Origin of the sequence: Plantibacter sp. LMC-P-059a (genome assembly GCF_030209505.1) — a bacterium.
Taxonomy (GTDB): Bacteria; Actinomycetota; Actinomycetes; order Actinomycetales; family Microbacteriaceae; genus Plantibacter.
In genome coordinates this window covers 229,785-286,918 of record NZ_JARVRZ010000003.1, presented here as the reverse complement: position 1 = coordinate 286,918, position 57,134 = coordinate 229,785, and the positions used below count along the sequence as shown (strand labels likewise).

Annotated in this window: 49 protein-coding genes and 1 tRNA gene; 19 read left to right on the top strand and 31 right to left on the bottom strand. The window is 71.1% G+C overall.

Features of this window, described 5'->3' with window-relative positions; all coding sequences use genetic code 11:
* Positions 1 to 61: 61 nt before the first annotated feature.
* The 7 genes from thrB to QRN27_RS08565 form a co-directional block, all read right to left on the bottom strand.
* A complete protein-coding gene (gene thrB / locus QRN27_RS08595; RefSeq protein WP_285041770.1) occupies positions 62 to 1,018 on the bottom strand; it encodes a homoserine kinase in 957 nt (318 codons plus the stop codon).
* Between the two features lie 65 nt (positions 1,019 to 1,083).
* Complete coding sequence (locus tag QRN27_RS08590; RefSeq protein WP_056781793.1) at positions 1,084 to 2,403, bottom strand: homoserine dehydrogenase; 1,320 nt, start codon at positions 2,401 to 2,403, stop codon at positions 1,084 to 1,086.
* Positions 2,400 to 3,806 carry a diaminopimelate decarboxylase gene (gene lysA, locus QRN27_RS08585; protein ID WP_285041768.1) on the bottom strand — a complete coding sequence of 469 codons (1,407 nt, stop codon included), beginning with the start codon at positions 3,804 to 3,806 and terminating at the stop codon, positions 2,400 to 2,402. Before lysA ends, QRN27_RS08590 begins: the two co-directional genes overlap by 4 nt.
* A gap of 321 nt (positions 3,807 to 4,127) precedes the next feature.
* A complete protein-coding gene (locus tag QRN27_RS08580; protein ID WP_285041766.1) occupies positions 4,128 to 4,889 on the bottom strand; it encodes an LmeA family phospholipid-binding protein in 762 nt (253 codons plus the stop codon).
* 37 nt (positions 4,890 to 4,926) lie between these two features.
* Complete coding sequence (locus QRN27_RS08575; RefSeq protein WP_285041764.1) at positions 4,927 to 5,511, bottom strand: hypothetical protein; 585 nt, start codon at positions 5,509 to 5,511, stop codon at positions 4,927 to 4,929.
* Positions 5,512 to 5,629: 118 nt separating this feature from the next.
* A complete protein-coding gene (locus tag QRN27_RS08570; RefSeq protein ID WP_285041762.1) occupies positions 5,630 to 7,300 on the bottom strand; it encodes an arginine--tRNA ligase in 1,671 nt (556 codons plus the stop codon).
* A 63-nt stretch (positions 7,301 to 7,363) separates the two neighbouring features.
* Positions 7,364 to 8,197 carry a transglutaminase-like domain-containing protein gene (locus tag QRN27_RS08565; RefSeq protein ID WP_285041760.1) on the bottom strand — a complete coding sequence of 278 codons (834 nt, stop codon included), beginning with the start codon at positions 8,195 to 8,197 and terminating at the stop codon, positions 7,364 to 7,366.
* A 90-nt stretch (positions 8,198 to 8,287) separates the two neighbouring features.
* Here QRN27_RS08565 and QRN27_RS08560 point away from each other — a divergent pair.
* Positions 8,288 to 8,362 (top strand) — tRNA-Arg (locus QRN27_RS08560).
* A 59-nt stretch (positions 8,363 to 8,421) separates the two neighbouring features.
* Positions 8,422 to 9,090, top strand: a complete 669-nt coding sequence (locus tag QRN27_RS08555) for a 4'-phosphopantetheinyl transferase family protein (RefSeq protein WP_285041758.1) — start codon at positions 8,422 to 8,424, stop codon at positions 9,088 to 9,090.
* A gap of 7 nt (positions 9,091 to 9,097) precedes the next feature.
* Here QRN27_RS08555 and QRN27_RS08550 read toward each other — a convergent pair whose 3' ends face one another.
* Entirely contained in the window at positions 9,098 to 10,432 is a 1,335-nt protein-coding gene (locus QRN27_RS08550) for a M1 family metallopeptidase (RefSeq protein ID WP_285041756.1), read from the bottom strand.
* On the bottom strand, positions 10,432 to 14,439 hold the full coding sequence (locus QRN27_RS08545; RefSeq protein WP_285041754.1) for a Pls/PosA family non-ribosomal peptide synthetase: 4,008 nt from the start codon (positions 14,437 to 14,439) through the stop codon (positions 10,432 to 10,434). The genes QRN27_RS08550 and QRN27_RS08545 overlap by 1 nt, the downstream gene beginning before the upstream one ends.
* A gap of 149 nt (positions 14,440 to 14,588) precedes the next feature.
* Between QRN27_RS08545 and QRN27_RS08540 the strand changes: the two genes are divergently transcribed.
* Positions 14,589 to 15,932 carry an aminotransferase class III-fold pyridoxal phosphate-dependent enzyme gene (locus tag QRN27_RS08540; protein ID WP_285041752.1) on the top strand — a complete coding sequence of 448 codons (1,344 nt, stop codon included), beginning with the start codon at positions 14,589 to 14,591 and terminating at the stop codon, positions 15,930 to 15,932.
* A gap of 21 nt (positions 15,933 to 15,953) precedes the next feature.
* On the opposite strand, the gene QRN27_RS08535 is transcribed toward QRN27_RS08540, so the two are convergent.
* Together QRN27_RS08535 and QRN27_RS08530 are read right to left on the bottom strand one after the other, a co-directional pair.
* Complete coding sequence (locus QRN27_RS08535) at positions 15,954 to 16,784, bottom strand: DUF3097 domain-containing protein (protein ID WP_285041749.1); 831 nt, start codon at positions 16,782 to 16,784, stop codon at positions 15,954 to 15,956.
* 72 nt (positions 16,785 to 16,856) lie between these two features.
* On the bottom strand, positions 16,857 to 17,603 hold the full coding sequence (locus QRN27_RS08530; RefSeq protein ID WP_285041747.1) for a gamma-glutamyl-gamma-aminobutyrate hydrolase family protein: 747 nt from the start codon (positions 17,601 to 17,603) through the stop codon (positions 16,857 to 16,859).
* A 248-nt stretch (positions 17,604 to 17,851) separates the two neighbouring features.
* Between QRN27_RS08530 and QRN27_RS08525 the strand changes: the two genes are divergently transcribed.
* The 5 genes from QRN27_RS08525 to QRN27_RS08505 all read left to right on the top strand — a co-directional run bounded on the left by QRN27_RS08525 (position 17,852) and on the right by QRN27_RS08505 (position 23,560).
* Complete coding sequence (locus tag QRN27_RS08525) at positions 17,852 to 19,948, top strand: TPM domain-containing protein (RefSeq protein ID WP_285041745.1); 2,097 nt, start codon at positions 17,852 to 17,854, stop codon at positions 19,946 to 19,948.
* A gap of 76 nt (positions 19,949 to 20,024) precedes the next feature.
* On the top strand, positions 20,025 to 20,798 hold the full coding sequence (locus tag QRN27_RS08520) for a PspA/IM30 family protein (RefSeq protein WP_056012508.1): 774 nt from the start codon (positions 20,025 to 20,027) through the stop codon (positions 20,796 to 20,798).
* A gap of 85 nt (positions 20,799 to 20,883) precedes the next feature.
* Positions 20,884 to 21,744, top strand: a complete 861-nt coding sequence (locus QRN27_RS08515) for an arginase family protein (protein WP_285041743.1) — start codon at positions 20,884 to 20,886, stop codon at positions 21,742 to 21,744.
* On the top strand, positions 21,741 to 23,156 hold the full coding sequence (locus tag QRN27_RS08510) for a dihydrolipoyl dehydrogenase family protein (protein ID WP_285041741.1): 1,416 nt from the start codon (positions 21,741 to 21,743) through the stop codon (positions 23,154 to 23,156). The genes QRN27_RS08515 and QRN27_RS08510 overlap by 4 nt, the downstream gene beginning before the upstream one ends.
* Complete coding sequence (locus QRN27_RS08505; protein WP_285041739.1) at positions 23,153 to 23,560, top strand: Fe-S oxidoreductase; 408 nt, start codon at positions 23,153 to 23,155, stop codon at positions 23,558 to 23,560. The genes QRN27_RS08510 and QRN27_RS08505 overlap by 4 nt, the downstream gene beginning before the upstream one ends.
* Before the next feature lie 26 nt (positions 23,561 to 23,586).
* Here the strand turns inward: QRN27_RS08505 and QRN27_RS08500 are convergent, their stop codons facing one another.
* Positions 23,587 to 24,042, bottom strand: coding sequence for an SIP domain-containing protein (locus QRN27_RS08500; RefSeq protein ID WP_285041737.1), 456 nt, complete (start codon positions 24,040 to 24,042; stop codon positions 23,587 to 23,589).
* A 273-nt stretch (positions 24,043 to 24,315) separates the two neighbouring features.
* Here QRN27_RS08500 and QRN27_RS08495 point away from each other — a divergent pair, with 273 nt between their 5' ends.
* From QRN27_RS08495 to QRN27_RS08475, 5 genes are read left to right on the top strand one after another with little or no spacing between them, the layout of a single operon-like run.
* Complete coding sequence (locus QRN27_RS08495; protein WP_285041735.1) at positions 24,316 to 25,824, top strand: ABC transporter substrate-binding protein; 1,509 nt, start codon at positions 24,316 to 24,318, stop codon at positions 25,822 to 25,824.
* Entirely contained in the window at positions 25,821 to 26,780 is a 960-nt protein-coding gene (locus tag QRN27_RS08490) for an ABC transporter permease (protein ID WP_285041733.1), read from the top strand. Before QRN27_RS08495 ends, QRN27_RS08490 begins: the two co-directional genes overlap by 4 nt.
* Positions 26,777 to 27,688, top strand: coding sequence for an ABC transporter permease (locus QRN27_RS08485; protein WP_285041730.1), 912 nt, complete (start codon positions 26,777 to 26,779; stop codon positions 27,686 to 27,688). The genes QRN27_RS08490 and QRN27_RS08485 overlap by 4 nt, the downstream gene beginning before the upstream one ends.
* Positions 27,685 to 28,473, top strand: a complete 789-nt coding sequence (locus tag QRN27_RS08480) for an ATP-binding cassette domain-containing protein (protein WP_056012528.1) — start codon at positions 27,685 to 27,687, stop codon at positions 28,471 to 28,473. Before QRN27_RS08485 ends, QRN27_RS08480 begins: the two co-directional genes overlap by 4 nt.
* On the top strand, positions 28,466 to 29,251 hold the full coding sequence (locus QRN27_RS08475) for an ABC transporter ATP-binding protein (protein WP_285041728.1): 786 nt from the start codon (positions 28,466 to 28,468) through the stop codon (positions 29,249 to 29,251). Before QRN27_RS08480 ends, QRN27_RS08475 begins: the two co-directional genes overlap by 8 nt.
* A 91-nt stretch (positions 29,252 to 29,342) precedes the next feature.
* On the opposite strand, the gene QRN27_RS08470 is transcribed toward QRN27_RS08475, so the two are convergent.
* The 12 genes from QRN27_RS08470 to QRN27_RS08415 all read right to left on the bottom strand — a co-directional run bounded on the left by QRN27_RS08470 (position 29,343) and on the right by QRN27_RS08415 (position 42,374).
* Entirely contained in the window at positions 29,343 to 30,296 is a 954-nt protein-coding gene (locus QRN27_RS08470; RefSeq protein ID WP_285041726.1) for an oxygenase MpaB family protein, read from the bottom strand.
* 130 nt (positions 30,297 to 30,426) lie between these two features.
* Positions 30,427 to 31,227, bottom strand: coding sequence for a class I SAM-dependent methyltransferase (locus QRN27_RS08465; protein WP_502929495.1), 801 nt, complete (start codon positions 31,225 to 31,227; stop codon positions 30,427 to 30,429).
* The gene (locus tag QRN27_RS08460) at positions 31,224 to 32,942 is read right to left on the bottom strand and encodes a dipeptide ABC transporter ATP-binding protein (protein ID WP_285041724.1); all 1,719 of its coding nucleotides are present in this window, start codon (positions 32,940 to 32,942) and stop codon (positions 31,224 to 31,226) included. Before QRN27_RS08460 ends, QRN27_RS08465 begins: the two co-directional genes overlap by 4 nt.
* Positions 32,939 to 33,811: an ABC transporter permease gene (locus QRN27_RS08455; protein WP_285041723.1), complete on the bottom strand. Its 873-nt coding sequence runs from the start codon at positions 33,809 to 33,811 to the stop codon at positions 32,939 to 32,941. The genes QRN27_RS08460 and QRN27_RS08455 overlap by 4 nt, the downstream gene beginning before the upstream one ends.
* Positions 33,808 to 34,899 (bottom strand): ABC transporter permease, encoded by a 1,092-nt coding sequence (locus tag QRN27_RS08450; RefSeq protein WP_285041722.1) that lies wholly within the window; start codon positions 34,897 to 34,899, stop codon positions 33,808 to 33,810. The genes QRN27_RS08455 and QRN27_RS08450 overlap by 4 nt, the downstream gene beginning before the upstream one ends.
* Before the next feature lie 70 nt (positions 34,900 to 34,969).
* Entirely contained in the window at positions 34,970 to 36,592 is a 1,623-nt protein-coding gene (locus QRN27_RS08445) for an ABC transporter substrate-binding protein (protein WP_285041720.1), read from the bottom strand.
* 90 nt (positions 36,593 to 36,682) lie between these two features.
* Positions 36,683 to 38,083 carry an NtaA/DmoA family FMN-dependent monooxygenase gene (locus tag QRN27_RS08440; protein ID WP_502929494.1) on the bottom strand — a complete coding sequence of 467 codons (1,401 nt, stop codon included), beginning with the start codon at positions 38,081 to 38,083 and terminating at the stop codon, positions 36,683 to 36,685.
* 175 nt (positions 38,084 to 38,258) lie between these two features.
* A complete protein-coding gene (locus tag QRN27_RS08435) occupies positions 38,259 to 39,689 on the bottom strand; it encodes an amidase (RefSeq protein ID WP_285041718.1) in 1,431 nt (476 codons plus the stop codon).
* Between the two features lie 45 nt (positions 39,690 to 39,734).
* Positions 39,735 to 40,316: a GNAT family N-acetyltransferase gene (locus QRN27_RS08430; RefSeq protein ID WP_056012546.1), complete on the bottom strand. Its 582-nt coding sequence runs from the start codon at positions 40,314 to 40,316 to the stop codon at positions 39,735 to 39,737.
* A gap of 65 nt (positions 40,317 to 40,381) precedes the next feature.
* The gene (locus tag QRN27_RS08425; protein WP_285041716.1) at positions 40,382 to 41,101 is read right to left on the bottom strand and encodes a uracil-DNA glycosylase; all 720 of its coding nucleotides are present in this window, start codon (positions 41,099 to 41,101) and stop codon (positions 40,382 to 40,384) included.
* 3 nt (positions 41,102 to 41,104) lie between these two features.
* Complete coding sequence (locus QRN27_RS08420; protein ID WP_056012556.1) at positions 41,105 to 41,836, bottom strand: Type 1 glutamine amidotransferase-like domain-containing protein; 732 nt, start codon at positions 41,834 to 41,836, stop codon at positions 41,105 to 41,107.
* 40 nt (positions 41,837 to 41,876) lie between these two features.
* Positions 41,877 to 42,374, bottom strand: coding sequence for a phosphoribosyltransferase (locus tag QRN27_RS08415; protein ID WP_285041713.1), 498 nt, complete (start codon positions 42,372 to 42,374; stop codon positions 41,877 to 41,879).
* Positions 42,375 to 42,420: 46 nt separating this feature from the next.
* On the opposite strand from QRN27_RS08415, the gene QRN27_RS08410 reads away from it, so the two are divergent.
* Positions 42,421 to 43,956, top strand: coding sequence for an MFS transporter (locus tag QRN27_RS08410; RefSeq protein WP_285041712.1), 1,536 nt, complete (start codon positions 42,421 to 42,423; stop codon positions 43,954 to 43,956).
* Positions 43,957 to 44,008: 52 nt separating this feature from the next.
* Here the strand turns inward: QRN27_RS08410 and QRN27_RS08405 are convergent, their stop codons facing one another.
* Positions 44,009 to 44,785, bottom strand: coding sequence for an SDR family oxidoreductase (locus QRN27_RS08405; protein ID WP_285041710.1), 777 nt, complete (start codon positions 44,783 to 44,785; stop codon positions 44,009 to 44,011).
* 202 nt (positions 44,786 to 44,987) lie between these two features.
* On the opposite strand from QRN27_RS08405, the gene QRN27_RS08400 reads away from it, so the two are divergent.
* From QRN27_RS08400 to QRN27_RS08380, 5 genes are all read left to right on the top strand, one after another.
* Positions 44,988 to 46,313: a bifunctional o-acetylhomoserine/o-acetylserine sulfhydrylase gene (locus QRN27_RS08400; RefSeq protein WP_285041708.1), complete on the top strand. Its 1,326-nt coding sequence runs from the start codon at positions 44,988 to 44,990 to the stop codon at positions 46,311 to 46,313.
* 264 nt (positions 46,314 to 46,577) lie between these two features.
* Positions 46,578 to 47,783, top strand: coding sequence for a homoserine O-acetyltransferase MetX (gene metX / locus QRN27_RS08395; protein WP_285041706.1), 1,206 nt, complete (start codon positions 46,578 to 46,580; stop codon positions 47,781 to 47,783).
* An 80-nt stretch (positions 47,784 to 47,863) separates the two neighbouring features.
* Positions 47,864 to 49,030 carry a sensor histidine kinase gene (locus tag QRN27_RS08390; RefSeq protein ID WP_056012571.1) on the top strand — a complete coding sequence of 389 codons (1,167 nt, stop codon included), beginning with the start codon at positions 47,864 to 47,866 and terminating at the stop codon, positions 49,028 to 49,030.
* Complete coding sequence (locus tag QRN27_RS08385; protein WP_056012574.1) at positions 49,027 to 50,259, top strand: hypothetical protein; 1,233 nt, start codon at positions 49,027 to 49,029, stop codon at positions 50,257 to 50,259. The genes QRN27_RS08390 and QRN27_RS08385 overlap by 4 nt, the downstream gene beginning before the upstream one ends.
* A complete protein-coding gene (locus tag QRN27_RS08380) occupies positions 50,256 to 50,906 on the top strand; it encodes a response regulator transcription factor (RefSeq protein ID WP_285041703.1) in 651 nt (216 codons plus the stop codon). The genes QRN27_RS08385 and QRN27_RS08380 overlap by 4 nt, the downstream gene beginning before the upstream one ends.
* 61 nt (positions 50,907 to 50,967) lie before the next feature.
* Here QRN27_RS08380 and QRN27_RS08375 read toward each other — a convergent pair whose 3' ends face one another.
* From QRN27_RS08375 to QRN27_RS08350, 6 genes are all read right to left on the bottom strand, one after another.
* Complete coding sequence (locus tag QRN27_RS08375) at positions 50,968 to 52,269, bottom strand: MFS transporter (protein ID WP_285041701.1); 1,302 nt, start codon at positions 52,267 to 52,269, stop codon at positions 50,968 to 50,970.
* 75 nt (positions 52,270 to 52,344) lie between these two features.
* A complete protein-coding gene (locus tag QRN27_RS08370) occupies positions 52,345 to 52,653 on the bottom strand; it encodes a thiamine-binding protein (RefSeq protein WP_285041698.1) in 309 nt (102 codons plus the stop codon).
* Between the two features lie 3 nt (positions 52,654 to 52,656).
* Complete coding sequence (locus QRN27_RS08365) at positions 52,657 to 53,892, bottom strand: glycosyltransferase 87 family protein (protein WP_228507411.1); 1,236 nt, start codon at positions 53,890 to 53,892, stop codon at positions 52,657 to 52,659.
* A 91-nt stretch (positions 53,893 to 53,983) separates the two neighbouring features.
* Positions 53,984 to 55,525 (bottom strand): FAD-dependent oxidoreductase, encoded by a 1,542-nt coding sequence (locus QRN27_RS08360; RefSeq protein ID WP_285041694.1) that lies wholly within the window; start codon positions 55,523 to 55,525, stop codon positions 53,984 to 53,986.
* A 57-nt stretch (positions 55,526 to 55,582) separates the two neighbouring features.
* Positions 55,583 to 56,470: an FAD:protein FMN transferase gene (locus tag QRN27_RS08355; RefSeq protein ID WP_285041692.1), complete on the bottom strand. Its 888-nt coding sequence runs from the start codon at positions 56,468 to 56,470 to the stop codon at positions 55,583 to 55,585.
* Between the two features lie 20 nt (positions 56,471 to 56,490).
* Positions 56,491 to 57,018: an FMN-binding protein gene (locus tag QRN27_RS08350; protein WP_194670607.1), complete on the bottom strand. Its 528-nt coding sequence runs from the start codon at positions 57,016 to 57,018 to the stop codon at positions 56,491 to 56,493.
* Positions 57,019 to 57,134: the final 116 nt, after the last annotated feature.

Sequence of the window (57,134 nt, the reverse complement as noted above, 5' to 3'; positions counted from 1 at the left end):
CGAACAGACGCGATCAATTGGTGCGAAAGCGATGATTGTGCGGAAATGCCCCGGAAGCCGGTTACGCCGAAGAGGCGGGGCGGGCCGGGTGCCCTCCTACTGTAGCACCCTTGAAGTCGACCGCGAGCATGAGCGACTGCCACGGGGTGGCGGAGTGCTCGGCGACGAGGGCGGTGGCTTCGAGCCGGCGACCCGGGTCGTCCGCGAGGACGAGGATCGACGGGCCGGCGCCGGAGACGACGGCGGCGAAGCCGTGCTCGCGCAGCATCGTGATGAGGCTGTTCGTCTCGGGCATGGCCGCGGCGCGGTAGCTCTGGTGCAGGCGGTCCTCGGTGGCCGCGAGCAGGAGCTCCGGGCTCTGGGTGAGGGCGGCGACGAGCAGGGCCGACCGGGAGACGTTGAACGCGGCGTCGGCGTGCGGCACGTTCGCCGGCTGCAGGCTTCGGGCGAGTTCGGTCGACATGGTGTGCTCGGGCACCAGCACGAGCGGTGAGACGCCACGGTGCACGATCAGCTTCTTGTGCTGGGGACCGTCGTCCGTCGTCCACGCGATCGTGAGTCCGCCGAACAGCGCCGGGGCGACGTTGTCGGGGTGGCCTTCCATCTCCGTGGCGAGCCGGAGGAGGTCGTCGGGGCCGAGTTCGACCTGTCCCTCGAGCAACCCCTTCGCCGCCATGATGCCGGAGACGATCGCGGCACCCGATGACCCGAGACCGCGACCGTGCGGGATCACGTTCCGAGCGACGACGTCGAGACCCGGCAGCTCCCGGCCGTAGGCGCGGAGGGCGTGCGCGATCGCCGTGATGACGAGGTTCGTCTCGTCGGTCGGGACCTCGCCGGCTCCGACGCCGATCACCTCGACGAACACGCCGGGCTCCTCGCGGACGGTGACGGTCAGCTCGTCGTAGAGCGCGAGCGCGAGTCCGAGCGTGTCGAACCCGGGGCCGAGGTTCGCGGTGGTCGCGGGGACCTTGACGGTGACGGTGCGCCCGATCTCCAGTGTGTCGGAAGAGCTCATACGGTGGCCTGCAATCTGAAGAGGGGTCGGGGTTCGACGCGGTCGGGGGTCGTGCTGCTCGGCACCTACTCGGCTCCTTCGACCCGGAGCACGGACACGACCCGCTCGACATGGGCGTTCGAGGCGAGCTGCTCGACGGTGGCCGCGAGGGCCGATTCGAGCGCCCGGTGGGTGCCGATGACCAGGGTAGCGGTCGACAGCGTGCCGTCCGAGGAGGCCACGGACTGCTGGAAGGTCTCGACCGAGACGCCACCGTCGCTGAGGATCCCGGCGACGGACGCGAGGACACCCGGCTCGTCGGCGACCTCGAGGGTCACCTGGTACCGGGTGGTGACGCGACCGATGTCGAGCACCGGCAGGTCCGCGTGGGTCGACTCGCCGACACCCGGTCCACCGGCGACGTGTCGCCTCGCCGCCGAGACGAGGTCGCCGAGCACCGCCGAGGCGGTCTCCTTGCCGCCGGCACCGGCGCCGTAGAACATGAGGCTGCCGGCGTTCTCGGCCTCGACGAACACCGCGTTGTTCCCGCCGTGCACGGCGGCGAGCGGGTGCTCGCGCCCGATGAGCGCGGGGTAGACGCGGGCCGACAGCCCCTCCTCGCCCGTCGTCTCGTCGACGATCCGTTCGGCGATCGCGAGCAGCTTGATGACGTAGCCCTCGCTCCGCGCGAGGTCGACCTGCGCCTTGGTGATGCCCGTGATCCCCTCGCGGTGGACGGCCTCGACGGGCACGGTGGTGTGGAAGGCGAGACTGGCGAGGATGGTCGCCTTCTGGGCGGCGTCGTAGCCCTCGACGTCGAGGGTCGGGTCGGCTTCGAGGTAGCCGAGCTCGCTCGCCACGGCTGCAGCCGCCTCCATGGTGTCGCCGAAGCGGTCCATCCGGTCGAGCATGTAGTTGGTGCTGCCGTTCACGATGCCGAGCACCCGGTTGATGCGGTCGCCGGCGAGGCTCTCGCGCAACGGGCGGATGATCGGGATGGCAGCCGCGACCGCCGCCTCGTAGTAGAGCTGCGCGCCGACCTGCTCCGCGGCGTCGAAGAGCTCGGGACCGTGGGTCGCGAGCAGCGCCTTGTTGGCGGTGACGATGTCGGCACCGGCGTTGATCGCCTGCAGGATGTGGCTCCGCGCCGGCTCGATGCCGCCGATGAGCTCGATGACGATGTCGGCGCTCAGGATGAGCTGTTCGGCATCGGTCGTGTAGAGCTCCCGCGGCAGCTCGACGTCCCGTGGGGCGTCGACGTCGCGCACGGCGATGCCGATGAGCTCGAGGCTCGCTCCGGCGCGGGACGCCAGCTCGTCGGCGTGCTCGAGCAGGAGGCGGGCAACCTGCGAGCCCACCGAGCCGGCGCCCAGCAGGGCCACTTTCAATCCGCGGTATTCGATCATTCCGTGTCCAATCCCGCATCGCGGCTGAGGAGGTCGTGCTCGGTCTCGCCGCGCACGATGATGCGGGCCTCACCGCCTGAGACGGCGACGACGGCCGGGCGACCGAGGTAGTTGTAGTTGCTCGCCAAGGACCAGCAGTAGGCGCCCGTCGCCGGGACGGCCAGGAGGTCGCCGTCGCGCACGTCGGCGGGCAGGTAGTCGGCGTTCACGACGATGTCGCCCGACTCGCAGTGCTTGCCGGCGATCCGGACGAGCGCTGGGCCCGCCTCGCTCACCCGGTCGGCGATGCGGACCGTGTAGTCCGCGCCGTACAGCGAGGGACGCGCGTTGTCGCTCATGCCGCCGTCGACGCTGACGTAGCGGCGCACGGCCGTCTCGCCCTCGTCGTTCCACGCGACCGTCACGTCCTTGATGGTGCCGACCTCGTACAGCGTGATGCCGGGACCGCCGATGATGGCGCGACCCGGTTCGAACGCGAGCTTCGGGATCGGGACGCCGTGGAGCTCGGCGGCGGTCCGCACGCCGGCGAGGATGTCGGCGGCGAGCTGCTCGATCGGCGTGGGGTCGTCCGCGCTCGTGTAGGCGATGCCGAAGCCGCCGCCGAGGTTCAGCTCGGGCACGGGTCCGGTCTCGAGCAGGCGGGCGTGCACGGCGAGGAGCCGGGCGGCTGACTCGGCGAAGCCGTCCGAGCCGAAGATCTGCGAGCCGATGTGGCAGTGGAGCCCGAGGAAGTCGAGTGAGGCGTGCGAGCGGATCCGTGCCACGGCGTCGGCCGCGTCCTCGAGGGGCAGTCCGAACTTCTGGTCCTCATGCGCCGTCGCCAGGTACTCGTGCGTGTGCGCGTGGACACCGCTGTTGACCCGCAACCGGACGGACTGGACGCGGCCGGCACGCTCCGCCGCCGCGGCGACCCGCTCGATCTCGACCAGGCTGTCGATGACGATGGCACCGATCCCGACGCCGACGGCGCGCTCGATCTCGGCGACGGACTTGTTGTTGCCGTGGAAGCCCAGCCGGGCGGGGTCGGCCCCGGCGGCAAGAGCGACGGCGAGTTCTCCCCCGCTGCAGATGTCGATGCGGAGGCCCTCCTGCGTCATCCAGCGCGCGACCTCGGAGGACAGGAACGCCTTCCCGGCGTAGTAGACGGCGACGCTCGTCCCGTGAGCGGCCGCCTCACGTTCGAAGGCCTCGCGCAGGCGACGCGCCCTGGCCCGGGCGTCGTCCTCGTCGACGACGTACAGCGGCGTCCCGAACCGTCGACGGAGGGTGTGCACGTCGACGCCGCCGACGCGCAGGACGCCGTCGGCGTCGCGCTCGGCCGAGGCCGGCCACACGGCCGGGTCGAGGGCGTTGGGGTCGACCGGCTCGGCGAGCCAGTCAGGGGCGAGGGGGTTTCTGGCCACGGGGTTGTCCTGAGTCCTGGTGAGCGGAAGAGGAGGTTCTCGTTGGGCGAGCGGACCCGGTTTGGCCCCTGAAGCACCGATTTGGAGAGCACCGATGAAGGTGGGTGCATGCGTCCCGGGGCGGGTTTCCCGGTCGGCCGCATCCATCGCCGCCCGGTTGGAACGACTGAGGTGGAACACGGGCCTTCCGGCCCGACGGCACACGTCACCGCCCGGTCGGAGCAGTGGGTGTGCAGAAAGTCTAGCGAGCCGCCAGGGCTCCTGCAGCATCGTGACGTCGCACCGCTTCGCCGAGGGCGCCGTGGGCTCGCGATGCGACGATCACCGGCAGCTGCCGAGGGTCTGCAGGGAGGCCTCGTCGAGGCGGAGCGTCGTCGAGGTGAGGGTGGCCGTCGCCGCTTCCGGGGTCACCGCGAGCCGGTCGAGGTCGACGCCCTCCGGCAGGTACTGGGCGACACAGATGCTCGGCGGATCACCCTGCAGGAATCCGGTCACGAGGGCTCGCAGGTCGATCACACCGAGGAACCCCGTGTCGACGTTCACCGACGTCGGCATGAGGTTCACCCGCTCGGCCGTGGTGGTCGGCGCCACGGAGAAGTCGTACGGGATCGTGAACCCGAGCACGGTCGCCTCGCCCGCGTACCCGACCTCGTCGTCCCCCAGGGTGAGCGTGCCGGGGAGCCCGGCGGTCTTGGAGAGCGCGGCGGCTCCGTCCGCGTCGATCCGGATCGTCGCCACCACGCGGCCGATGGTCTGCTTCGGATCGAGCGGGACCGCGTCCGCGCTGACCCGGACGTCCAGCGGGATGCCGTCGACGCTCGCGCCCGGCGCCCGCAGGTCCACGTGCTCGAACGTGCCGGTGAGGTACTGGGCGATGACCGAGGCCCCGCCGATCGACACGGCGACGTCGGCGTCGACGCCCTCGGGCAGGCTCTGCTCGATCTGCGCTGCGACGCGATCCTCGGCGACGCCACGGACGATCGTGTCGGCGATCAGGAACGCGCCGACGAGGACGACGATCACGCCGATGACGACGACGATCGGAACCCAGGGACGCCTGCGCTTTCGAGACGGTGCACTCATGCTCCGAGCGTAGCGAACCGTCACCTCCGGGCAGGCGTCAGCACAGCTGGTCGAGCTCAACCTCCGCCGTGTCCAGCACGCGGCCGCTGAACCGTTCCCACTCGTTCGCCGAGGTCGGGTGGAAGGCCGCCAGGGTGTACCCCTCGAGCTCCGTGAGGTTCGCGTCCTCCAGCGATCCCTTCGCGACCACGTCGGCGGAGGTGAAGGCCGCCCGGAGCGGATCACCCGGGATGATGAAGGCCGGCGCGACCGTCTTGCCGCCGTCGCCGGTGACGACGACCGCGAGCGCGTCCGGCAGCTGGAGCGTGCTCGCCCCCACCTCCTGCAGTTCGATCTCGAACGGCGCGCACTGGAATGCCGGCGAGACGATGTTCTGGAGGTAGTCCATCGTGCCGACGCTCCCCGCGTGCAGCCCGTCCGGGAACCGCAGACGGATCGAGACGCCCGAGCCCTCCGCACCGAACGGCGCGAAGGCACGGAGGTCGACGGCCGAGGACGGCGAGGTGCCACCGGGCGTCGGGGTGCCGGACGCGTCCGGGCCCGGGCCGACGCAGCCGGCGCTGGACAGGACGGCCAGGACCGCCGCGACGGTCAGGATCGGGCGGAGCCTACGAGGATGCATGCTGCCACGGTATCGGAGCGTCCACCTCCCGCTCGGCACGTGCATCAGCGGACCTGACGCGCGCAGGAACGCCCCCGAGGGACGGTCCTCCGCGCGCCGAAGCCCTGCCGCGGTGACGCTACATGCGCTCCGGTGCCGAGACGCCGAGGAGGGCCAGGCCGTTGCGGATGACGGTGCCGGTGGCGTCGTTCAGCCACAGTCGCGTGCGGTGGAGGTCGGTCACCGGCTCCTCGCCCATCGGGACGACCCGGCAGCTGTCGTACCACTTGTGGTACAGGCTCGCCGTCTCCTCCAGGTGGCGCGCGACCCGGTGCGGCTCGCGCAGCTGCGCGGCCTGCGCGATGATCCGCGGGAACTCCTGGAGCACACCGAGCAGCGCGGACTCCGTCTCGTGCGCGAGCAGCTCCGGAGCGAACACACTGCGGTCGACGCCCGCCGAAGCCGCGTTGCGCGCCACCGAGCTCGTCCGGGCGTGCGCGTACTGGACGTAGAACACGGGGTTGTCGTTCGTGCGGCTGCGGAGCTGCTCGGGGTCGAGGGCCAGCGGCGAGTCGGCCGGGTAGCGACCGAGCGAGTACCGCAGGGCGTCCGTCCCGATCCAGGCCTGCAGGTCGTCCAGCTCGATGATGTTGCCGGCACGCTTCGAGAGTCGGGCGCCGTTCACGCTGACGAGCTGGCCGATGAGCACCTCGATGTCGCGGTCGGGGTCGTCTCCCGCGGCACCCGCGAGGGCCTTGAGCCGGTGCACGTACCCGTGGTGGTCGGCACCCAGCAGGTAGACCTTGTGCTGGAAGCCGCGGTCGCCCTTGTTCAGGTAGTACGCCGCGTCCGCCGCGAAGTAGGTGTAGACGCCGTTCGAGCGACGGATCACGCGGTTCTTGTCGTCGCCGAAGTCCGTCGTGCGCACCCAGACGGCACCGTCCTCGTCGAAGACGTGCCCCTGCTCGCGCAGGCGGTCGACGGCCTGGTCGATGAGGCTGGTGCCGTCCGCATCCGTCGCATGGAGCGTGCGCTCGCTGAACCAGACGTCGAAGTGGACGTTGAAGCGTTCGAGGGACGCTCGGATCTCCCCGAGCTGGAGGGCGTAGGCACGCTCACGCGCGACCTCGCGGGCGTCGGGGCGCTCGAGCAGGTCGGGGATCTCCGCCAGCACGGCCTTGGCGAGGTCGCCGATGTAGGCACCCGGGTAGCCGTTCTCCGGCGTCGGCTCGCCCTTCGCCGCGGCGAGCACCGAGTCGGCGAAGGTGTCCATCTGGTTGCCGGCGTCGTTGATGTAGTACTCGCTGACGAGGGTCGCGCCGGACGCGCCGAGCACGCGGGCCAGGGAGTCGCCGAGGGCGGCCCATCGCGTGTGGCCGATGTGGAGCGGGCCCGTGGGGTTCGCCGAGACGAACTCGATGTTGATGGTCTGGCCCGCGAGGCTGTCGTTGCGCCCGAAGGCGTCGCCGGCGTCGACGATGACCTTCGCGAGCGCACCCGCGGCGGCGGCGTCGAGCCGGACGTTGATGAACCCGGGACCGGCGACCTCGACCGAGGCGACACCGTCGACCTGGACGAGCGCGTCGGCGAACTCCTGCGCGAGCTCGCGCGGGTTCGCGCCCACCCGCTTCGCGAGCTTCATCGCGATGTTGCACGCCCAGTCGCCGTGGTCGCGGTTCTTGGGCCGCTCCAGCACGACGTCGTCGACCGACACCACGACCTCCTGGTCGATCCCCGCCGCCTCGCGTCGTCGTTCGACGATCGGAACGACGATGGCGTGCAGGGCGGAGGCGAGGTCTTCAGGAGTCACGAGGAGCGATTCTACCCGGGCTCCCGGCGGGAGCGGCACGGGCCCGCCCGCCGGAACGATGCGTCAGGCGAGCACGACCGGCTGTGAGGGATCGTCGGTGGGCAGGTCGTCGATGAGCGCGTCGATCCGCATGTCCTCGACGGTCACGTTGCCGTGGTGGTTGCTCAGCCACGCGACGTCCGCCGCGTCGCGGCCCGTGGCGATCCTGACGAGCGACTGGCGCGGAGCGAGCCCCGTCGCGTCGACCACGTGCCAAGCGCCGTCGACGAACCCTTCGGCGACGGCGTGGAAGTCCATCGGCACGAGGCCCGGGGCGTACACGGCCGCGTACCGCGCCGGGATGTCGAGCGCTCGCAGCATGGCGATCGTCAGGTGCGCGAAGTCCCGGCAGACCCCCTGGCCGCCGGCCAGGGTCGAGACCGCGCTGTCGGAGACGGTCGTGGAACCCGAGACGTAGGAGAGGTGACGGCCGACCCACGCGGCGACCCACGGCAGGATCTGCAGGCCGCCCGACACCGTGCCGTCCTCGTGCAGACGACGGTGCTCGAGCAGGTATCCGAGCTCGGAGCGCGCGAGCGAGAACAAGGCGTCCGACTCGCAGTAGCGGCTCGGACGGAGGGCCGTCACCGTCTCCAGGGGGTCGACCGCTCGCGGCACCGCCTGCCCGACGACCACCGCCTCGTAGTCGACCTGCAGGCGTCCCGGCTCGGCGATCACCCGGTGGAGCCGGGTGTCGTCGGGGCCGAGGATCTCGGTGACGGCGCACGGGCCGTCGGAGGAGCGCACCTGCAGCCGTTCACTCGCCAGTGGGGTACCGCCGGCGACAGCGATGGAGAAGATGAGGTCGGCTCGATCGTGCACCCGCAGATCGAGCGACGCGGTCAGGGTGCGCTGCATGTGCCCATCATCCCACGCGGTCACGAGCATCCACCCCGCGTCGCTCCGGTTCCGGCGATGGCCTCGACTCTGGTAGCTTGGACACGTTCCGCCTTCGTAGCTCAGCGGAAGAGCGCTTCCCTCCGGAGGAAGAAGTCGCTGGTTCGAATCCAGTCGAGGGCACCATCCCATCAGGCACGACGCCGTCCGCCCGCGCGGACGGGTCACTCCGCGATACTGGACGCATGTCGCGACCGAGCCGCCACCCGCAGCCCACGGTCCGACTCCTCACCTGGGCTCGCGCGGACGAGCTCGACCTCGACGGCACCGCCGACCGCCTCGACGCCCGCGCCAGGGACCGCCTCGAAGCGTCGTCCGAGGCCGAGGCCCGCCGCTTCCTGTTCGGTCGCGCACTCCTCGTGCGCACCGTCGCCGAGACCACCGGCGCGGACGCCCCGCAGATCACGGTGACCGCCCGCTGCCCGGACTGCGGCCTCGCCCACGGACGCCCGCAGGTGCTCGTCGACGGCGGGATCGTCCACGCGAGCGTCTCGCATACCGACAACGCCTCGGCGGTCGCGGTGTCGGTCACGCACGCCGCCGGCGTCGACGTCGAACGACTCGATGCGGCACGGTTCGCCGGCGTCGAGAACGTCGCCCTCTCCCCCACGGAACGGGAGCGGTGGCGCCGGTTGCCGGCGCGACGACGACTGCGGTCCCTCGCCGAACACTGGACGGCGAAGGAGGCGGTGACGAAGGCGCTCGGCACCGGACTCACGACCGATCCGGCCACGATCGAGCTCGCCGGCCACGCCGGAGTGACGGTCGCCGAGATCGCGGGACGTCGCTTCGTCGTCGACCATCCGGTCCTCGCTCCGGACACCGTGATGGCGACGGCCCTCCTGCTCGCCTGACCCGGGCTCAGCGGGCGGGGAACGGCGGCAGCGCCTCGCGGAACAGCCAGGCCTCGATCAGCGATTCGATCGGCTCCGGCGCATGGCGGTCGGCGGTGCGCACGAAGTCCTCGGTCGACACGGTGGCGAACCGGAAGGTCGCCACCCAATCCCGGAGGAGGTCGAAGAAGGCGTCGTCGCCGAGGAGCAGCCGGACGGCGTGGAGCGTGATGGCGCCGCGCTTGTACACGCGGTCGTCGAACATGTCGGCAGGGCCGGGGTCGCCGACGACGATGTCCTGCGGCGCACGACGGAGCGCCGCGTAGTGGGCCCTGGCGCACGCATCCGCCGTCTCGGCGCCCGACTGCTCCGACCACAGCCACTCGGCGTAACAGGCGAACCCCTCATGGAGCCAGATGTCGCGCCAGGCGCCGATCGTCAGGCTGTTGCCGAACCACTGGTGCGCGAGCTCATGGGCGATCAACCGTCCTGCCCCACCGACACCGTCGACGTGGTTGCGTCCGAACACGCTCAGCCCCTGCGCTTCGAGCGGGATCTCCAGCTCGTCGTCGGTGACGACCACCCCGTAGCTGTCGAAGGGGTAGGGCCCGAAGGCGCGCTCGAAGCAGGCGAGCATGTCGACCTGCTCGGCGAAGTCGTGGCGGAAGTCGGCGGTGAGGTCGCGCGGGAGGTGTGCGACGACCGGCACGGCTGAGGCCGCCACCCGGGCGTCGACGGTGAGGCGGTGGTAGCGTCCGATCTGCACGGTCGCGAGGTAGGCCGCCATCGGCTCGCGCTGCTCGTAGACCCAGGTCGTCCGACTCGCTCGCGCCGTCCGCGAGACGAGCTCGCCCGGGGCGACGACGGTGTACGCCGAGGCCGCGGTGACACTGATGCGGTAGGCCGCCTTGTCGGAGGGGTGGTCGTTGCACGGGAACCAGCTCGATGCACCGCAGGGCTGCGAGGCCACGATCACGCCGTCCTCGAGTTCCTCCCAGCCGATCTCGCCCCAGTGGCTGCGGACCGGACGAGGTGTCCCGCTATAGCGGACGAGGACGGTGAACTCGGCTCCGGCGGCGATCGGCGTCCGCGGGGTGAGGGTCAGTTTCCCCGAGCCGTGGGTGCGCTTCGCATCGACGCCGTCCACCTGGGCGCGAGTGACGCGCAATGCCGCGAGGTCCAGGGAGAAGCGGGTCAGCTCCTCCGTCGCGACCACCGTCAGGCGTGCCGTCGCGCTCAAGCCGTTGCGATCGATCGCGTAGTCGAGGTCGAGCTCGTACCGGACGACGTGGTAGCCGCGGTTGCCGCTCGTCGGCGTGTAGGGATCGCCTGCGCTGCGCAGGCGGGCGAGCGCCTCCCCCATCAGGACGCGACCTGGGGCTCCCGGTACTCCGCCGTCGTCACCTCGCGCCACGGGCCGATCGGGTTGCCGCTCCACCGGGTGCCGGCGGGGACGCGTTCGCCGCGCATCACGAGGGAGGCGGGGCCGACGGTCGCGTCGTCGTCGATCCGGGCTCCGGGGAGGATGACGCTGTGCGGTCCGAGCGTGGCGCCCGCAGCGAGTTCGACCTGATCCATACTCATGATTCGATCATGGAACAGGTGTGTTTGCACAACGCAGCCCCGGTTGACCGTCGCTCCGTCGCCCAGCTCGACCAGGTCGGCCTCCGGAAGCCAGTAGCTCTCGCACCAGACGCCGCGACCGATCCGTGCGCCCAATGACCGCAACCACCAGGTCAGGGCGGGCGTACCGGTGGCGGGTGCGGCGAACCACGGCGCCGCGACCATCTCGACGAAGGTGTCCGACACCTCGTTGCGCCAGATGAACGACGACCACAGCGGGTGCTCCCCGGCACGGATCGGCCCGACGATGAGCCACTTGGCGACGGTCGTGATGCCGGCCGCCACCGCGCCGGCCGCGAGGAGGACGGCGCCGCTGACGGCGACCGCCACGCCGAGGCCCCAGGTGTCGGCGAACCAGGCGAGGGTGAGCAGGACGAGCAGGGCGATGGCCGTCGTCACCATGACCGGGACGATGCGACAGACCTCCCAGAGGGAGCGCGCGATGCGGAGCCGCAGCGGCGGCGCGTAGGTGCGGTCGAGGTCCGCGTCGGACACCTGCCTGCGGAGTCGCATCGGCGGACTGCCGAGCCACGACGACCCGGACTTCGCCTTCCGCGGAGCGGCCGACAGCACCGCGACGAGGCCGTTCTTCGGGACGTGCATGCCGGGGCCCGCCATCCCGGAGTTGCCGAGGAACGCGCGCTTCCCGACGGAAGCGCCCGCGATCCGCATCCATCCACCACCGAGTTCGTAGGACGCCACCATCGTGTCGTCCGCGAGGAACGCGCCGTCACCCACGGTTGTCATGCGCGGCAGGAGGAGGACCGTCGACGCCTCGACGTTCTTGCCGACCTTCGCGCCGAGCAGACGCAGCCACACGGGCGTGAAGAGGCTCGCGTAGATGGGGAAGAGCAGGGTGCGGGCGGCGTCGAGCAGGCGCTCGGTGGCCCACACCTGCCAACCGACACGACTGCGCACGGGGAAGTAGCCCTCCCGCAGCCCGACGCCGAGCAGACGGACCAGGCCGATCGTGCTGATCGCGAGGACGAGGAACCACACGATCGTCGCGACCGGCACCCAGAGGAGCGCGCGCCAGGAGAACTCGACGAGGGACCCGGCGCCGGCGGCTCCGGCGGCCACGACCGCGGCGGCGAGCACGAAGGCGAGGAAGGGCAGGACCGAGAGGAGCGCCGAGCCGACACCGTAGGCGAACAACCAACGCCGCCGCCTGGGCGGGCGCTCGGTGGGCCAGACGGGCTTCGCCTTGCCGACGCGGACGGCGGGTGAACCGGACCACAGGTGACCGGACGGCACCCGACCGAACACCGACGATCCCGGCGCGATCTCGGCGCGCTTGCCGATCCGTGTGCCGGCGAGCAGGGTGCTGCGAGCGCCGACCGTGCTCTCCGCACCGATGTGGACGTGGCCGAGTCGGAGCGTGTCGCCGTCGACCCAGTACCCGCGGAGGTCCACCTCGGGCTCGATCGAGGCGCGGGCTCCCACGGTCAGGAAGCCGGTGACGGGCGGAACGCTGTGCAGGTCGGCGTCGGGGCCGATCTTCGCGCCCAGGGCCCTCGCGTAGTGCGAGATCCAGGGGGCGCCGGCGAGGCTAACCGCACCGACCGTGTCAGCGACGCGTTCGGCGAGCCAGAGCCGGACGTGGACCGAACCGCCGCGTGGGTAGTCGCCCGGTCGCACGCCGGCGAGCAGCAGCCGCGAGGCGACGACCGAGATCGCCATCCGTCCGATGGGCGTGATGACGAGGAGGAATCCGAGCGCGATCCACCACCACGAGACCATCGGCAGGTAGGGCACGTCGGCCACGAGGCCGAGCACGCGGCTGCCGGCGAGGAGGTACACGAGCCACCGGAGGCCTACGAGGATGAGCAGCGGGATCCCGAGCAGGGTCTGCGCCCACTGGGTCGTGAGTGGGGTGGGACGGACGGGGTCGGCCGCTGCGGCGCGGGTGCGGCGCTCGGGGCGACGTCCGTCGAGTTCCGCGGCCATGGCGCCGAGTCTCGGGTGGCCGTAGATGTCGGCGACGGTGAACTCCGCGTCCCTCGTGCGGATGAGCGAGACCAGCTGCGCGGCGGCCAGGCTGCCGCCGCCGAGGCTGAAGAAGTTGTCACCCTCCGCCGTGACGCGGACGCCGAGCACGGCCGTCCACTGTTCGGCGAGCCAGGCGGCCGTGCCCGACAGGGTCGAGGCGTCCTCACCGTCGGTCCCGCCGAGCGGCCACGGCAGTGCCGACCGGTCGACCTTGCCCGAGGTGCGCGTCGGCAGCTCGGACACGACCGCCAGCAGGGGTACGAGCGGTGCGGGGAGCTGCTCGCGAAGGACACCCAGCGCGTCGTCCAGGGAGAAGGCGTCGCCGTCGGGGACCGCGAGATACCCCACGAGGACCGGGTTGCCGGCCGCGGTGCGCTGGACGGCCGCGGCGGCTCCCGAGACACCGGGCAGTGCCTGCAGGGCGGCCTCGATCTCACCGAGCTCGACGCGACGGCCGCCGATCTTGACCTGGTCGTCCGCGCGTCCCTGGAAGACGAGCCCCGCGGCCTCGAAGCGGACGAGGTCGCCGCTGCGGTAGGCCCGGTGCCACCCGAGGCTCGGCATGGGCGCGTACCGTTCGGCGTCCTTGACGGGGTCGAGGTACCTGGCGAGACCGACGCCGCCGATGATGAGCTCACCGACGCCACCCTCCTCCACCGGTACCCCGTCCGCGTCGACCACGGCGAGGTCCCAACCGTCGAGCGGGAGGCCGATCCGCACGGGCTGCTCCCCCGTGAGGAGCGCCGCGCAGGCGACGACCGTGGCCTCCGTCGGGCCGTACGTGTTCCAGACCTCGCGTCCGTCGACGGCCAATCGGGCGGCGAGCTCCGGCGGGCAGGCCTCGCCGCCGAAGATGAGCATGCGGATGTTCTCGAGCGACTCCGCCGGCCACATGGCCGCGAGCGTGGGCACGGTGGACACCACGGTGATGCCCTTCGCGGTGAGCCAGGGACCGAGGTCCATGCCACTGCGGACGAGCGACCGCGGTGCGGGAACGAGGCAGGCACCGTGGCCCCAGGCGAGCCACATCTCCTCGCACGAGGCGTCGAAGGCCACCGAGAGGCCGGCGAGCACGCGGTCGCCCGGGCCGAGGGGCTCGGCCTGCAGGAAGAGTCGGGCCTCGGCGTCGACGAACGCCGCGGCGGACCGGTGGGACACGGCGACGCCCTTCGGTGTCCCCGTCGATCCCGAGGTGAAGATGATCCAGGAGTCGTCGTCGAGCCGAGGAGCGTCGAGGATCGGGATCGCCCGGGTCGCCGGGTGCGGTGTCCCCTCGGTGGCGAGCCGGACCGGTTCGCCCGCGGTCTCATCGTCTGCTCCCCCGGCCTCGGCCGGCGCTCCCAGGCGCCGGAAGACGCCACCGTCCTCGAGGACGCCGACCACGGCCGCCTCACCGAACACGAGGCGGGCGCGCTCCTCCGGGTCGTCGGCGTCGACGGGCACGTACGCGGCTCCCGCGAACAGGATGCCGAGGATGCCGAGGTACAGCTCACGCGAGCCCGATGCGATCCGCACCCCCACCCGGTCCCCGCGGCGGACACCGGTGGCGAGCAGGGCTGCCGCGAGGCGCTCGGCGCTCACGATGAGTTCGCGGTAGCTGAGCGCGCCCGCAGCGTCCTCGAGCGCGGAGGCCTCCGGATGTGCCACGGCGACGGCACGCAGGACGTCGATCAGGGTGCGTTCGGCGGGCGCACGTCCGCCGCCGAGCAGCGTCGGCTGCCGCTCTGCGAGCAGGGCGGTGGTGGTCTCAGCGTCCATGCGCGATCCTCTGTCGTCCGGCCATCAGCGCCGCCAACGCTAGGGAGCGCAGGTGGACGGCCGGTGAACCCCAGTCAACCGCGAGGTGTCGCGGGCGCGACGGCGACGCACCGCACGCCCGGGGGAAGCTCGGCGCAGACGCGCCTACCATGGCCTGCATGACCATCGAATACTCCGTGCCCCAGGAACGTCAGCTCGTGACCGCCATCCCCGGTCCCCGATCGCTCGCCCTCACGGAACGGCGCCGCACGGCAGTGTCGCGCGGCGCGGGCAACCTCGCCCCGGTGTGGATGGACCACGGCTCCGGCGGCATCCTCGTGGACGTCGACGGCAACCGCATCATCGACCTCGGCACGGGCATCGGGGTCACGACCATCGGGCACGCCAACCCCGACGTCGCCGCGGCCGCCGCCGAACAGGCCACGAAGCTCACGCACACGCTCTTCACGGTGACGCCGTACGAGAACTACCTGCGGGTGGCGGAGAAGCTCGCCGAGATCACGCCCGGCGACTTCGAGAAGCACTCGATCCTCTTGAACTCCGGGGCCGAGGCGGTGGAGAACGCCGTCAAGATCGCGAAGAAGTACACGGGCCGCCGCGCGATCGTCGCGCTCGACCACGCCTTCCACGGCCGGACGAACCTCACCATGGCGATGACCTACCGCCCCGCCCCCGAGCGGCTCGGCTTCGGTCCGTTCCCCGGTGAGATCTACAGCGTCCCGCTGTCCTACCCCTTCCGCGACGGGCTCACCGGCCCGGAAGCCGCCGAGGTGACGATCGACTACATCGAACGACACATCGGCGCGAGCGAGGTCGCCGCGTTCTTCGCCGAACCGGTCCTCGGCGACGGCGGCATCGTGATCCCCGCCCCCGGCTACTTCTCGCGCATCAGCGAGTGGTGCACCGAGAACGGGATCGTGTTCGTCGCCGACGAGATCCAGGCCGGCATCGGTCGGACGGGTGCCTGGTACTCGATCGAGCACCACGGCGTCGTCCCCGACCTCATCACGAGCGCCAAGGGCATCGCCGGCGGCTTCCCGCTCTCGGCGGTCACGGGTCGAGCCGAGATCATGGACTCGGTGCAGCCCGGTGGCATCGGCGGCACCTTCGGCGGCAACCCGGTGTCGACCGCCGCGGCGCTCGCCACCTTCGAGGTGATCGAACGGGAGGACCTGCTGGGTGAGGCGCGTCGCGTGGGGGCCACGCTGCAGTCGCTCATGGGCGACTGGGCCGATCGGTTCGACATCGTCGGCGAGGTCCGGATCATCGGCGCGATGGCCGGCGTCGAACTCGTCGTCCCCGGCACGAAGCAGCCGCACCCCACGGCACTGCAGACGATCATCGACGCGGCGATCGCGCAGGGCGTGCTCGTCCTCGACGCCGGGTCGTGGGACTCGGTGCTCCGGCTGCTCCCGAGCGCGGTCATGTCCGACGAGCTGCTGCGCGACGCGGTCTCGGTCCTCGAGGACGCGCTGGCACAGGTCACGTCCTAGCGGACCGGCCGGGCGGGCGGCTCAGTCGACGGTGACGAAGTCGATGAGCTGCTCGACCCGGCCGAGCAGCTCGGGCTCGAGGTCGTTGAACGTCCGGACCTGACCGAGGATGCGCTTCCAGGCGCGGGCGATGTCGGCCTGCGTGTCGTGGGGCCAACCGAAGGCCTGGCAGATCCCCTTCTTCCACTCGATCGACCGCGGGATGGTCGGCCACTCCTGCAAGCCGACCCTGGCGGGCTTCACGGCCTGCCAGACGTCGACGTAGGGGTGGCCGACGATCAGGACGTTCCGACCGTTCGGCCCGGCCATGACCGCATCGGCGATGCGCTGCTCCTTCGAGCCGCGGACCAGGTGGTCGACGAGCACCCCGACGCGCCGGTCGGGGCCCGGCCGGAACTCGGCGAGCGCGGCGTCGAGGTGGTCGACGCCGGCGAGGTACTCCACGACGACGCCCTCGACGCGGAGGTCGTCGCCCCAGACCCGCTCGACGAGTTCCGCGTCGTGCCGTCCCTCGACGAAGATCCGGCTCGCGCGAGCCACCCGGGCGGTGGTCTCCACGGCGAAGGACCCGGACGCCGTCCGGGCGCGACCGGCGGGGGCACGTTTGGGCACGACGAGGACGACCGGCTCCCCCTCGAGGAGGAACCCGGCGCCCATGGGGAACACGCGACGTTTGCCCCGGTAGTCCTCGAGCTCCACCGTCTTCGCCTCGACGCGCGTGATCGCACCGCAGAAGCCGCCGAGCTCCTCGACGACGAGATCGGTCACGGCCTCGACCTCTCGGGCGACCACCCGGTTCTTCTTCCGCCAGTCACCCGCGAGGACGTCCTGGCCATACCTGTCTTCGAACACCTGTCAACGCTACGACAGCGCGGTGCACAAGCCAGGAGCGCTCCGGCGTGGCGTCGGGCGCCTGTCGCCCGGTCAGGCCGCTGCGCGCTCCGCCTCGCGGGCGAGGCCGCCGAGCAGCAGCTCGAGCTGGTCGTCGACGGTGCCCGGGTCCTCCGGGTGCCACTGCACGCCCGTGATGGGCAGCGTGTGGTGCTCGATCGCCTCGACCGTGCCGTCGGAGGACCAGGCGACCGCCCGGAGCCCCTCGCCGAGTTCGCCGACTGCCTGGTGGTGGGCGCTCTGCACCTGGAGGTGCCGGGCACGCAGTCGGAACGCGAGGGCGCTCGACGGGTCGAGCTCGACCTCGTGGGGCGTCATGCTCTGATCGACCGGGACGCCGTCGTTGCGGTGGGCGCTGTGCGCGCCGAGGTCCTGGACGAGGGTGCCGCCGAGGGCGACGTTGATGATCTGGTGTCCGCGGCAGATGCCGAGGAGCGGCGTACCGCGTTCCGCGGCGCGCCGCGCGACGGCGAGCTGCGCGCGGTCCGCCTCCGGGAAGTGCTGGCCCTCGGCGCGGTAGCCGGCGGCACCCCCGTAATGGATGGGGTCGATGTCGGCCCCGCCCATGAGGACGACGGCCGAGGCACCGTCGGTCGCGGCGAGGAGCGCCTCGGTGCCGAGGTCCTCCGCGGCCCACCGCGTCACCCGCCACCCGGCCCGTTCGGCCGCCGCGATGGTGCGACCGAGAAGGATCTGCACGTACTCGTGATACGCCTGGTCGTCTTCGCGGAACCTGGTGACCTCGACGAGCGCCAGCATGGGTGAGACGTGTCCTTGCATGATGCTCCTTCCAGGGGTTCCGCGACGGGGACGCCACCAGTCTCGCCGCGCCGATCCGCGGACGCGACCGGAGGCGTCACGGTCGGTAACAGAGTGACGACGTCCGAGGTGTCAGCGCCGCATAGCACAGCTCGCAGCCAGCTCCCCTGCCCACAGGCGCCGGTAGAGAAGTGCTGGTCCCGGACCTAGACTCGGACCCGAGCCGCGGGGTGGGGCTCGACGGGTCCGAACGAGTGACGAGGTGGCCGATGCGGGTTCGCTGGGCGGTATCGATCTGGGCGTTCTGCCTGGCCGTGCTCCTCGGCGCGGGAGCGACAGCAGCCTGGGCGGAGAGCCCCGTGGACCTCGGAGCCGGACGCGTCTCGGACAGCGCCGGCGTCCTGAACGCCGCCCAGGTCTCCGAGATCACGGCGGCGGTCGACGACCTCTCCTCGGAGCACGGTGTCGACCTCTGGGTCGTGTACGTCCCGACCTTCACGGATCCGAGCGACGCTGAGGGATGGGCGAACAGGACGGCTGAGGACAACAACCTCGGACCGAACCAGTACCTCCTGGCCGTCGCGACGGAGGGGCGCGCCTACTACCTCTCCGGCGACTCCAGCGGTCCGGTCAGCGGCGACCAGCTCACCGAGATCGAGCAGCAGCTCATCCTGCCGCAGCTGCGTGACGAGGACTGGGCCGGCGCCGGCGTCGCGGCCGCCCAGGGCCTCGGATCCGCAGTGGGCGGCGGGTCCACCGGCTCCTCCGGGACCGACGGTGGCGGCTCGGCCGGATGGCTGACCATCCTGCTGATCGTGGTCGTGGCGGTCGTGGCCGTCGTCCTCTTGGTCGTCTTCCTCCGTCGGCGGCGCGTCACGGCCGGCCAGGGTCCGGCCCCGGCCGGGCGGGCGGGCGCACCGGTCGATCCGCTGACGACCACCCCGATCCCCGAACTCGAGCGACTCGCCGGAAGCGCCCTCGTCCAGACCGACGACGCCGTCCGCACGAGCGAGGAGGAGCTCGGCTTCGCGACCGCCTCCTACGGCGAGCAGGCCACGGCGGCGTTCACCGCAGCCCTCGCCGGAGCGAAGGAGCAGCTCACGCAGGCGTTCGCACTCCGGCAACGGCTCGACGACGCCGAACCGGACACCGAGCAGCAGCAGCGCGACTGGAACATCGAGATCATCCGGCGCTGTGAGCACGCGAACCACGTGCTCGACGAGCAGGCCGCCTCCTTCGACGAGCTCCGCGCCCTCGAGCGGAACGCGCCGGCGGCCGTCGAGGAGCTCCGAGCGAGGACGGCAGCCGCGGAGCCAGCGGTGCAGACGGCTCGGGAGACGGTGACCGCCCTGCAGGCGAGGTACACCCCCGACGCGCTCATCACGGTCCTCGACAACCCGTCGGAGGCGGCGGAGCGCCTCACCTTCGCCACGGCGGCCGTCGCCGACGCCTCGGCCAGGCTCGCCGCCGGCGATTCGGGCGAGGCGGCCGTCGGCATCCGCGCAGCGGAGGAGGCACTCGACCAGAGCACGCAACTGACCGGTGCCGTCAAGCGCCTGCAGGCGGATCTGACGGCCGCGGAACAGCAGGTGGCCGCCCGGATCGCCGAGCTCGACGGCGACGTCGCCGCCGCGGCAGGCCAGGCGGATCCGACCGGAGGCCTCGCGGCGGCCGTCGCGAGCACGTCGGCCACGGTCGCCCAGGTGCGCACCGCGCTCGGCGCCGCGAACAACCCGATCGCCCTGCTCGCCCGGCTGGACGCGGCGAACGCCCAGATCGACGGTGCCCTGCAGGAGGTCCGCACCGCCGCGGAGCAGCTGCAGCGCGCGGTCGCCGCACTCGGCCAGACGCTCCAGACCGCGCAGGCACAGGTGTCCGCCGCGGAGGACTTCGTCGTGTCGCGACGCGGCGCCGTCGGGCCGGAGGCGAGGACCCGTCTCGCCGAGGCCGGCCGCACCCTCGTGCAGGCGCAAGGCCTCGCCCCGAACGACCCGACGCAGGCGCTCTCGCTCGCCCAGCGCGCCACCTCGCTCGCCGGCCAAGCCGTGCAGCTCGCCCAGGCCGACGTCGGACAGTTCCAGAACCAGTCGGCCGGCGGCCTCGACGGGATGTTCGGCGGCGGCGGTCAGGGCGGCGGCAACGGCATGCTCGGCGCCGTCCTCGGCGGCATCCTCATCAACTCCGTCCTCGGCGGGGGCGGAGGCGGCGGTTCGCACTCCGGCGGCGGCATGTTCGGCGGCGGTGGTGGCGGCAGCCGGTCCCGGAGTGGCGGCGGCATGTTCGGCGGCGGCGGCGGTCGCTCACGCAGCGCCGGCAGCTTCGGCGGCGGTGGCACCCGCTCGAGGCGCGGCGGCGGCCGATTCTGAGCCCGCGCCGCCGTCAGACCCCAGTGTCCGAGACGAACCCAACCGATCCAGCAGGACCAGAGAGAGGAACCACACCATGGCAGAGAAGCAGTCCATCTTCGGACGCATCGCCCAGCTGACCAAGGCCAACATCAACGCGCTGCTCGACTCCGCCGAGGACCCGCAGAAGATGCTCGACCAGATGGTCCGTGATTATACGAACTCCATCGCCGACGCCGAGAGCGCGATCGCCGAGACCATCGGCAACCTCCGCCTCCTCGAGCAGGACCACCAGCAGGACGTCGAAGCGGCCTCGGAGTGGGGCACGAAGGCGCTGGCCGCGAGCCGCAAGGCCGACGAGTACCGCCAGGCCGGCAACAGCGCCGACGCGGACAAGTTCGACAACCTCGCGAAGATCGCCCTCCAGCGTCAGATCGGCGCGGAGAACGAGGCCAAGCAGGCCGAGCCGCAGCTCGCGTCGCAGACGAAGGTCGTGGAGCAGCTCAAGAACGGCCTCAACGGCATGAAGTCGAAGCTCGAGCAGCTGAAGACGAAGCGCAGCGAGCTCGTCGCCCGCGCGAAGACCGCCGAGGCGCAGCGCAAGGTCGCGGATGCGGTCGGCAGCATCGACATCATGGACCCGACGAGCGACCTGAGCCGCTACGAGGACAAGATCCGTCGCGAGGAGGCGAAGGTGCTCGGGCAGCAGGAGCTCGCCGCCTCGAGCCTCGACGCGCAGTTCAACGACCTCGAGGACCTGGGCGAGCTGACCGAGGTCGAAGCCCGCTTGGCCGCACTGAAGAGCGGCGCTCCGTCGTCACCCGCGATCGAGTCCTCGGGCCCCGAGTTCACGCCGAACGCCGGTCGGTAACGACGACCCGACGGGTCCCCGGGGCCACCCGGGGCCCGTCGCCATCGCCCCACGCACCGTCGCACCACCCCCAGGAAGGCACCGCATGACGCAGTTCGTCGTCGTACCCCAGTGGCAGGGCTCCGGTTCGTCCAGGGCCATGCAGTTGATCGATGGAGCCGAAGCGATCCGCGGAGACCTGCCGGTCGCGGCGACCACCCTCGTCCATGTCCCCGCCGAGGCGGGAGAGGCCCTCGACACCGGCATCCGGCGGGCCAGTTCGCTGGCGACGACCGTCGGCCTCCAGCGGCAGGCGCTCGCGGGGATCGACGAGCCGGTCATCACCATCGGCGGGGACTGCGGCGTCGAACTCGCCTCCGTCGGCGAAGCCCTCCGGCGCGACCCCGGGATCGCGGTGGTCTGGTTCGATGCGCACGGCGACCTCAACACCCCGCTCAGCTCACCCTCCGGCGCGTTCAGCGGCATGGTGACGCGGGCGCTCACCGGCGAAGGCGCGGCGATGCTGTTGCCCGAGGCACCGCTCGACCCCGAGCGGCTGGTCCTCGTCGGCGTGCGGGATCTCGACGACGGTGAGCTCGCGCACATCGAGGAGCGCGGCATCCCGATGGTCTCCTCGGTGATGACGAGCGCGGCCGAGGTCGTCGCGGCCGTCGAGGCGACCGGCGCCGAACGGGTCTACCTCCACGTGGACGTCGACGTCCTCGACCCCTCCGTCATCGCCGGCGTCAGCTCGGCCGTCCCGTTCGGCCTGGAGCTCGGCACCCTGATGGAGTGCATCACCGCCCTCCGCGCCCGCTTCGGCTTCGCCGGCGCCGGCGTCACCGGCTTCTCCCCGGCCACCCCGGAGGCCGCGTCCGACGACCTCGGCACCATCCTCCGCATCATCGGCGCGGTCAGCCGCGACCCGAACCCGAACCGCACCAACCCGACAGGAGTCACCCCATGAGCCGTACCGTCGATCTCGTCGTCATCGGAGCCGGACCCGTCGGCGAGAACGTCGCCGACTACGCCCACCGCGGCGGGCTCAGCGTGGTCGTCGTCGAGAGCGAACTGGTCGGGGGTGAGTGCTCCTACTGGGCTTGTATGCCCTCGAAGGCACTCATCCGCTCGGGGGCGGCACTCCGAGCCGCGAAGCGCACCGGTGGGTCCATCCCCGAGGACACCGCACTCGACCCGCTCAAGGTCCTCGCACGCCGCGACTCGTTCACGAGCGACTGGTCGGACGCGGGTCAGGTCGAGTGGCTCGAGGGGGCCGGCATCGAGCTGGTCCGCGGGCACGGCCGCCTCACCGGTGAGCGCGAGGTCACCGTGACGGCCGCCGACGGCACGACGACCGTCCTCTCGGCGACCCACGCCGTCGCCGTCTGCACCGGATCCGCCGCCCTCCTCCCCGACATCGCGGGACTGGCCGAGGTGCGCCCCTGGACGAGCCGTGAGGCGACCAGCGTGCAGGCCCTGCCGAGCTCCGTCGCGTTCCTCGGGGGCGGGGTCGTGGCCGTCGAACTCGCGACCGCCTACCGCTCGCTGGGGGTCGACGTCACGCTCGTCGCCCGCAGCGGTCTGCTCGGCGCAAACGAACCCTTCGCCGGGGAGCTCGTCGAATCGTCCCTCCGTGAGCTCGGGGTGACGATCGTGCACGCCTCCCCCACCGCCGTGTCGCGGGCCGACGGCGGTGCCGTGACGCTCGACTTCGACGACCACGATGCCGTGACCGCCGACGAACTCGTCGTCGCCACCGGCCGGACGCCGCGGACGGACGATCTCGGACTCGAGACCGTGGGGCTGGAACCCGGCGCATGGATCGACGTCGACGACCAGCTCCGGGTGCCGGGCAGCGACTGGCTGTACGCCGTCGGCGACGTGAACCACCGGGCGCTCCTGACGCACCAGGGCAAGTACCAGGCACGCGCAGCCGGTGCGGTCATCGCCGCGCGGGCGAACGGCGAGGACGTCGACACCAGCCCGTGGAGCGACCACGCGGCGACCGCCGACCACCGCGCCGTGCCGCAGGTCGTCTTCTCCGAGCCCGAGGTCGCCGCCGTCGGGCTGACGGCCAAGCAGGCCGAGCAGGCGGGGATCGACCACCGGGTCGTCGACTACGACCTCGGTGGCATCGCAGGCTCGAGCCTCCACGCCGACGGCTACACCGGGCAGGCGAGGATGGTCGTCGACGAGGAGCGCGGCGTGATCGTGGGGATGACCTTCGTGGGCCAGGACGTGGCCGAACTCGTCCATGCGGCGACCATCGCCGTCGTGGGCGAGGTGCCGTTGCACCGGCTCTGGCACGCCGTGCCGTCCTACCCGACGATGAGCGAGATCTGGTTGCGGCTCCTCGAGACCTACCGGAGCGGTGCATGACCGATCGGCCGGGAGACACGCCGCGGAGCAGGCGGTCCGGAGGACCGTGGCTCGACTCGCCCGTGAGCCGCATCGGGTACTGGTACGCCACGCTCACGGGCCTCGTGTGGGGCGCGATCTGGAGCACCGGTCCCGTGGAACGACGAGGCGGGATGATCGTCTTCCGCGGCATGCCCTCGTGGACCTTCGGGCGCGGCGGATCCTGCGTCGGCGGGGTGTATCTCACGGACCGGAACGTGTCGACGCGCGTCCTGGAGCACGAGGCGGTGCACAAGCGTCAGTGGCAGCGCTACGGCATGCTCTTCCCGCTCATGTACGGCATCGCCGGGCGTGACCCGTTGCGGAACCGGTTCGAGATCGAAGCCGGCCTCGAGGCCGGCGGATACCTGCCGAAGCGTCGCTGAGCCCCGCGTCGTCGCGGCGGAGCCGGTCAGTGCGAGGCGCGCTCCTCCGAGCGGCGACGCAGGCGTGCGTCCATGCCGGCCAGGGTCATGCGGAGGTCGTTGCGGAGACCCGTGAGGTGCTCCGTCTCGCCGCCGATCCACACGTGGTATTCGGCCGACTCGTGGCCCTCGACGTCGAGCATCTCGCTCGCCCAGGCCCGGGTGGCGCGCGCAGCCGCCTGGCCACGGGCGCAGCTCGCACCGGTTCCCGGCTCACCGGAACGGACCGCGCGGACGAGCCAGGTCACGACGACGCGGCCGGGTGACTGGAGGGTGGCGATGGAGGCGGCGTCGTCGACCTCGACGAACACCTGGCCACGGGCGCAGATCGGCAGGAGGGCGAGCACTTCGGACAGCTCTCCGATGGACGACTCGTCGCCCGCCAGCAGCACGTGCCGCGCGTCGGCGACGGCGAATTCCGCCGGATCCTCGAAATAGCTCACGCGATCAGTATAGGCATGCCTAAGCTCACTTCCGTCCCGTCCGAGGCGGATTCCGAGCCGGCGGAGGACATCACGATCCGATCACTCTGTGACGCCCGTCGACCACCTGGCTGGCACCCCCTCACTGACCCGGGTACGCTCGCTGGAGCCCCAGCGAAGCGGCTTTTCCGGACGCGGTCCACTATCCGTCCGGCCGACGCGGGAATCCCCGCTGCCCGGAACCGGTTGTGCGTCTCAGATGCCTGCCACCCTGCATCCCCCGAAAGGACCACCATGCGTCATCGTCAGCTGCGTCGTCAGCTCCTCACCGCCGCGATCGCGGTCACCGGCGCCGCGCTCGTCCTCACCGGTTGCGCCGGCCCCGCCGCCACACCGACGCCCGACGCCGACGCCAGCCTGCGGGTCGGGCTCGTCCTCGAGCCCTCGGACCTCAACATCCGCACCACCTCGGGCGCCGCGCTCGACCAGATCCTCATCGACAACGTCTACCAGGGGCTCGTCTCGCGCACCGAGGACAACCAGATCGTCGACACGCTCGCGAAGAGCCACGAGATCAGTCCCGACGGCCTCACCTACACCTTCGTCCTGCGCGACGGCGTGACCTTCCACGATGGCGCGACGATGACCGCGGCCGACGTCGTGAACTCCATCACCCAGGTGCAGCAGGACCCGTCCTTCGTCGACAACGTGGCGCTGCAGAAGCTCGCCACGGTCACCGCCGTCGACGACACGACCGTGCAGCTGCAGCTCACCTCCCCCGACTCCAACCTGCTCTGGACCCTGACCGGTCGTGCAGGACTCGTCCTCCAGTCCGGTGCCGACAACGACCTGTCGACCACCGCGAACGGCACCGGCCCGTTCACCCTGAAGACCTGGAAGCAGGGTGACAGCATCACCTTCGAGCGGTACGACGACTACTGGGGTGACGCCCCCAAGGTCAAGGAGGTCGTCTTCAGCTACATCCCCGACGCCGCCTCCGCCGTGAACGCGACCCTCGCCGGCGAGCTCGACGTGCAGACCGCGCTCGACGCGAACCTCAAGGACCAGATCACCCGCGCCGAGGGGTTCACGGTCACCGAGGGCAAGACGACCGACAAGTACACCCTCGCCTTCAACAACCAGCGCGCACCGCTCAACGACCCCCTGGTCCGCCAGGCCCTCCGCACGGCCATCGACCACGCGGCCATCGTCGAAGCCGTCGGCGGCGCCGCCGTCGAACAGTACGGGCCGATCCCGGAGCTCGACCCCGGGTACGAGAACCTCAAGGAGCTCGTTGACTACGACCCCGAGCAGGCGAAGGCGCTCCTCGCCCAGGCCGGCCAGGAGAACCTGTCGCTGACGCTCACGATCCCGAGCTTCTACGGCACCTCCGTCGCCAACGTCCTCGTCTCCGAGTTCAAGGCCATCGGCGTCACCCTCACGGTGAACAGCGTCGAGTTCCCCACCTGGCTGAACGACGTCTACACGAACAAGGACTACGACCTCAGCTACGTGAACCACGTCGAGGCACGCGACTTCCAGAACTGGGCGAACCCGAACTACTACTTCGGCTACGACAACGCGCAGGTCCAGTCGCTCTATGCTGAATCCGTAGCGGCGACCGATCCGGCCGTCGCAGCCCAGAAGCTCAAGGAGGCGGCGTACCTCGTGTCCAAGGACAACGCCGCCGACTGGCTCTACACCGCGATCACCCTCACGGTGGTGCGCGACGGCGTGACCGGCTTCCCCGTGGACTCGGTCAACTCGCGCATCAACCTGGCGAAGGTCGCCGTGACCGGGTGACCCGGTTCCTCCTGACGAGGCTCGTGCTCCTCCTCGTCGGGCTCCTCGCCGCCAGCGCCCTGATCTTCTTCACCATCAGGGTGCTCCCGGGCGACGTCGCCCAGGTCATCGCCGGGACCGATGCGACCCCCGAGGCGGTCGCCGCGATCCGCGACCGGTTGGGACTCGGGCAGCCCGTGCTCCTCCAATACCTGGACTGGATCGGCGGTCTGCTCCGCGGCGACCTCGGGAACTCCCTCGTCACGGGCACCCCCGTCGCGAGTGAGCTCGCCGAGAAGGCGCAGGTCACGGTGCCGCTCGGACTCATGGCCCTCGTCATCGCCCTCGCGTTCAGTGTGCCGCTCGGCGTGCTGGCGGCGGTGCGACGCACGCGCGCGACCGGCACGATCATCTCCTTCGCCTCCCAGGGGCTAGCCGCCGTGCCGGTCGTCTGGGCCGGCATGATGCTCGTGCTCCTGTTCGCGGTCGTCCTCGGTTGGTTGCCCGCGCAGGGCTTCCCCCGTGCCGGCTGGAACGACCCGCTGGCGGCCATCCGTTCCCTCCTCCTCCCCGCCCTCACCATCGGCGCCGTCGAGGGCGCCGTCCTGCTGCGCTTCGTCCGGTCCGCCGCGCTCGACGCCATCGGCCAGGACTACGTCCGGACGGCGGCGGCGAAGGGGCTGACCCGCTCGCAGGCGCTCGTCCGCCACGGGCTGCCGAACGTCGCCCTCTCGGTCGTCACCGTGCTCGGGCTCCAGATCGCCGGTCTCATCGTCGGGAGCGTCATCATCGAACAGCTCTTCACCCTGCCGGGGATCGGCCGCATGCTCGTCGCGGACGTCGGCAACCGCGACCTCGTGAAGGTCCAGGGTGAGCTCCTCGTACTCACGGGCGTGGTCCTCGTGATCGGCGCCGTCGTGGACGTCGTCCATCGGCTGGCCGACCCGCGGCTCCGGGAACGGGAGCGGGCCGCATGACCGCCCGTCAGGCCGAGCGGTCGCGTCGCGCCGGTGCGAGCGGACTCCGCGCCCTCCTGGGCAGCCCGGCCGGCCTGTTCGGTCTCGCGGTCGTCGCCCTGCTCCTCGTGAGCGCCGGCGTCTCCTTCCTCTGGACGCCGCACGACCCCCAGCTCACCGACCCGTTCTCGAAATGGCTGTCCCCGTCGCCCACCCATCTCCTCGGGACGGACGAGGTCGGGCGGGACATCTTCAGCCTGCTCCTCGTCGGTGCCCGCGTCACCGTGGCCGTGGCGATCGGTTCCGCCGTGGTGTCGACCGTCATCGGGGTCGCGCTCGCCGCTCTCGGCTCGTTGACACGGCGGTGGGTGCGGGAGACCGTGGCCGTCCTCATCGACATCCTCATCGCGTTCCCGACGCTGCTCATCGCCATGATGATCGCCTCCGTGTTCGGCGGCTCACTGTGGGTCGTCGTCTGGGCCGTCGGCATCAGCTTCGGGGTGAACATCGCCCGGGTCACCCGCCCCGAGATCCGCCGCGTCTCGAACAGCGAGTACGTGCTCGCGGGGAAGGCCGCAGGACTCGGCCCGTTCCGGAACCTCACCCGCCACCTCCTCCCGAACGTCGCGCCGGTGTTCATCGTGCAGTTGTCCTGGTCGATGGCGGTCGCGGTCCTGGCCGAGGCGGGCCTCTCCTACCTCGGGTACGGTGCGCCCTCCAGCGTCCCGTCCTGGGGGCGCATGCTCAGCGAGCTGCAGACCTACCTCGCGGTGCACCCCCTGTCCGTGCTGTGGCCGGGGCTCGCCATCACGATCACCGTCCTCGGTCTCAACCTCCTGGGCGACGCCCTGCGCGACGCGACCGATCCGACCCTCGGCCGGCGTGGGCCGGCTTCGACGCCCACCTCACCGCAGGGGGTGACCGCATGAGTCTCGACGTCGAGGACCTCGTCATCACGCTCGGTGGCCGCCGCGTCGTCGACGGGGTCGGGTTCAGCGTGCCGGACGGTGCCCGCTTCGGCATCATCGGCGAGTCCGGGTCGGGGAAGTCGTTGACCGCGCTCGCGATCCTCGGCCTGCTCCCCGACGGCGCGACGGTGAGCGGCAGCATCCGGTGGCAGGGCGAGGAACTCGTCGGCCGCGACGACCGCGAGCTCGCGAGGATCCGCGGCCGGGAGATCGGCATCGTGTTCCAGGAGCCGCGGACGGCGCTCAATCCGATCCGGACGATCGGACGGCAGATCGGCGAACCACTCCGCATCCACGAGGGCGTGTCGAAACGGGAGGCGCTCGCCCGAGCCGTCGACCTCGCCGCACGGGTGCGACTGCCCGAGCCCGAGCGCATCGTCCGCCGTTACCCGCATCAGCTCTCCGGCGGGCAACGGCAGCGGGTCGCAGCGGCCATCGCCCTCGCCTGCGGTCCGTCGCTGCTCATCGCGGACGAACCGACCACGGCGCTCGACGTCACGATCCAGTCGGAGATCCTCGGCCTCTTCGAGCGCCTCGTGAGCGAGACGGGTGCGTCACTCGTCTTCATCACGCACGACCTCGCCGTCCTGTCCCGGATCGCGAGTGAGGCCGTGGTGCTCGCGCAGGGGAAGGTCGTCGAGGCAGGACCCGTCGCGCGCCTGCTGTCTGCTCCGGAATCGCCCGTGACGCAGCGACTCCTGGCGGCCGCGAAGACGATGAGCTGGAAGGGCGAGGACGATGACTGAGCCGCTGCTGCGCGCCCAGGGTGTCGGCCGGGTGTACACGAACCCGCGGGAATCCCTCTTCCAGCGCCCCAGCCGCACGGTCGCGCTCCACCCGAGCGACCTCGTCGTCGCTCCCGGGGAGGCGGTCGGGATCATCGGTGAGTCCGGGTCGGGGAAGTCGACGCTCGTCCGGCTCCTCCTCGCGCTCGACACCCCGACCTCTGGCTCGGTCGAGTTCGACGGACGCCCGGTGAGCGCCACGGCGAGCGCCCGCAGCCTGCACTGGTTCCGGCGGCAGACCGGTGTGGTGTTCCAGGACCCCTACGCCTCCCTCGATCCGCGGATGCGGGTGGGCCGGATCGTCGCCGAACCGCTCGAGGCGCTCGGGATCGACGGCGATCACCGTTCCCGGGTCGGCGAGGTGCTGCGCCTGGTCGGGCTCGATGCGGACGCCGCCGACCGCTTCCCCCACGAGTTCTCGGGTGGGCAACGGCAACGCATCGCCCTCTCCCGCGCCATCGTGCACCGCCCGCGGCTGCTCGTCGGCGACGAACCGCTGAGTGCGCTCGACGTCACCGTCCGCGCGCAGATCCTCGATCTGCTCGGCGGGCTCCGCCAGGAGCTCGGCCTGGCGATCGTGCTCGTCTCGCACGACATCGGCGTGGTGCAGCATCTCTGCGACCGGGTGGTCGTCATGCGCGACGGGGCGATCGTCGAGGAGGGTCCCGTGTCACGAGTCCTCAGTCGGCCCTCGCACCCCTACACGACGCAGCTGCTCGCCTCGGTCCCCCGTCTCTGACGCCGTCCCGGTCCTGAGCAGCCGCCCCGGTCCCTGAGCCGCCGTCCCGGTCCCTGAGCCCCATCCCGGTCCCTGAGCCTGTCGAAGGGCGTCAGGCGGACGGGTCGGCCAGTCGACGGTGGCGGCGCAGGGCCGCGCGCTGGCTGGGTGACTCGCCGTGAAGCACGAGGCCGACGACCCAGAGGACGACTCTCGTCGCGGTCACGACCGGCAGCGGGATCGGGCCGAGGTGCGCCTTCCGGAGCCCGAGGATCCGGCGGTACTCGGGCGGGAGCGTCGCCACCGCTCCGGCGAAGAGGATCGAGTACGCGGGGAGCAGCGAGCGGTCGAGCGGCGGCCGACGGAGGAACGCCAGGGTCTCATCCACCCGCGGTCCGCCGGTGAGTTCACCCCGGTCGAGATACCCGCGCAACTGTCGGGCCAGCTCGGCCTCGGAGCGCGGCGGGTCGACGACCCCCATCAGCTCGCCCGCGAGTGCCCAGTCGGCCACGTAGGCGTCCGCGCCACCCGGGATCGGGCCGCCCCAGGTCTGCCGCACGCTCAGGAACGCGTCGGTGAACGCCAGGTGGACCCACCGCAGGAGGTCCGGGTCGTTGGCCGCGTACGGGCGCGTCGCCCCGTGGGCGTCCAGGTACTCGCCGACGACGCGTTCGTGGAGCTTCAGGACGTAGTCGCTCGTCCGCCTGGCCGTGCCGCGGTCGCCGTAGGTGACGGTGAAGATCCAGCGGATGGTCCCGTCGAGCCGCCCGAGCGGATCCTCCCGGTAGCGGGACCAGTCGTGCACCCCGGCCAGGGCTCCCGGGTGGGCCGCCTGCAGGAGCAGGGCCCGGAGGCCGGCGACCATGGTCTCGACGCCACCATGGACGACCCAGGCGGCGGAGCCCGGCGTGAAGTGCCCGGTGTCGGTGCCGTCCTCGAGGTCGAGCGTCCACTGCGGTGGGCGATCCTGCTCCACCGCGAAGACCGCGAGGATCCGCGAGCGGAGCCCGGCGAGGAGCCGGGTGCGTATCCGCGAGACCGGTCGTCGTCCCGTACCGGTATCCACCACCCGATCGTCCTCCACTCGCTGTCACGACGAGCCTATGTCGGGTTCCCGCCGCCCCCACCCGTAGCGCGGATCATCTCCTCCATCCCGGTCCCTGAGCCTGTCGAAGGGCGCCTCGGCAGTGCCCCGGTCACCGGACGGGCTTGCGCGCTTCGATCAGGGTGCGCGAGGAGTGGGCGACGAACGGGCCATCGTGCAGGGAGCGGTGCAGCTCCTGCAGGCGGTCGCGGTATCGAGCGGGCGTGAACCCCGGGACCATCCAGACCACCTTGCGGAGGAACCACACGATCGCGCCGATGTCGTGGAAGGCGATCGGCAGACGTTCCGTCCGCAGCTCGACGACCTCGAGCCCCGCAGCGCGGGCTCCCGCGGCCTCGTCGTCCGGATGCCGACGACGCCGCACGGCCTCTGGCTGCGGGCCGAGGAAGGCCTCGACGAGCTCGAACACGCTCGCCGGTCCGACGTGCTGGGCGAGGTAGCTTCCACCCGGTGCGATCACCCGCGCCACGTCGGTCCAGTCCACCGCGACGGGGTGCCGGCTCGACACGAGCGCGAACGAGTCATCGGCGAACGGCAACGGTGCCCCCTCCACTGTGCGCACGACGACGACACCGCGTGGTTGCAGACGGGCGGCGGCGCGGGCGAGGTTCGGTGGCCAGGACTCGGTGGCGGCGGCGAGCGGTGGCAGTACCGGCGCCGTGTCGAGCACCTCTCCCCCGCCGGTCTCGAGGTCGAGCGAGGACGGGACACCCGCCAAGCGCCGGCCGAGCAATTCGGCGAACCGCCACGACGGACGTTCCTCCGTGGCTCGACCGTCGAGCCACGCGAAGTCCCACCCGTCGACCGAGGCGGCATCAGCCTCGGCGACGAGCTCGTCGAACGAACGCGACATGGTCTGCTCCGCACTCCGCGTGGTGGTCGATGCGCTCACCCGACCGCTTCGAACCGGCTCGGATCGAGGCGCTCGACGTCGAACCGCGGCACCGCGTCGAGCAGCTCGCGGGTGTACGCGTGCTGCGGTCGATCGAGCACAGCGGAGGACGGCCCCGACTCGACGACGCGTCCCTCCGAGAGCACCGTCACCTCATCAGCGATCTGCCGGATGAGGCCGAGATCGTGGGAGATGAACACGTAGCTGAGCGCGTGCTCGTCGCGGAGGTCGAGGAGCAGTTCGACGATCTGCGCCTGCACCGAGACGTCGAGTGCCGAGGTGGGCTCGTCGAGGACGAGGACCGACGGCGCGAGGATGAGCGTCCGCGCGAGCGCCACCCGCTGGCGCTGACCGCCCGAGACCTCCCGGGCACGGCGACCCAGGACGCTCGCCGGCAGGCCGACCTGATCGAGGATCGTCGCGACGCGACGCCGTCGTTCCACCGCGCTCCGCACCCCGTGGATCCGCAGCGGCTCCTCGATGATCTGCCCCACGGTGTACCGCGGATCGACCGCCGAGAGCGGGTTCTGGGCGACCAACTGGAGGTCCCGGGCGAAGGGGTTCGCGACGGCGTGCTCCCGCGGCAGCTCCCGGCCGGCCACCCGCACCGAGCCGTCGTCGAAGGACGTGAGCCCGGCGACGATGCGGGCGAGGGTCGACTTGCCCGACCCCGACTCGCCGACGAGGGCGTGGATCGATCGTGGCCGGAGGACGAGCGAGGCACCGTCGAGCGCGGGCGGCGTCCGCGGCTCGCGTCCGAACCGCTTCGACACGTGCGACACCTCGACCACCGGGGCTGCCGTACCCGTGTCGCCACGCTGCTCCGCCTGCACCTGCTCGGCCGCAGCGCGGATGCGTTCCCGGTAGCGCAGCGGCGAGGACGCGGGCGAGTCCGAGAGCAGCTGGATCGTGTACGGGTCCCGCGGCGTGAGCAGGACCTCCTCGGCAGGGCCCGACTCCCGGACGTTCCCGTCCTGCAGGACGACGATCGCATCGCTGCGCTCCTGGGCGAGGGCCAGGTCGTGGGTGATGAAGAGGATGCCGAGCCCGAGCTCCTCGCGCAGGCCGTCGAGGAGGTCGAGGATGCGCCGCTGGACGGTCACGTCGAGCGCGGAGGTCGGTTCGTCGGCGATGAGCAGCTTCGGCCTCGCGGCGATGGCGATCGCGATGAGGACCCGCTGCAATTGCCCGCCGGAGAGCTCGTGTGGGTACGAGCGCACCCGGCTCGCGGCTTGGCGGATGCCCACGTGCTCCAGGAGCTCGATCACGCGCGCCGGGACCGCCGAGCGCGGGGTGTCGCCCGTCACCTGGACCGCCTGGGCGATCTGCACGCCGATGCGCTGCAGCGGGTCGAGCGACGACAGCGGATCCTGCGGGATGAAGCCGAGCGTCGAGCCCCGTAGCGGCCGCCACTGCTTCCGCGAGAAGTCGGCGACCTCGTGCCCGGCGACCGCGACCCGACCGGCGGTGATCGAGCCGTTCACCGGGAGGAGTCCCGCGACCGCGCGGGCGATCGTGCTCTTCCCCGATCCGGACTGCCCCACGAGCGACACCGTCTCGCCGTGCCCGACCTGGAAGGACACCTGGCGGACGGTGTCGGCAGGCAGCCTCGAACCACGGGTGCGGTACCCGACGGCGAGCCCGTCGACGAGCAACGGCGCTGAAGCCGTGTCGACGACGTGGAGTGCGCTGTGCTGCAGGATTGGCTGGTTCATGCGGTGGTCCTCTCACGGGTGAGCTGGCTGAGACGGCTGATGGCGAGCACGGTGACGGCGATCACGAGGCCAGGGACGACGACGAGCCACGGCGACGACACGACGTACTGTCGCCCCTCGGAGACGAGCAGTCCCCATTCCGGGTCGGGCGGTGGTGCCCCGTATCCGAGGAAGCTGAGTGAGGAGATCCAGATGATCGCGAGGCCGAACTGGAGGGCCGTGAGCGAGAGGACGGCCGAGTAGGAGTTGGGGAAGACGTGCTTCGCGAGGACGTACGCCCGCGACCCGCCGAGGTGGTGACTCGCCTCCACGAACGGGAGGTCCTTCACCGTCAGTACCTCGGAGCGCATGAGGCGGGTGAAGGCGGCGATCGAGGAGATCCCCACGGCGACGGCGGCGTTGAGAGTGCCGAACCCGAGCGCGACGACGACCACCATCGCGAGGAGCAGCCCGGGGATCGAGAGCAGCACGTCGACGATGCGGCTGATGACGGCGTCCACGACACCGCCGAACGAGGCGGCGACGAGGCCGAGGACCGTGCCGGCGCCGAGACCGATGAGGACGGCGACCGCCGAGCCGAGCAGGGTCCGTCCGGTGCCGTGGATCACCCTGGACAGCAGGTCGCGACCGAGCGAGTCGGTCCCGAACCAGTGCGCGAACGATGGTGCGGCGAGCGCGTTCGCATCGTCGGGCTCGAGCGGGTCGTACGGCGCGAGGAGGCCGGGTGCGACGACGGATACGAGGACGAGACCGACGACGACGATCGCCAGGACGTCGGCGACGCCGAGGCGGGCGCGGAGTCGACGGAACGCGTTCGGTTCGCGGTCGGACGCGGTGACGTCGCGGTCCGGTTGGAGTCGGAGGCTCATGCGTCCACGCTCGCTTTCGTCGGGGTACCGCCGGGCACTGTCGTCCCCGAGGCCACCGCTGTCGTGACATCCGGCCTGGCGAGGCGGGAGCGTCGGGACCGTCCCTGCCCGGGTCGGACGATGCGCGGGTCGAGGATCGGGTAGAGGAGGTCGGTCACGAGGTTGATCCCGACGTAGATGGAGGAGATGAGGATGACGACGGCCAGGATCACCGGGGTGTCCTGATCGCGCACGCTCTCGAAGGTGATGAAGCCGAGCCCGGTCCGCGTGAAGACGGCTTCCACGACGACGGCCCCGGCCAGTAGTTCACCGACGACGAGGGCGAGCATCGTGATCGACGGGATCGCCCCGTTCTTCAGCACGTGGCCGAGCGCGATCCGGACCTCACTCGTCCCCTTTGCGCGGAGCACGGTGACGAAGGGTTCGTCCGCGGCCTTCCGGAGCCCCTGGATGAGCACCTGCGTCAACGGACCGTTGACGGCGAGCGCCAGGGTCAGCGCGGGCAGCAGGTAGGAGACGAAGCCTTGGTCGCGCACCGACGACACCCAGCCGAGCTGGAAGGAGAAGATCGCGAGGAGCACGAAGCCGATGAGGAAGCTCGGTGCGGAGATCGAGGCGATGGGCGCCGAGGCGGCGATGCTCCTGATGGCCCTGACGGGCGCGTAGACGGCGGTGAGCGCGGTCGCGAGCGACAACAGGATCGTCACGACGAAGGCGACGCCGGCGAGCACGATCGTGTCCGAGAATCCTTGCGCGACGAGGTCCGACACGGCACGACCGCTGACGAGCGAGTAGCCGAGGTCCCCGTGGAGGAGTCGACCGACCGTCAACGTGAACTGCCCGACCGGCGACAGGTCGAAGTGGTAGTACGCCCGCAGCGCTTCGCCGGCGGCCGGGGGCAGGGGGTTGAGCGGGCTCGTCAGCTTGTTCTCGATCGGGTCGCCGGGCAGGACGAACAGGGTGAAGAAGACGAGCGTGTAGACGAGGGCGATGACGAGCAGCGCTTGGGCGACGCGCCTGACCACGTACTCGCGGTACTGCCGGCGTCGCGTGTCCGCCGCGCTGGCGTTCGGATGCTGAATGGACATGTGGGCCTCCTCTCGGAAGGGACGGGATCGAAGCCGGGAGGGCCGACCGGTCGACGGCCCTCCCGAACGCTCAGTCCTCGATCGAGGTGTTGTAGAACTCCGGCAGGGCGCCGTCGGTGAGGGAGAAGCCCTGCACCCGCTGCTGAGTGACGAACACCTGGCTGTCGTTGAGGATCGGGACGACGTAGGCCTGGTCGATCAGGTGTTCCTGGATCTGTCCGAGGACCGCCGCACGGGCGTCGTCGTCGGTCGCGGCGTTCTGCGCGTCGAGCAGCGACTGCAGGGTCGTGTCGGAGCCGGCGAGACCGAGGAGGTCGGAGCCGTCCTTGCCGTAGTACTCGCTGAGACCCTTCGACGGGTCGGGGTGCGGCCAACCGACACGGAGCGCCCCGACCTCCGGGTCCGCGAACGCGGTCGCCCAGTAGGTGGCGTAGTCGAGCTCGTTGAGCGACAGCTCGATCCCGACGTCCTTGAACTGGTTCTGGATCTGCTGGAAGAGGCTCTTCGCGGTGTTGTCGTACACGTCGATGTAGGTCTTCACCGTGAGCCGCTCGCCGCCCTTCGTGCGATAGCCGTCCGCGTCGCGCTCGGTCCAACCGGCCCCGTCGAGGAGGCTGTTCGCCGCATCCGGGTCGTAGGCGAACTTCGCCGACTCGTCGACGTAGCCGAAGGTGCCTGGCGACAGGACCGAGGTCGCCGGCGTCCAGCTGTCCGTGTACTGCGTCTCGATGATCTGCTCACGGTCGATCGCGTGCAGCAGCGCCTTGCGGACGTCGACGTCGTCGAGGAACGGTGCCTGGCTGCGGAGGAACCACTGGTTGCTGAGCCCGACACCCGTCTTGGACACGATGTCGTAGCCGGCGTCGACGAGTCCCTGCTCCTCGCTCGGCTGGACGTAGCGGATGACGTCCGCCTCGCCGGACTTCAGGGTGCCGAGCCGGACGCTGTCCTCCTGCACGGGGATGACCGTGACCGAGGCGAGGTGCGCCTCGCCCTGGTTCGGTGAGGACGGCGGGGCCCAGGCGTAGCCGTCCCGGCGGTCGAGCACGATCTCCTTGCCGTAGGTCTCGGATGCGACGACGAAGGGCCCGGAGCCGATGAGGTTCACGAACTTCGACTGCTCCTCCTTGCTGGCGTCGATCGTGGCGTCGGCGACGAGCCCGGAGCCCCACCCGGTGAGGACGTTGAGGAAGGGCGCGTAGGGCGCGGGGAGGACGACGGTGACGGTGCTGCTCGCGTCATCGGGCGTCGCGACGAGGCCGGACGGGAACTGCGCGTTCGGCGTCGTCCCCTTCGCCTCGTCGCCGGTCGACTGCCAGTTGAGGTTCTTCGCGACGCTTGTGGCGTCGACGTCGGTGCCGTCGCTGTAGGTGACGCCGTCACGGATCACGAAGGTGTACGTGAGACCGTCGGGGCTGACGGTCCAGGAGTCGGCGATCCACGGTTCGAGCTCTCCGGTCTCCGCGTTCCGGTAGAGCAGGCGGTCGGTCACGTTCTGCTGCAGCGCACGGGTCTGCCAGGTGCCCGCCTCCTGCACCTGCGCCGAGGTGGGGATCTCCGCGTCGAGGTAGGTGAGGCTGCCACCGTCCGCGTCGGACGAGGCCGATGCCGCCGAGCAGCCGGTCAGCGCGATGCTCACGGCGACGAGGGCTGCGGCGGCGAGTCGTGCTCGCCGTCTGGTGGTTGGGGTCATGACGGGTGCTCCTGGAGGTCGGGGTGGTCCGGTGCTGTGCCGGTGTGGTTGCCCATCCTGGTCGGCACACCGGGCCACCCCGCCGCTCTGTTACGACAGGTTTCCCGCGGGTTCCCTCGATGACGCCGTGTGACCTTCAGAGGTTGTGGCACCGTGCGCGCCGAGGTTCCGTCCGCCGCGGTAGCGGGCGGCCGGGTGGTCTGACGGGAGCCGGGGCGCTCCCCCGGTCAGGCGCTCACGGAGCGTCTCCCCCGGCCGGTAGTCCTCACGCAGCCGTCCTCTCCGACGGAGCTCCGGCACGACGAGCTCGACGAAATCGGTGAGCGTGTCGAGGCTGTGATACTGGCGCAGGTTGATGCCGTCGATACCGACCTCGTCGAGCCACCGCTCGATCTCGTCCGCCACGACCTCCGGGGTGCCGACGGCGAAGAAGTCCCGTTCGAGGTCGCTGCCGGCCCGCGCGATGAACTCACCGACGGTGCCGGCCGTCACCTGCGGCGGCAGGGCGTCGGCCGGGACCCCCTCCGCGGCGAGCGCCTCGGCGACCGTCCTGTCCTCCGGGTGCGCCAGCGGGTCGAAGGGCAGGCCGGCGTGCACGAACCGGCCGACGAGGCTCGCGTGATCCCGGTACTGTGCCGCCTTCGCCTCGGCCGCCTCCTGCGTGGCGGCGACGATCACCGCGGCCTGGACGACGATCTTCAGGGCGGCCCCGTCACGACCGTTGTCGGCCGCCGCCGCACGGAACCGCTCGAGGAGCGGCCCAGCACCGCCCGGTCCGCGCACGCCCGTGAACACCGCTTCGGCATGCCGCCCGGCGAACGCGATCCCGGCCGGTGAGGCGGTCGCGGTGTACAGCAGCGGTGTCCGTTGCGCGCTCGGCTCGGACAGGTGCGGCCCGGCGACCTGGAAGTAGCGCCCGACGTGGTCGATGTACCGGACCTTGTCGGGGTCGGAGTAGACGCCGGCCTCGCGGTCGCGGACGACCGCGTCGTCGTCCCACGAGCCCTCCCACAGCTTGTAGAGGACGTCCAGGTACTCCTCGGCGATCGCGAACCGCTCGTCGTGCGGGATCTCCTCGGCCAGGCCGAAGTTCCGTGCGGCGTTCGGCAGGTACGAGGTGACGATGTTCCACGCGACACGACCGTTCGTCAGGTGGTCGAGTGTGCTCATGCGACGGGCGAAGGCGAACGGTGGTTCGTAACTCGTCGAGAAGGTGATCCCGAACCCGAGGTGCTCGGTCACGGCGGCCATCGCCGGCACGATGAGCAGCGGGTCGTTGTTCGGGATCTGCAGGCCCTCACGCAGCGCGTCCGCCGGTCCGCCACGGAAGACGTCGTACGTCCCGACCACGTCGGCGATGAACACGGCGTCGAAGCCGCCGGCCTCGGCCGTGCGGGCGAGCTCGGTCCAGTAGCGGATGTCGGTGTACTGCTCGCGCCGGTTGCCCGGTAGCCGCCAGAGGCCGTGGGTGATGTGGCTCACGCAGTTCATCTCGAACAGGTTGAGGATGAGGCGTTTGGGACTGGACTGGACGGTGATGACGGGCTCCTCTGCTGGAGCGGCCCGATCGATCCGTTCCGAACGGGCCGCCTCAGCACCCTAGGCGCGACGGACCGTGTCGGGCAGGGTGACCGCGTCACATCCCGTCATACGTCGCCCGGCCGGTTCACCTCGCGACGGGCGGCACCCGGTCCTGCCAGCGCAGTCGGCGCTCCAGCTGCGCACCGAGGGCGAGGAGGGTGGTCTCGCCGCCGGGACGGCCGATCAGCTGGACACCCATCGGCAAGCCCTCGGCCGTCTGGTGTACCGGGAGCGTGATGGCCGGGAGGCCGGTCGCGTTCACGAAGGAGGTGTGCGGGGCGTACCGCACCTGCTGCTCGAAGTTCAGCTCTGGCGACTCGGCGTCGTACCAGCCGATCGGTCGCGGTGTCTGCGCGAGCGCGGGGGTGATGATCGCGTCGAACGGGGCGAACTGGGCGAGGACGCTGCGCTCGAACCGGTGGAGGCTGGCGAGCGTCTCCATGAGCCGTGTGGCCGGCCGCGCCCGACCCCGTTCGACGAGCGACCTCGTGATGGGCTCGAGGAGCGCCAGCTCCGCTTCCGAGGAGGCCGGGACACCGGCCGCGGAGGCCTGCCAGATCGTCGTGAAGTCGGCCGGGTAGCGTTCGGCGTCGCGGAGGGCGAGCTCGTCGATGCCGTGGCCCATCGCGGTGAACGCCTCGACCGCGACACCGACCGCCGCCCGGGCCTCCGGATCGTAGGACAGCTCGTAGGCGGCGTCCCACGGGGACCCGTCGAGGACCGCCAGTTGGAACCGTCCCTCACCGCGGACGGCATGGCCGAGCAGTGGACCGTCGTCGGCGTCGGGCGCACGGAGGGTGAAGTGGTGGTCGATCCGGCCGTGGACGCGTTCGATCATCGCGTCGAGGAGGAGGGCGGCATCGGCGACCGTCCGCGCGATCGGGCCGGGGACCACGAGTCCGGCGAGCCGGTCGACGCCCGACCCGGCCGGGACGAGTCCCCTGGTCGGTTTCAGGCCGACGAGCCCGCAGGCGGCAGCCGGGATGCGGACGGACCCGCCGCCGTCCGAGCCCGGCGCGAACGGCAGCAGTCGGGCGGCGACGGCAGCGGCGGCTCCACCGCTCGAACCGGCGGCCCCGCGGTCGAGGGCCCACGGGTTGCGCGTCGGCTCGGCGCCGATCGGCTCCGTGTAGCCGTAGAGTCCGAACTCCGGCGTCGCGGTCTTGCCGAGACTCACCGCACCGGCGCGATCGAGCACGGAGACCAGCTCGTCGTCACTCGTCGCGACGAACTCAGCGGTGAGCCGGGACCCGAAGCGGACGGGCTGCCCCGCGCGGGACACGAGGTCCTTGTCGCCGATCGGCAGACCCCAGAGCGGTGCGGTCCGCGACAGCTGCTCGACGGCCTCCACCCGCCCGGCGAGGGATCCGGCGGCAACCGAGGTGAACGCCCCGATCGCGTCGTCGAGCCGCTCGATCCGATCGAGGTAGTGCCGTGCCAATTCCGTCGGTGACACCTCGTCGCGCTGCAACGCCTGCCACTGCTCGAGCGCCGTCAGCTCGTGGAGTTCCGCCATGGGATCAGCCTAGGCCGCGACCCCGGGCTCAGAGCCGCACCGCGGTCAGCGCTTCAACGACTTCTGCAGCAGGACCGTGCCGATCCACCGGTCGAACTTGAACCCGACGCGGCCCATGCGCCCCACCTCGGTGAAGCCGAACTTCTCGTGCAGCTTGATCGACGCCTCGGCGCCCTTGTCGGCGATCACCGCGAGCATCTCCTTGAGGCCCGCGGCCTTCGCCCGCTCGATGAGTTCACCGAGGAGGTCGGTGCCGAGTCCCTTCCCCGTCGCCGCCGCTCCGAGGTAGATCGAACTCTCCACCGTGAACCGGTACGCGCGCTTCTGTTTCCACGGCGCGCACAGCGCGTACCCGAGGATCTGTCCGGTCGGGTTGACCGCGACGATGAACGGCAGCTGGAGCCGCTGGAGGTAGGCGAACTTGGACCGCCACTCCGCGAGCGTCATCGCGTCCTCGTCGAAGGTCACCATGCTGTTGGCGACGTAGTGGTTGTAGATCGCACGGATGTCCGGCAGGTCGGCCGCGGTCGCGTCCCGCATGGTGAAGGCGAACGGCGTCTCCGGCGTCGGCGGCTTCCGCAGGTGCGGTGGCAGTCGGCGCTTCGGCTCGTACTCCTCTTCCAGCATCCCCCCAGCCTAGCCAGGGGGCGCGGCGACGGACAGGCCTTGCGGCCCGCGCTGTGGCGGGCTGCTCAGACGAGTGACCAGTCGATGGGGTCCGCCCCGCGCGAGGCGAGGAAGTCGTTCGTGCGGCTGAACGGTCTCGACCCGAAGAACCCGCGCGAAGCGGAGAGCGGACTCGGGTGGGCGGAGACGATGACGTGGCGGTCCGGGTCGTCCGGTGACGCGAGGAGCGGGGCCAACCGTTCGGCGTCCTTCCCCCAGAGGATGGACACGAGCGGCGCCGGACGCTCGGCGAGCGCGCGGATGGCCTGCTCCGTGATCGCTTCCCAGCCTCGCCGGCGGTGGGAACCAGCGGCACCGGCCTCGACCGTGAGGACGCGGTTGAGGAGCATGACGCCCTGTCCGGTCCACGCACTGAGGTCGCCGTGCTCCGGGGTCGGGACGCCGAGGTCGTCGCGGAGTTCGCGGTGGATGTTCACGAGACTGCGCGGCAACGGACGGACGGACGGATCGGCGGCGAAGGACAGCCCGATCGGGTGACCGGGCGTCGGGTACGGATCCTGGCCGACGATGAGGACGCGGACCGCGTCGAACGGGGTCCGGAAGGCCCGCAGGACGAGCTCCGGTGCCGGGAGCCAGGGGGTGCCTGCGGCCGTCTCGGAGGCCAGCCAGGCGTCGATCCCGGCCAGTCGCTCGGTGACCGGTTCGAGCGCTGCCGCCCAGCCGTCATCGATCACACCCGCCGCGGCGAGCTGCGCCGGGCTCCCGCCCAGGACACCGTCCGTCATCGGCTACTGCTGCTGCTCGGCGCCGATCGTGCGCACGACCACACCGTGCTCGGCGGTGAAGACCTGCCACACGCTGCCGCCGCCCAGCACGGTCAACGCACCCTGCCCGACCACGAGGGCCGTGTTCTCGTCGATCGCGACGCCGCCGTCGACGACCCCGGCCTCGGTCGCGGCCACGAGGCGCCCGAGGGTGCCCCACTGCGCGGCGTGCGCCTCGACCGCGATGTCCACCAGCCCCAGACCATCGCCGATGGTGACCTCGTCGAGTTCCTCGGACGCGGCCTCCGGGCTCACCGGGACCTCGCCGACCCGCCACCCACCGATGATCGCGTGCTCGGCGGCGATCATCGCGCCGGCCGAGATGCCGAGGTAGGGCAGGCCGGCGGCGACCAGGCGACGGATGTCGGTCGCGACGGGAGCCACGGCCTCCGCGTAGGCGGACGGCAAGCCGCCGCCGACGATGACGCCGTCGATCTCGGCGAGCTGGGCCTGCGCGACCACGCCGCCCTCGCGGACCACGACCCGCACGGCCTCGATCTCACCTGCGCGGGCCACGGCGCGCTCCAGCGCGGCGGACTGCTCGAGCCCGTCGCCGTCGTGGACGACGACGATCGCGATCCGCGGGGCGAGCCGGCCGGCGACGACCGCGAGGGCGGCCGCCTCGGCGATGAACGCTGCGTAGACGGTCGACTCGGTCTCTGGGGCGGCCGGACCGCCGAGGAGGAAAACACTCACCCTGTGACCCTACCCGGCGCCCGGGCCACGAGGGGTCCGGTCAGCCCGTGATCGTCGGCAGGGTCGACCAGGGGAAGGAGATCCACCGGTCGACGCGCTTCCACACGTAGTCCGGGCGGAGCACCGTCTGCGGCTTCTCGTAGAGGGTGACCGTCCGCACCTCGGCCCCGCTGGCCTGCATGAGTTCCAGCACCATCGCGAGGGTGCGTCCGGAGTCCGAGACGTCGTCCACGAGGAGCACGCGACTGCCGGGCAGGCCGGCCACGTCGAGCAGCGGCGGCAGGACGACGGGCTCCGGGAGCCGTGCGTCGACGCCCGTGTAGAACTCCACGTTCAACGCGCCGCACGCCTTGACGTCGAGGGCGTAGGCGATGGCACCGGCCAGGAGGAGGCCACCGCGGGCGATGGCCACGACCGAGTCGGGTCGGAACCCGCTCGCGACGATCTGGCTGGACAGCTCACGGGACGCGTCACCGAACGTGGGCCAGTCGAGGACCTCTCGCTCCGTGGACGCTGCGCTGGGGTTCTCGGTCGACATCCTCCAACGCTATCCTGCCGGACCGGGCGCCTGTACCATCCCCCTCATGACGCGAGACCGGCAGGCTCAGGGGGCGGCGTCCGGCGGGTGGCGGACATCCCTCCGCGGTTCGTCGGCGGGCATCACGGCAGGGCTCATCGGCTGGTTGTTCTTCGTCGAGATCACGAGTGGTGTGCTGCAGGGGTACTACGTCCCGCTCATCCCCGACCTCGTCCGGCACCTCGGCGTCGTCGACGCGGACTTCAACTGGTTCGAGGCCGCCCAGCTGCTGCTGTCGGCGCTCGTGGTCCCGATCCTCGCCAAGCTCGGCGACCTGTACGGGCACAAACGGATCCTGCTCCTCTCCACGGTCCTGACGGCCGGCGCGAGCTGGTGGCTCGTCGTCGCCGGCGACTTCTGGTCGTTCCTCGCGGCGTGGGCGCTGCAGGGCTTCTACGTCGTGTGGCTGCCCCTCGAGATCGCGCTGATCTTCGAACGCGGTCGGCGTTCCGGCACCGGGGCCTCGCAGACCCGTCGGGCCGCCGGCCTGCTCGTCGTCGCGCTCGAGGCTGGTGCCATCATCGGCGCGCTGTCGGGTGGGCGCATCCTCACGGCCCTGGGCGGCGACATCGCGGTCACGCTCATGCTCCCGGCCGTCGCCGTCACCCTCGTCTTCTTCGCCATCCTGTTCGGCGTCCCGGAGTCGGAGCCGTTGCCCGGCCGGACGCTGGACCTCGCCGGCTTCGTGCTGCTCAGCCTCGCACTCCTCCTCATCACCTCCGGCCTCACCTTCCTGCGCCTCAACGGTCCGGAGACCTGGTGGGTCTGGGCGCTCATCGGCATCGGTGTGCTCGCGTTCCTCCCCTTCGGCCGCCATGAGCTCCGCCAACCCGACCCGGCGATCGACCTCCGCGTCCTTCGGCAGCCCACCATGTGGCCGGTGCAGCTGACCGCCGGGCTGATCGGGATCAGTCTGCTCGGCGCCCAGGCCCCGCTCAGCACCTACGCGGGCACGCCGCGCGAGAACGGCTATGGCCTCGGACTCGACGCGGGTGACATCTCCACCTTGATCGGCGCCTACCTGATCTCGATGATCGTCGGCGCGCTCCTGTTCCCGCTCGTGTCGCGCTGGGCCTCACCCCGGATCGCCCTCATCGTCGCGGCGTCGCTCGTCGCCGTCGGGTACCTGTTGTTCCTACCGTTCCACCTCGAGACCTGGCAGGTGTTCGTCAACATGGCGATCGCCGGGCTCGGGTCCGGTGCGCTCGTGGGAGCCATGCCCGCCGCCGCAGCCGCCGCCGCACCACGCGGGCAGACGGGTGTCGCCGCCGCGTTGACGAACACGACGAAGACGATCGGCGGATCGTTCGCATCCGCCGTCTTCGGGGTCGTCCTGGTCGCCGGTGCCGCGCAGGCGGTGACGGCGGGGGCGTCGAGCCTGTCCGGCTACCTGACGGTCTGGGCGATCTGCGGCGTCGGTGCGCTGGTCGCCGCGGTCCTGCTCTGCTTCGTGCCGAAGCTGGCCTTCGCCGACGCGGCTCCCGTCGACGCAGCTCTGATGCCGAGCACCGATCCGGCCGCTGAGCGCCCGACCGGTCCCTGAACGCCGGACCGGTCCCTGAGCGCCCCATCGGCCCCTGAGCCTGTCGAAGGGCCTACTCCGCGACGCGCAACGGCCCCTTCGCCAGGCGGTACGGGGCCGCCTGCGCGACCGGCTTGATCGTGATGTGGTCGAGGTTCACGTGCGGTGGCAGCGAGGTCGCGTGGACGATCGCCTCCGCGACGTCGTCGGCCGACAGCGGGTCGGGGACGTCCTCGTAGACGGCGTCGGCGCGATCCTGGTCGCCGCCGAACCGGACGAGCGAGAACTCCTCCGTGTGCACCATGCCCGGGGCCACCTCGATCACACGGATGGGTTCACCGTTGAGTTCCAGGCGGAGCACCTCGAAGAGGGCGCGTTCGGCGAACTTCGCCGCGTTGTAGCCGCCACCGCCGACGTAGGCGACGTGTCCGGCGATGGACGTCACGCCGACGATGGTCGCCGCGCCGCCGTCGGGGAGGCTCCGGCGGAGGATCGGCAGGAGCGCCTGCACGACCCGCTTCGTCCCGAGCACGTTGATGTCGTACATGCGCGCCCAGTCGTCGACGTCGCTGTCCTCGACGGAGGCCAGGCCGAACGCACCGCCCGCGTTGTTGACGAGGGCGTGCGCCCCGCCGAGCCCCTCGACCCGGGCCGCGAGGGCGTCGACGTCGGCCTGGACGGTCAGGTCCGCCACGACGGCCGTGCCGCCGATGTCCGCGACGAGCGTCTCGAGACGGTCGGCTCGGCGGGCCACCGCGACCACGTCCCAGCCCTCGGCCGCGAAGCGTCTCGCCGTCGCCTCACCGATCCCCGAACTCGCACCGGTCACCACCACACGTCTCGTCGTCATGCTTCCAGGGTAGCCACGCGCCGAGGGCGTTACGTCGTGTTTCCGCGCGGTTGGCCCGTCCAGGCGGGGCCGGTAGCCTCGGGGTCACGACGGACCACCGTCCTGGGACGCCCCGACGACATGGATGTCGGACCGAGCGGCCGACCGGCGGCACCCGACACCCGAGCAGCACCGACCACCCGAGCAGAGGGGACCATCCATCATGAGCGATGCCACGAACGACTGGAAGTTCGAGACGAAGCAGATCCACTCGGGAGCCGCGCCCGATCCCGTCACGAAGGCCCGGGCGACGCCGATCTACCAGACCACGAGCTACGTGTTCGACAACGCCGACCACGCGAAGAACCTCTTCGCGCTCGCGGAGTTCGGCAACATCTACACGCGTATCCAGAACCCGACGCAGGCCGTCGTCGAGGAGCGGCTCACCGCACTCGAGGGCGGATCGGGCGCACTCCTCCTCGCGTCCGGTCAGGCCGCCGAGGCGTCCGCCGTGTTGAACATCGCGCAGGCGGGCGACCACATCGTGTCGTCCTCCTCGATCTACGGCGGTACGTACAACCTCTTCAAGTACACGCTCGCGAAGCTCGGCATCGAGACCACCTTCGTCGAGAACCAGGACGACGCCGAGGAGTGGCGGCGCGCCGTGCGCCCGAACACGAAGCTGTTCTTCGCGGAGACCATCGGCAACCCGAAGATCAACATCCTCGACATCCGGCTCGTCGCCGACGTGGCGCACGCGGCCGGTGTGCCGCTCATCGTCGACAACACGATCGCGACGCCGTACCTCATCCGCCCCTTCGAGCACGGGGCGGACATCATCGTCCACTCGGCCACGAAGTTCCTCGGCGGCCATGGCACCATCATCGGCGGGGTCATCGTGGACGGCGGCACGTTCTCCTGGACCGGCCACGCGGAGCGGTTCCCGGGCCTCACGACGCCGGACCCCTCGTACCATGGGGCCGTCTACACCGACGCCGTCGGCGACGCACTCGCCTACATCATCAAGGCCCGCGTGCAGTTGCTGCGCGACCTCGGTGCGGCCATCGCCCCGGCGAGCGCCTGGCAGCTCATCCAGGGCATCGAGACGCTCAGCCTGCGGATCGAGCGTCACGTGCAGAACGCGCAGCACGTCGCCGAGTGGCTCGACGCGCACCCCGACATCGCGAGCGTCAACTACTCGGGGCTGCCGTCGAGCCCCTGGTACGCCACCGCCAACCGGTACGCCCCGAAGGGCGTCGGCGCGGTGCTGTCCTTCGAGCTGAAGGGCGGTGTCGACGCGGGTCGCGCGTTCGTGAACTCCCTGAAGCTGTTCTCGCACCTCGCGAACATCGGCGACGTCCGTTCGCTCGTCATCCACCCGGCGTCGACGACGCACTCGCAGCTGTCGCCCGAGCAGCAGCTCACGGCCGGGGTCACGCCGGGCCTCGTCCGTCTCTCCGTGGGGCTCGAGAACATCGACGACATCACGGCGGACCTCCAGGCGGGCCTGACCGCCGCGAAGCAGGTCGTCGAGGCCGCCCGGGTCTGATCCCGCCCGGGTCTGATCCCTCCCGGGGTGTGCCAGCGCGATGCGCTGACGCGAGCGCACCCCACCACCGCGAGCGCGGGTCTCCAGAGACCCGCGCTCGCGTCGTTCGCGAGGCGCTCGCGCCGGTTCCGCGTCGCTCGCGCCCATCCAGGCACGCCGAGGCCGACGGGAGTGCGCTCGCGTCAGCGCACCGCGCCGACCTCCACCGACCGGGTGACGTAACACAGTCGGTCAGCGCTCCAGGGCACGCCACAATGGAGACCTATGGACTGGCAGATCCCGGAAGACAGCGTGCCCTCCCGCTTCGTGACCGAAGCCGAGGTCGGCGCCCTGCTCGCGAACCCGCCCTCGAGCGGCGCGTGGCGGGACGGCGACCGCCCGGGCGACCGGTTGTTCGCGCCGCTCGGCCGCCTCGACTTCGAGCACGGCGGCAGCATCCCGCACGCCAGGCTGGCCTACGAGACCTGGGGCACCCTCGACGACGACGGCGGGAACGCGGTCCTCGTGCTCCACGCCCTCACCGGCGACAGCCACGTGCTCGGCTCCGCGGGCAACGGGCACGCGACGGCCGGTTGGTGGGCCGGCGTGGTCGGGCCCGGGCTCGCCATCGACACCGACCGGTGGTTCGTCGTCGCGCCGAACATGATCGGCGGCTGCCAGGGCAGCACCGGGCCGTCGTCCTTCGCCCCCGACGGCGTCGAGTGGGGTTCCCGGTTCCCGTACACCTCGGTGCGCGACCAGGTGGAGGCCCAGCACCGGCTCCTCGGACACCTCGGCCTCGACCGCTGGGCCGCCGTCATCGGCGGGTCGATGGGCGGCATGCACGCCCTCGAGTGGGCCGTCACCCATCCGGACCTCGTCGAGCGTCTCGCCGTGATCGCGGCTCCTCCGGTGACGACGGCCGACCAGATCTCCTTGAACTTCGTGCAGCTCGAGGCGGTGCGGACCGACCCGAACTTCCAGGGCGGCGACTACTACGACGCGCCCGACGGCGATGGTCCGCACCGCGGGCTCGCCCTCGCCCGTCGCATGGCGCTGCTCAACTACCGCAGTCCGGGTGAGTTGAACGCACGGTTCGAGCGCAGCTGGCAGTCGAGCGTCAGCCCGCTCGGCCGGGGCGGTCGCTTCGCCGTGGAGTCCTACCTCGACTTCCACGGCAACAAGTTCACGCGTCGGTTCGACGCCGGAAGCTATGTGACGCTCGTCGAGGCGATGAACTCGCACGACGTCGGGCGTGATCGCGGCGGGGTCGGGGCGGCGTTGCGCGGCTACCACGGACCGTCGCTCGTGCTCGGGATCGACAGCGACCGGCTCTTCCCGGTCAGTGGGCAGGAGGAGATCGCGCTGCACCTCTCGGGCAATCTCGACGGCACGCGACCGGCGGTCCTCCGGTCCAATTTCGGGCACGACGGCTTCCTCATCGAGAACGCGTTGGTCGGCCCGCACCTGCGCCGACTCCTGGACGTCTGAGGGCGGCCGCCCGGCCGCCCGACAGCCGTTCCGTTGCGCGCGCGTCACCCGATAAGGTGACTCCTCAGAGGAGCGTGAGCATGGAACGCGAGGCGAGGACCAAGCGACGTCTGCTGCGACGCACGACCCGCTTGTTCGGGCTCTCGGGATGCGTCACTGCCGCGATGATCCTCAGCGTCCCCGGGGTCGTCTCCGGCGGGCGATACGCCGCTGTGCTCCTCCTCGTCGCCATGCTGGCGATCGCACACATCGCCGCCGAGCAGTACGACGATCCGCGCTGGCTCGCCCTGGTCTTCGTCGCCGGCGTCGTCTCGGTCGTGTTCGTCGGCCTCTCCGACGGCGGTACCGGCAGTGTCGGTCAGGCGGGCGCCATCGCCGCCATCGCCTCCCTCGGGATGGGGGCGATCGCCGCGAGACTCGTGCCGTTCCGCCGCGCCTGGCCGTTGCTGCTCGGGGCGTTCCTCCTGACCGCCGTCGCGATCGTCGTCGTCACCGGGGCGACCAACCTCACGATCCCCACCATCGGTCTCACCGCTGCCGTGTGGGTGACGATCGGAGCGTTCGGCGGGTGGCTCGACTCGAGCGTGCCCCGACTCATCCGGCGCGTCGACAACATCGGCAGCGCGTACAACGCGGAACGGCTCGCGAGCCAGGCCGAGTCGCAACGGCGACAGGACGCACGGCTCCTCCACGACACCGCGCTCGCGACCCTCACGCTCCTCGCGCACTCGGGGCGAGGGGTCGACGCCACCGCCCTCCGTTCGCAGGCACGGAACGACGCGCACCTGCTCCGGAGCCTCCGGCTCGGCGAGGAGCTCAGTCCCGTCTCCTCCGGCACCTACATCCTGCAACGGAGTGCCGACTTCACCCTCGACGAAGGCATCGAAGCCGTGACGGACCGCTTCGCCGGGCTGGGCCTCACCGTCAACGTCTACGGCGGTGGCCAGGCGAACCTCGACCCCCGGGTGCGCGAAGCTTTCCTCCTCGCCCTCGGCGAATGCCTCGAGAACGTACGGCGTCATTCCGGCGTGGATTCGGCCGACGTCACCGTCTCCATCGATGAGCAGACCGCCAGGCTCCTCATCACCGACACCGGGAGCGGGTTCGATCCGACAGCGGTACCGGACGGTCACCTCGGCGTGGCTGAATCGGTCGTCGCGCGCATCCAGGAGGTCGGCGGCCAGGCACGCGTGTTCTCCGCCCCGGGTGCCGGCACGACCGTGATCCTGGAGGTCCCGCAGGCATGAGCATCGACAGTCTCGCTGCCGCCTCCGGGCCCACCCGCCGGTACCGGCACCGGCGCGCATTGGACCGTCAGCGGTCGTCGCTCGGGACGAGACAGCTGGGGATCGGGCTGTCGGTGTCCGGTCTCATCCTCGTCGCCTACGCGGCGATCCGGTTCGTCGAGTCGTTCTGGCACTACCCACGGCCGCTCCTCACCGTGGTGGCCTGGCTCCTCCTCGCCGGCGCGGTCGCGTCCACCTTCCTCCTGCTCCGCCGTTCCGCGTTCCACCTGTCCGACCGGTTGTTCGTCGCGCTGCTGATCGAGCTGGTGGTGGTCGCCACCCTCGACCTGGCGAGCGTGTGGAGCCGCGACGCCGTCGGGGTGTATCCGACGGCCGCCGCGGCCGTCGGTGGCGTGCTGCTCGCCGTCGTGACCCTCCGGCCCGCGCGCGACGTCGCCGCGGCGACCGTGGTGCTCGGGCTCCTGCTCGTCGGGTCCATCCTCACCATCACGCGGACGCAGAGCCCGACGCTCGGGGCTGAGTTGATCTTCGCCGCGATCGCCGTCGTGCCGCCGCTCATCGCCTGCGCGATCGTCTCCCAGTACCGCCGGATCGTCCGCCTCGAACTCGACCGGGTCATGGTCGCCTCGACCGTCGCGAGCGTCCGCGACGCCCTCGGGTTCTTCGACTCCGAGGAGCTCGTCGCGCTGGACCTCGAGGCCGAGGAGTTGTTCGACGGGGTCGCCGACGGCTCCGTCGACCTCCCGCTCAGTCCCGAGCTCGCCGCCCGCGCCTCGCGCCTCGCCACGGAGCTCCGCCGCCACCTCATGTCGGAGGGCAAGGAGACCTGGCTCGAGCACGCGTTCCAGGAGTCGTCCGTGCTGTCCGAGCGCGCGACCCTGCGCGATCCCGAACGGCTGGCGACCTATCTCGCAACGGATCAGCGGGATGGCCTGCTCTCTGCAGTATGGTTGCTCCTCGGGGAAGCAGACGCGCAGACTGCCACAGCTGTGCTGACGCTCGGGCCGGTCGACCGCTCCGAACGACAGGGCCGTCCGGGAGCACTCACCCTCCCGATCGTCCTCGAAGCGAGCGGGGTGCAGCGCGCCAAGGTGGATCCCGCGGTTTGGGAAGCACTCGGACGAGTGGGCTCCTCTTCGGACACGTACCAGAAATCCCGCATCAGGATCGACATCGACAGCACCGTCGACAATCCCGCTGCGGGCCAGCGGAAAGGGGAACGTCAATGACGTCACAGGAGTCACGGATCAGGGTCGGCATCGTCGATGACCACCGGATGCTGCTCGGCGCGCTCACCGAATGGATCAGGAGCGTCGCCGACGACATCGAACTCGTCGTCGTCACCCCCTCGTGGCCGGAACTCCTGACGCACCCGGCTTTCCCCGTCGACGTCCTCCTGCTCGACGTCGACCTCAAGGACAACGTCCCGGTGGCCGTCAAGCTCGCGACGCTGAAGACCACCGGTGTGACCACCGTCCTCATGAGCACGTACAGCGACCCGGCCGTGGTGCGCGAGGCCCTGGCGGCCGGCGCGCTCGGCTACCTTGCGAAGAGCGAGGACGCTGAGACCATCGTGCACGCACTTCGGGCGGCATCCCGCGGCGAGTCGTACATCTCCCCCGAGCTCGACCTCGCACTCGCGAACGGTGCGTCCGGGACCGGACCACGCCTCAGCGCGCAGGAGCGCCGGGTCATGGCCCTGTACGCCGCCGGTGAGCCGGTGAAGATGGTCGCCGAGAGCCTCGGGATCTCCGACGAGACGGCGAAGAGCTACCTCAAGCGCATCCGGGAGAAGTACCGCAACGCGGGCATCGACGTCGGCACGAAGGTCGCGCTGCGGAAGCGCGCGATCCTCGACGGCATCATCGTCGACTAACCGCGCCGATCACGGCCCAGGCGCCCCTTCCCCGATGGCGGGAGGGGCGCCTGTTCCGTCTTCAGACGGGGATCGGCGCCGTCGGCGGGTTGCGGTCCGCGACACGTCGGTCTTCGGCGTCGTTCGCCCTGGCGAGCTCGCGCGCGAGCTGACGTCGCTCCACGCGGAAGCTCGTGATCACGATCGCCAAGCCGACGCCCGTCAGCACGACACCCGTCCACACCGGTGCGAGGTAGCCGAGGCCGCCTGCGATGACGACGCCGCCGAGGAACGCGCCGAGGGCGTTCCCGATGTTGAGGGCGGAGTGGTTGAGCGCGGCGGCGAGCGACTGACTGTCGCCGGCCACGTCCATGAGTCTCGTCTGGATGGCCGGCCCGAGCCCCTGCGAGGCGAACCCGACGGCGAAGACGAAGAGGAACATGGTCGGCGTCCACGACGCGGTGAGCGCGAGCGCGGTCAGCACGACGATCATGAGGCTGAAGAACACGATGAGCGCCCGCTTCACGCCGCGATCGGCGAGGTGTCCGCCGACGAGGTTGCCGATCGTCATGCCGACACCCATGGTCGCCAGGGCCCACGGCACGAGGGATGCGGACTCGCCTGCCACCTCCGTCACGAGCGGGGCGAGGTAGCTGTAGACGGCGAAGAGTCCGCCGAACCCGATGGATCCGAAGCCGAGGACGAACCACACCTGGCTCCGCCGGAACACCCGGAGCTCCCGTCGCATCGTCTGCTGCGGGTTCCCCGCCTGGACGGGCACGGCGAACCAGATGGTGACCGTCGCGAGCGCGAAGATCCCGGTGACGATGAGGTAGGCGGACCGCCAGCCGAACTCCTGGCCGACCCAGGTGGCGAACGGCACGCCGATCACGTTGGCGATCGTCAGCCCGGTCATGACGAGCGCGACGCCCTTGCCCCGCTTGCCCGGTCCCATGAGACTCGCGGCCACGAGCGCCGCCATCCCGAAGTAGGCGCCGTGCGGGAGCGCCGCGACGAAGCGGGCCAGCAGGACGAGGCCGAAGCTCGGCAGCAGCGCGGAGGCGAGGGTGCCGACGGTGAACGCGACGCCGAGCCAGAGGAGCACGGTCTTGCGGCGGTAGCGGGCAACGAGCGCGGCGATCGTCGGGGCTCCGACGACCACGCCGAGCGCGTAGGCGGTGATCAGCCAGGCGGCCTGGGCGTTCGCCTGTTCCTGGCTGCGCGCCGCGAGCTCAGGGAGGAGGTCGGTGGCGATGTTCGGCAGCAGCCCCATCGCGACGAACTCGGTGGTGCCGATGCCGAAGGCACCCACGGCGAGCGCGAGGATGGCAAGACGAATACGGGTCGGCGACAGCTGCGTCGACCCGTCCAGGATGGTGGGCATGGATCGAGTGTACGCGAATCCTCGAATCGATTCGAGTCCCGATCCACAACGACCCCGGAATGCGTCCGGACCGGATCAGCCGTCGTTGTCGAGTGCGGCGTCGAGCCGATCGAGCTTGGCCGTCAGCTCACCCGTGTAGCCGGGCCGGATGTCGGCCTTCAGGACGAGGGAGACGCGGCTCCCGTAGGCGCCGACCGCCTCGGTCGCGTCCTTGATGACGGCGAACACCTCGTCCCACTCCCCCTCGATCGTCGTGAACATCGAGTCGGTCTGATTCGGCAGTCCCGACTCGCGGACGATGCGGACGGCCGCGGCGACGGCGTCATGGACGGAGCCGTCCGACTTGCCGGTGCCGCTGGGTGCGACGGAGAAGGCGACGAGCATGGGTCACTCCTTGAGGGTTCGAGCGTGGACACGGACGGGAGCCGGAGACGACACCGCGTCGTCCTCGGGGTGGGCTGGTGCGAAGAGCGCGTGGACCGCCCACCCCGCGAGGACGAGGTAGGCGAGGTTGCGGACGGTCAGCACCGTCACGAGTACGGGGTCGACGTTCAGCAGCCACAGGTACAGGTACGGGTACACCAGCTGCGTGAGCGCCGCGATCACCAACGTGATCACCGCCGGTGCGATGAAGCGCCGACGCTGGAGCACGAGTCCGAGGATCACCGGTGCCGCCAACCACATCGCGAACTGCGGCGACCCCACCTTGTTGAAGACGATGAGCGTGAGGACGAACAGGAGCGCCAGCGGTGCCAGCACGGTCACGAGGGGGCGCCCGGTCCGGACGGCGAGGACACCCAGCAGCACCACACCCGCGACGGCGATCGCGAGCAGCGGCGTCATGACGGCGATCGCGGTGTCGACGCCGGGACCGGTCACCTGGAACGTCAGGATGTCGCGGTCGTAGTAGACGAAGCTCTGCGGGACGCGCAGCACGGCCAGCCAGAGGTAGGCGTTCCCGATGAGGGACTCGATCTGCAGCCCACGACCGGTCTGCTCCGTCACGAAGCTCACCGCGTTCGCGCCGCCGAGGAGGAGCCCCACCCCGAGCACGACCGCCGAGGTCGCCGCAGCGGCGGCCACCACCCGCCCGCGGTGCCGATGGGCCAGGACGATGGCGCCGACGAGTGCCGCTGGCCAGATCTTCATCCAGGCGGCGATCGTGAGGAGGACGGCGGCGACGCGCGGGCGCCCCGCGACCCAGAGCAGTCCGACGATCGCGATCGGCACGGTCACCGAGTCGATCCGAGCGAGGGCGATCGGTCCGAGCAGCAGCAGGAACGCGAGCCACCACCCCGCCGCGATCAACCGCGGGCGCGAATGACCGTTGCCGAGCAGCACGGCGAAGGCGCCGGCGTTCAACACGCTCACCATGAGGAGCCACCCGACGCCATACCCGGCGCTACCGAGCAGGAGCGGGATCAGCATCGGCACGATCGCGAGGATCGGGTAGACCCAGGGTGCGTCGACGGCGGGGATGGGGCCGCCGGAGGTCGCCTGCTCCACCCACGGGCGGTAGACGAGGACGACGTCGCCCAGTGGGAGCCCTTCAGCCACGAGACAGAGCCAGCCGACGAGGAGGTGCACGAAGCCGAACCCGCACCAGAGGACCCAACGCCGCATCACGTGCACCATCCTAGGCTCGCGCACGGCGTCGGGGCCGATCCGCCACTCGCGCGGCGTTCGACCCCGACGGGCGTGGCCTGGGTGCCGATCAATACCCGCTGAAGGCGTCGGTGTGGACGCGCCCCACACCGATCCCGCGGAGCGCGGGCTTCAGCGCGTCGACCATGGCCGGGGGTCCGGAGATGAAGACCTCCCGGGAGGCCAGATCCGGCACGGCCTCGGCGAGGCGCTCGTGGTCGAGTCGGCCCGGGCCGAGGGTGCGCCATCCCGCGGGCAATGCGGCGTCCGCAGACGGCCCGACCACGAGCACCTGGGTCCCCCAGGTCGCAAGCTCAGCGGCGTAGGCGAGCTCCTGCGGATCGGACACGACGTAGACGAGGACGATGTCGCGTTTTTCGCCTCGCAGATGCAGCCGGGACAACTGGCTGGCGAACGGCGTGATCCCGATCCCGGCGGCGATCAGCAGGACGGGCTTCGCCTGGTCCTTCGGCAGGACGAAGTCGCCCCACACCCCGGTGGCCGAGAGGCTCGCCCCGACGGGCAGCGCGCTCAGCGCGCGCTTGAAGCTGCTGGCCCGCTCCGGGACCCGCATCGCCACGCGGATCGTGCGATCGTCGTCGGGCGGGGAGGAGATGCTGAACATGCGCCGCGAGCCCCTGACGTCCGCGCCGCGGTGCGGCAGCGACAGCTCCAGGTACTGGCCGGCCGCGAAGGGCACCGGACGCTTCGAGCTGAACCGGTACTCGACCGCCGTCGGGGTGAGCGTGCGCGTCCCCTCGAGCGTCAGCCGCATCCCGCGGCGACGGGCGACGGCGAACGCGAGCACGTTGCCCACGATGAGCGCGAGTTCCGGGGTCGACGCCACCTGACCGAGCATGAACGGGATGGAGAACAGCACCGCGACGATCGCTGCCTCGCCGAGCTGCTGCCAGCGCCGGGGCGGCAGGGTCAGCGGCTCGGTCAGCATGAACGCGGCGAGGAAGAGGATCGGGTAGGACGTGAGCGGGGCGAGCAGCGCCGGCCCCACGTCCTGGCCACCGACGACGAGTCGGACGGTCACGAGCGCCCAGGAGAGCACGATGAAGACGAGCGCCATCGTGAGTCGCCTGGTGCGGACGAGGACGAGGCCGCCGAGGACGACCACCGCGGGCAGCAGCCAGGGGTTGGCGACCCACCAGACCGACGGCGACACCCCGGGGAGGACGACGTAGCTCGCGAGCACGCTCGACACGAGGGCGGCGAGGGCGGCCGGGTTGAAGACATGTCGGCCGCGGATCGCGAGCAGGTACTTCGACGCGGACCCGACCGTCGCGGCCAGAGCGATCCAGGCCAGTGCGGCCGGATCGCTCGTCGGCCACAGGATGAAGAAGAGCAGGAGCGAGGTGATGATCGACGACTCGCTGTGCGGGCGCACCTGGAACAGGGCGCCGAACAGCCGGTTCGTCAGGTACCCGACGACGAGCAGTGTGACCAGCGTCGCGAGCAGTTCGAGCGGTTTGTAGAACACCTGGCCGAACAGGGACAGCACGAACGCGTAGATCGCGAGGGTGCCGAGCGAGAGCGTCACGAGGCGGTACATGGTGACCCGTCCGAGGACGGTGTCGAAGAAGTAGCCGATGCGGCCGTTCATGTGCGGTCTGCTTTCTGGAAGGTGGTGGCGCCAGGGCGATGCCCGACGGCGCGTGACTCAGGTGAAGAGCTCGCCGGGGAAGCCGGCGGACCGATCCGTGAGGCCGCTGGTGAACATGCGGACGCTCTCACAGGCGAAGGCTCCGCTGAGCGACTCGTGATCGGTGAAGAACAGGGCGGTGGCGAGGCCGTCGGCGAGCATCGCCTGCCCGGCGGTGACCCAGGTCGCCGCGACCGTCGCCGTCGGTTCGCCCGTCCGACCGTCGATGACGTGGTGGAGCCCCTCGCCCCAGGCGCGACGGTTGACGGCCGAGGCGCAGAGGGCGCCCGATTCGATCGTCGCGACCCCGATGGCCTTCCGGGGGTCGTAGGGGTGCTCGAGCGCGATCCGGAGCGGTTCCGGGGCGCCGCTCCCGTGCTCGTGTCGCAGATCGCCGGAGGCGTCGATGGTGAAGGCCTCGTGCCCGTGCTCGACGAGGACGTCGGCGACGAGGTCGACGAGTCGGCCCTTGCCCGCCGCGCCGATGTCGATCACCAGCGGGCGGTCGGTCTCGAGCACCTCGCCGTCCCACCGGGCCACGTCGTCCCAGGCCGGTGCGGCGAGCGCCGGCCCCTGCGGGACGAGCGTGTACGCGGCGTCGTATCCGAGCCGTTCGAGGGAGGCTCCGATGAACGGGGTCATGGCGCCGCCGGTGACGTCGTGCAGGCGGCGGTAGGTGTCGAACAGGGCGATCGCGTCGTCCCTGGCGTCGTCCGGGAAGGCCGTCGAGACGGGGCCCTGGGCGAACCGGGCGACGAACGCGTCGCCGCGGAACCGCGACCAGGTGCGGTCGAACCGGTCGATGCGTGCGGCGACGGCCTCGGCGGTCTCCGGCTCGAGCGGCAGCACGGTGTCGAGCTCCCAGCCGGTGCCGATCCCGTCGAAGCGCAGCGTCGTCTCGCTCATCGTCCGGCCGACCTGGCGGCTCAGCCCTTCGCTTCGGTCTTGATCGTGTCGATGGCGGCGTTGAACCCGCCGCTCGTGAGCGAGGAGCCGGCGACCTTGGAGACCTTGAGGCCGTCGATGTCCTTGCCGACGACCTCGCCGGCGATGCCGGAGATGAACTCGGCCTGGTAGCGCTTGCTGTTCGCGCTCTCGGCGTGCGAGACGACGTCGACGGCGGTGACCTTGTCCTCGGCGAGCGTCACGGTCACCGTGATCGACTCGGTGCCGTTCGGCGACTGGTAGCTGCCGTCGGCGGTGTAGGAGCCGTCCTTGTAGTCGGTCGAGCCGGACCCCGTCGCCGCGCCGGTGTCGCTGGTGGCCTCCGGGGTGGACGAGCTCTTGGCGTCCGGTGTGGTGGTCGTGGTCGTGCTTCCGGCGTCGGCTGCCGAGCATCCGGCCAGGCTGCCGATGAGGGTGAGACCGGTGAGCGCCGCGAACGTCGTCTTCTTCGCGGCCACGGAGAGCCGTGGCGTCCGTGCGGGGAGCTGGGTGGTGGTGGGGTTGCGCATCGTTCAATCTCCTCGGGCTATGTGGAGGCCGGGTACCGGCCGCCGCGGCGAGGTCCCTGCCGCGGTGGCTTCAGTGTCCTGAGCTTCCCTATGGGCGAGCTATGAGCGTTCTGGGA

Coding starts and splice junctions, on each gene's coding strand:
- thrB (WP_285041770.1), bottom strand. CDS start 1,018: ATGAGCTCTTCCGACACACTGGAGATCGGGCGCACCGTCACCGTCAAG.
- QRN27_RS08590 (WP_056781793.1), bottom strand. CDS start 2,403: ATGATCGAATACCGCGGATTGAAAGTGGCCCTGCTGGGCGCCGGCTCG.
- QRN27_RS08580 (WP_285041766.1), bottom strand. CDS start 4,889: ATGAGTGCACCGTCTCGAAAGCGCAGGCGTCCCTGGGTTCCGATCGTC.
- QRN27_RS08575 (WP_285041764.1), bottom strand. CDS start 5,511: ATGCATCCTCGTAGGCTCCGCCCGATCCTGACCGTCGCGGCGGTCCTG.
- QRN27_RS08565 (WP_285041760.1), bottom strand. CDS start 8,197: ATGCAGCGCACCCTGACCGCGTCGCTCGATCTGCGGGTGCACGATCGA.
- QRN27_RS08555 (WP_285041758.1), top strand. CDS start 8,422: ATGTCGCGACCGAGCCGCCACCCGCAGCCCACGGTCCGACTCCTCACC.
- QRN27_RS08550 (WP_285041756.1), bottom strand. CDS start 10,432: ATGGGGGAGGCGCTCGCCCGCCTGCGCAGCGCAGGCGATCCCTACACG.
- QRN27_RS08545 (WP_285041754.1), bottom strand. CDS start 14,439: ATGGACGCTGAGACCACCACCGCCCTGCTCGCAGAGCGGCAGCCGACG.
- QRN27_RS08540 (WP_285041752.1), top strand. CDS start 14,589: ATGGCCTGCATGACCATCGAATACTCCGTGCCCCAGGAACGTCAGCTC.
- QRN27_RS08530 (WP_285041747.1), bottom strand. CDS start 17,603: ATGCAAGGACACGTCTCACCCATGCTGGCGCTCGTCGAGGTCACCAGG.
- QRN27_RS08525 (WP_285041745.1), top strand. CDS start 17,852: ATGCGGGTTCGCTGGGCGGTATCGATCTGGGCGTTCTGCCTGGCCGTG.
- QRN27_RS08520 (WP_056012508.1), top strand. CDS start 20,025: ATGGCAGAGAAGCAGTCCATCTTCGGACGCATCGCCCAGCTGACCAAG.
- QRN27_RS08515 (WP_285041743.1), top strand. CDS start 20,884: ATGACGCAGTTCGTCGTCGTACCCCAGTGGCAGGGCTCCGGTTCGTCC.
- QRN27_RS08510 (WP_285041741.1), top strand. CDS start 21,741: ATGAGCCGTACCGTCGATCTCGTCGTCATCGGAGCCGGACCCGTCGGC.
- QRN27_RS08505 (WP_285041739.1), top strand. CDS start 23,153: ATGACCGATCGGCCGGGAGACACGCCGCGGAGCAGGCGGTCCGGAGGA.
- QRN27_RS08495 (WP_285041735.1), top strand. CDS start 24,316: ATGCGTCATCGTCAGCTGCGTCGTCAGCTCCTCACCGCCGCGATCGCG.
- QRN27_RS08485 (WP_285041730.1), top strand. CDS start 26,777: ATGACCGCCCGTCAGGCCGAGCGGTCGCGTCGCGCCGGTGCGAGCGGA.
- QRN27_RS08480 (WP_056012528.1), top strand. CDS start 27,685: ATGAGTCTCGACGTCGAGGACCTCGTCATCACGCTCGGTGGCCGCCGC.
- QRN27_RS08475 (WP_285041728.1), top strand. CDS start 28,466: ATGACTGAGCCGCTGCTGCGCGCCCAGGGTGTCGGCCGGGTGTACACG.
- QRN27_RS08460 (WP_285041724.1), bottom strand. CDS start 32,942: ATGAACCAGCCAATCCTGCAGCACAGCGCACTCCACGTCGTCGACACG.
- QRN27_RS08455 (WP_285041723.1), bottom strand. CDS start 33,811: ATGAGCCTCCGACTCCAACCGGACCGCGACGTCACCGCGTCCGACCGC.
- QRN27_RS08450 (WP_285041722.1), bottom strand. CDS start 34,899: ATGTCCATTCAGCATCCGAACGCCAGCGCGGCGGACACGCGACGCCGG.
- QRN27_RS08445 (WP_285041720.1), bottom strand. CDS start 36,592: ATGACCCCAACCACCAGACGGCGAGCACGACTCGCCGCCGCAGCCCTC.
- QRN27_RS08440 (WP_502929494.1), bottom strand. CDS start 38,083: ATGAACTGCGTGAGCCACATCACCCACGGCCTCTGGCGGCTACCGGGC.
- QRN27_RS08435 (WP_285041718.1), bottom strand. CDS start 39,689: ATGGCGGAACTCCACGAGCTGACGGCGCTCGAGCAGTGGCAGGCGTTG.
- QRN27_RS08430 (WP_056012546.1), bottom strand. CDS start 40,316: ATGCTGGAAGAGGAGTACGAGCCGAAGCGCCGACTGCCACCGCACCTG.
- QRN27_RS08425 (WP_285041716.1), bottom strand. CDS start 41,101: ATGACGGACGGTGTCCTGGGCGGGAGCCCGGCGCAGCTCGCCGCGGCG.
- QRN27_RS08415 (WP_285041713.1), bottom strand. CDS start 42,374: ATGTCGACCGAGAACCCCAGCGCAGCGTCCACGGAGCGAGAGGTCCTC.
- QRN27_RS08410 (WP_285041712.1), top strand. CDS start 42,421: ATGACGCGAGACCGGCAGGCTCAGGGGGCGGCGTCCGGCGGGTGGCGG.
- QRN27_RS08405 (WP_285041710.1), bottom strand. CDS start 44,785: ATGACGACGAGACGTGTGGTGGTGACCGGTGCGAGTTCGGGGATCGGT.
- QRN27_RS08400 (WP_285041708.1), top strand. CDS start 44,988: ATGAGCGATGCCACGAACGACTGGAAGTTCGAGACGAAGCAGATCCAC.
- metX (WP_285041706.1), top strand. CDS start 46,578: ATGGACTGGCAGATCCCGGAAGACAGCGTGCCCTCCCGCTTCGTGACC.
- QRN27_RS08390 (WP_056012571.1), top strand. CDS start 47,864: ATGGAACGCGAGGCGAGGACCAAGCGACGTCTGCTGCGACGCACGACC.
- QRN27_RS08385 (WP_056012574.1), top strand. CDS start 49,027: ATGAGCATCGACAGTCTCGCTGCCGCCTCCGGGCCCACCCGCCGGTAC.
- QRN27_RS08380 (WP_285041703.1), top strand. CDS start 50,256: ATGACGTCACAGGAGTCACGGATCAGGGTCGGCATCGTCGATGACCAC.
- QRN27_RS08375 (WP_285041701.1), bottom strand. CDS start 52,269: ATGCCCACCATCCTGGACGGGTCGACGCAGCTGTCGCCGACCCGTATT.
- QRN27_RS08370 (WP_285041698.1), bottom strand. CDS start 52,653: ATGCTCGTCGCCTTCTCCGTCGCACCCAGCGGCACCGGCAAGTCGGAC.
- QRN27_RS08365 (WP_228507411.1), bottom strand. CDS start 53,892: ATGCGGCGTTGGGTCCTCTGGTGCGGGTTCGGCTTCGTGCACCTCCTC.
- QRN27_RS08360 (WP_285041694.1), bottom strand. CDS start 55,525: ATGAACGGCCGCATCGGCTACTTCTTCGACACCGTCCTCGGACGGGTC.
- QRN27_RS08355 (WP_285041692.1), bottom strand. CDS start 56,470: ATGAGCGAGACGACGCTGCGCTTCGACGGGATCGGCACCGGCTGGGAG.
- QRN27_RS08350 (WP_194670607.1), bottom strand. CDS start 57,018: ATGCGCAACCCCACCACCACCCAGCTCCCCGCACGGACGCCACGGCTC.